Raw genomic sequence first — 44,889 nt, 5'->3', positions numbered from 1 at the left:
ACCCGAAGTGTGACGCAACAGGTCTTTGATGGTGATGGGACGAGCCAGCGGCTCGTACACCAGCACGGTGTTCCCGTTGCCGTCGTTCCTTTCGACGGCAACCTTCGCGTTGGCGAAGGCTGGAATGTACTTCGAAAGCGGGTCATCCAGCGACAATCTGCCGTCGTCGACCAGCATCATGGCAGCAGCCGACGTGACCGCCTTCGACAACGAATAAAATCGAAAGATGGTATCCGCGGTCATCGGACGCTGGCTGTCGATGTCCCTCACGCCAAAGACTTCGAACAGCACCGGCCGACCATGCTGCTGGATCAAAAGCACCGCGCCGGGAATATTGCGGGCCGCGACCTCGTGCCGCATGTAGCTGCGGATACGCGCGAGCGCTTCCGATGAAAAACCCGAGGTGTCGGGAAGTACCTGTTCGGCCCGGCCAGTACCGAGCGCAATCGCAATCAGGATAAACGCGAGCGCCGCGGCGAAATGAAAGCGCGCGACGCCGATCCGTAAGGTCTTCATGCTCTCATCCACCGCTTACCGGACCGGCGGAGTGTAGCGGGCACCCAGTGGTCTGATTCTAACATTCGCCACCTATTGCGGCGCACATCTTTGCGAATGTTAGACCCAAAAGACCACTAGCAAATATAAGATTCTAGTGGAGTTTAGGATTTGACATTCGCTTTCGAGCCCGCGGCCAGGTGGGTAGCGAATGTCAAATCCACTCCACTAGTCGTTACAAGCCTCGCCAAAGCCGGCCATCGCCTGCGCATGCAGAACGGCACTGTCGCGCGAGAAGCAGCAGAAGATCACGCGATCGATCGCGGGAGCTGCTTGGAGCGCCTCGGAGGTGGAAGCGACCGCAATCCGCGCGGCGCGGTCGGCGGGAAACCGATAGACACCGGTGGAGATGGCTGGAAAGGCCACCGACGCAAGACGGTGGAGCTGGCAGAGCTCGATCGCGCGCGCATAGCAGGAGGCAAGCTCCCTGTCTTCGCCGCGACGGCCATCATTCCAGACGGGTCCGACCGCGTGAATCACATGACGTGCCGGCAAACGATATGCCGAGGTGATTTTGGCGCCGCCGGTTTCGCAGCCGCCGAGCGAGCGGCACTCTTCGAGAAGCTGAGGCCCCGCGGCACGATGGATGGCTCCATCGACCCCACCGCCTCCGAGCAGCGAGGTGTTCGCGGCGTTGACGATGGTGTCAACGCGCAAGGTCGTAATGTCGGCAACGATGACTTCCAGCCGCGCCGGGCCGAGCGTCCGGCTTCCGAAGTTAATCGAGGCCGGCGGGTGCAAAGCCGGGCTCAGGCGGGGGTCGAGACCGTCAGGCCCTTGTCGACGAAGAGCTGCTGCAATTCACCAGCCTGGAACATTTCGCGGATGATGTCGCAGCCGCCGACGAATTCGCCCTTGACGTAAAGCTGCGGAATGGTGGGCCAGTTGGAATACGTCTTGATGCCGTTACGAAGCTCGGCGGACTCAAGAACATTGAGACCCTTATAGCCGACCCCGATGTGGTCGAGGATCTGCACGACCTGTCCCGAAAAGCCGCACTGCGGAAACTGCGGCGTGCCCTTCATGAACAGCACCACGTCGTTCGACTTCACTTCGTTGTTGATGAATTGCTCGATGCTCATCTCTTCTTCCTCTGGGCGCGCGCGTGTGCCGCACCCCCTTGCGGGCTGCTGTGGCCTCATGGCCATCAGCCGATCAAATCACTCACTGTCATATATGTACCCCAAACAATTGGGTATCCATATCAAATTGGCGTGGAGCTGGCATGCGCCGCATCCTGCCGAGAGTGCACGGGAAGGCGCTTTTGCCCCCACGCCGTAACAAGCCGTACCTGAGAGGCTTTTTTCCCAAAAGGGAGCCCCTATCTAGGACAGGCTTTGCTTTTGGAACCCTTCAATCGCCGCAACGTTATTCGGCCTAATCGGAGACCTCCGTGACGACACCCGCATCCGCCGCGCTCGCCACCACAGACCCGAGCTTATTCTCCGATTCCGGCAGCCTCGCCCAGGATCTGGCCGAGGCTTTTCTTGCGGTGCGAAATGAGACCGAACGCCGGGCCGCCCCGCTTTCCCCCGAAGATCAACTGATCCAGTCCATGCCGGACGCCAGTCCCACGAAATGGCACCGCGCCCATACGACCTGGTTTTTCGAGCAATTCCTGCTTGGCGAGCATTGGCCGGGATACAAGCCTTTCCATCCCGACTACGCTTATCTGTTCAACTCTTATTACGTCAGTGCCGGCCCCCGGCATGCCCGCCACCAGCGTGGCCATCTCACCCGGCCGAGTACTGAAGAGGTCACTGCCTACCGCCGCCATGTCGATGCGGCGACGGTGAAGCTTTTTCACGAGCTTTCGGCCGACAAGCTGGCCGACATTGCACCGCTGGTAGAGGTCGGCCTCAACCACGAGCAGCAACATCAGGAATTGATGTTGACCGACATACTACACGCCTTCGCGCAAAATCCGATCTCGCCCGCTTACGATCCGTCGTGGCGCTTTCCCCTCTCTAGGCGAAGCGACGACGAATGGGTGGATATCAACGAGGGCATTCACGCTATCGGACACGCTGGGGATACCTTCCATTTCGACAATGAGAAGCCGGCACACCGCGCGCTCGTGGGTCCGGTTCGGCTTGCGCGCAATCTCGTCACCAACGCCGAATGGCTCGCTTTCATGGCAGACGGCGCCTATTCGACGCCGACTCTCTGGCTGATGGACGGCTTTGCGACCGCGAGCGCCGAGTTCTGGCAGGCCCCTGGCTACTGGCGCCAGATCGACGGCGAATGGCAGGTGATGACGCTTGCCGGATTGAAGCCGGTCGACCCCGCCGCCCCCGTGTGCCACGTCAGCTATTACGAGGCGGATGCGTTTGCGCGCTGGAGCGGGAAGCATCTGCCGAGCGAAATGGAATGGGAAGTCGCAGGCCGGGCCGGCACACTCAACGACGCTTTCGGGATCGTCTGGCAGTGGACGCGCAGCGCTTATTCGCCCTACCCCGGCTATCGCGCGATCGAGGGCGCGCTCGGCGAATATAACGGCAAGTTCATGGTCAACCAGCTCGTGCTGCGCGGCTCATCGCTGGCGACGCCCTTCGGACACAGCCGCGTCACCTACCGCAACTTCTTCTATCCCCATCACCGCTGGCAATTCACGGGGCTGCGCCTCGCCGACTACGCCGACTAGGATTCTTGGATTCAATTGCGCCGGGAGAGCGCGTTCGGGAGAGTGTCATGAATGTGCGCGCCACCGCTTTGGCTGAAGTGCATCGTTTCGACGAGCAAGCGTCCGCATTTGCGCGCGACGTGATCGATGATCTGTCGCGGCATCCGAAACGGCTGTCGCCCAAATATTTCTATGATGCGGCCGGTTCCGAGTTGTTCGAACAGATCACGCTGTTGCCGGAATATTATCCGACCCGCACCGAACTTGCGATTCTGCGCGACTATGGGCGTGCGATCTCGGCAATCATTCCGAAAGGCGCGGCACTCGTCGAATTCGGCGCGGGCTCAACGACCAAGATGCGGCTGCTGCTCGGGGAATGCGGGCTCGGCGCCTATGTCCCCGTCGACATTTCCGGCGAATTCCTCAAGACGCAGGCGGAAGCCCTGCGCGCGGATTTCCCATCGCTTCAGGTTTACCCGGTCACGGCTGATTTCTCTGCTCCGTTCGAATTGCCTGAGCCCGTTCGGGCCATGCCGAAAGTCGGCTTTTTCCCGGGCTCGACGCTCGGCAATTTCGAGCCGCACGAGGCCTGCGCGTTCCTGCACAGCGCCCGCGAGATCCTCGGGCGCGGCGCGCGCATGGTGATCGGCGTCGATCTGGAGAAGGACGAGCGCGTTTTATACGACGCTTACAACGATTCCGCAGGCGTTACCGCGCGCTTCAACCTCAATGTGCTTCACCGCATCAACCGCGAATTGGGCGGTGATTTCGACGTCGGCGCGTTCATCCATCGGGCGATCTACAATCGCGACAAGCATCGCATCGAGATGCACCTGATCAGCAAGAAAGCGCTGACCGCGCGCGTCCTGGGGCGGAAGTTCTCGTTCCGCCCCGGCGAAAGCATTCACACCGAAAACAGCTATAAATACAGCCTGGAGCGTTTCACGGCGCTTGCCCGCGGCTCGGGCTGGAAACCGTTTGAATCATGGACGGACGCGGCCGGCATGTTCTCGGTTCACGCGATGGTCGCGTCAGATTGAGCTTGCTTCGGTGCCCTGGATTTTTTGGCCGCACCCGAGCGCAGTGAAAGCGATTCCCACGTCGCAACCACGATCATCAGCGCCGTGGTCAGGATCGAGAGCGTCAAGGGCGACCATTCGCGCCCGAACCAGCCGATCGCGCAAAGCGCGATGATTCCGACGCCGTGGGATAGCTGCAGAAAACCGCGAATGGTGAGCTTGAAGAGGATGGTCCCGAGCAGGAACAACAGCGGCCCGCCGACGGCACTCAAGACCGTCCTTGCGTCGGAATGCCCGAGCGGATGCTGCAGAACCACGTCATCGGCGACGGCAGAGAGGATGATACCGGCCACGATCGGCAGATGCAGGTAGGTGTAGGCAAGCCTCGCCAGACGCCCCGGCTCGCTTGAATTCGAGATCAGCTCGGAACCGGCCTCCGCGCCCTTGTGAAAATAGATCCACCACATCGCAAGCGAAGCGACGAACGAGGACAGGAAGGCTGCGACCACTTCCCTGGTCCAGGTCAGATCGGCGAATCTCGCGCCGGTCACGACGATGGATTCGCCGAGCGCGATGATGATGAAGCCAGCGCAGCGCTCGGCCATGTGACCGCCCTCGATATACCAGTCCGCCATCGAGGACGCGCCGTATTTCGGTATCCAGAACCGCACCGCGGGGGAGATGTATTCGATCGCCAAAGCCAGCATCCAAAGCACGAGCCGGGCGTGACCGTGCGCGACGCCGCCCGCAATCCAGAAGATCGCCGAGGTCGACAGCCAGACCAGGATGCGGATCGAATTCATCCGCGCCGCGGTCCGCTCGCGCGGCGTAGACAGCAGCCAGAACAGGGTGCGGCCGACCTGCATCGCGGCATAGGCGAGCGCAAACCACAAGCCCCGCGAATCGAACGCGGTCGGGATCGAGGTCGAGAGCACGAGCCCGCCAAGCATCAGCAGGAACAAGAGGACGCGAACAGGTGTCAGTTCGGGATTGAGCCAGTTGGTGATCCAGGACGTGTAGACCCACGCCCACCACACGCTCAAAAGCAGCAAGGTCGCCTGCACCGCCCCGAGCGGGGTGAAATTGGCGAGCAGCGTGTGCGAGACCTGCGTCACCGCAAAGACGAACACCAGATCGAACAACAACTCGGCGTAGGTCACGCGGCTGTGCTGATGCGGCACGATCGGGCGAAACAGCGGGCCGCGTTCGGTGTCCCGCGCCGTGGCCTCACCGCCCTGGTCTGTTGCCGATTTCCCGTGCTTGGCTTTCCGCTGGCGCGGATGATCAAGCTCTCCGGTCAATCCGGAACCCCGGTCTGCAGCGCCAATGCGTGAAGCAGGCCGCCCATCTGCCCTTTCAGCGATTGATAGACGATCTGGTGCTGCTGAACGCGAGATTTGCCGCGGAATGACTCGGAAATCACGGTGGCCGCGTAATGGTCACCATCGCCGGCCAGATCGCGGATCGTCACCTCGGCGTCAGGTATTGCTGCCTTGATCATCGATTCGATATCGCGGGCGTCCATCGGCATCGAAAAATTTCTCCCATTCGGCTTCAAGTACCCGCTTTCCGAAGTTCGTATTCCGTCTCGGCACCACTGTTTTTGCGAGCTTCGGCAAGGTTACGGGCCCAAGCAATCATGATTCCGCTTCCATTCTGAAGTCCCTGAAGAAGCTCGCCGCTTCCGGCGCAGGGATTCCAGATCAGCGGGACTGGTCGGGCCTGCCGGCCGCGACGCATAAACTTAGCGCGAACACCCTTCTGGGTCACGCTTTCTCGCACTATATTGGTGACCGGATTCAGCAAAGCCCAAACGATCGCACCTTTGGCGATTGAGACCGGCTGACCAGAAGGCAGGAACCATGAGACTTCCAGGCCCCGACCACCCGATCACCATTACCGAAAATCCCAAGCGCATCCGGGTTTCCCTGGACGGCGTGGTGATCGCCGAAACGACCCACGCGCTGAAGCTGAAGGAAGCAAGCTACCCGGCCGTGAACTACGTACCGCGCAAAGATGCCAACATGTCGTTGTTGGCGCGCACCGAGCGGGTGACGCACTGTCCCTACAAGGGGGATGCGAATTATTTCAGCGTCGTCGCGGGCGGCAAGACGGTCGAGAATGCGATCTGGACCTATGAGACGCCATTTCCGGCGATGACGGAGATCACCGGCCATCTCGCGTTCTACCCCGACAAGGTCAAGATCGAGGAAGTGACGTGAATTGAGAGCCGGCGTTACGGGCTTTACGGGGTGGTGCGGCTAAGCCGCAGTGACGAAAATGTTTCGGCCTGGTTCCAGGAGATGAACGGATTAGGATGACGGGCTCCGGCTTCGTCGTTGCCTTCTGCCCGCACGCATCCTTTCCGGATAGGCCCAACCGGTCCGCGAAATCCGGTCTGGATTGCGGTACCGGCCCTTGATGAATCCTCGCTCCACCGGCAACATCCGCGCATCAACATGCCGGATAGCGCATGACGTCCATTTTCAGCGCGGCGACGCCAACGGAAGTGAAGGCTGCGTCGATCGTTTCGACGCGCAATGCCGCGTATGACCGCGCCCGCACCTTCATCATCCTTTTCGTGCTGATCCACCACTCGGTCATTCCCTATACCTATTACGGCCAATTCGACCGTCAGTCCTTCCTGGGTTTCGACGGGGTGGTGCTCTTCGTCGACAGTTCTCTCATGGCGGCGATGTTCTTCCTGTCCGGCCTGTTCGTCTGGCCGAGCCTGCAGCGCAAGGGAATCGGGCATTTTCTCCGCGACCGCTGGTTACGCCTTGGCCTGCCGTTTGCGGTCTCGGCCGTGATCCTGATGCCGGTCGCCTATTACGCCACGTATCTGCACCTGCATGGTGGCCCCAGCTTTGGCACCTTTTGGTGGAAGACGGTCACCGTCGGCCCCTGGCCGAGCGGACCGGTCTGGTTCATCTGGGTCCTCCTGGCGTTCGATATGCTTGCAGCCGTTGTCTATCGCGCGTTGCCCCGACATGTTGAGGCCATTGGCCGCCGCTGGCTCACAAGCCTCAAGCGGCCGACGTTCTTATTCTGGACGCTCACGATCGCTTCGATCATCGTCTACGTCCCTGCGGACCTTTATTTCGGCGTGGCGCGCTGGTTCACCCTGGGACCCTTTGCGATTCAAGCCAACCGCATTCTGTTGTATCTGCTTTATTTTTTTGCCGGCGTCGGCATCGGCTCGGTGAGACGCGAGCTTGGGCTATTGACGGGGGATGGCGAACTGGCCCGACGCTGGCCGGTTTGGCTCATGGCCGCCGTCGTGACTTATAGCTGTATCGTTGCACTGGTCGTTGTGAAGCACGAGCTTATTGCCGATCCCAGCGACCCGCCGCTGTGGTGGAATTTTGTCTATGCGATTGCCTTCGCCTGCTTCAGCGCGGCACAAACCGTCAACCTGCTGGCGCTGTTCCTGCATTTTGACAGCGACTGGAGCATCCTGGATCCGCTGCGCGAAAGTTCCTACGGAATCTTTTTGATCCACTACGTCCCACTGCTCTGGCTGCAATACGGGCTGTTTCTGTTCGGCATCGAGCTTGCGCCGATCCCGCAACTGACGGCTATCATCAAGGCGGTCATCGTCTTTGTCGTCACGCTGGCGCTGAGCTGGACGGCCACCGCGGCCTTGCGCAGGATTCCCGGCGCGCGAAACGTTCTGTGAGGCGTCTGCGCTAGCCGTTCATGTAAGCCGGAAACCAGCTTTCGAAGCTGGCCTTGAGCGAGGCCACCGAAACCGCCTCCCTGCCGGCAATGGAAATCGCGTCTCCGCCCGTCGTTCCGATCCGCACGCAAGCCACCTCCACGGCCTCCATCTTGGCCAGCACGAGACCGGCCTGCTCGGCGGGCACGGTGACAATGTAACGCGCCTGGTCCTCGCCGAACCAATACGCATGCGGCACGATCGAGGACGGAGCGGCGAGCAGGCTTGCGCCGATTCCGCCTGCGATCGCCATCTCCGCCAATGCGATCAGGAGGCCACCGTCGGAAACATCATGCGCGGCTGTTGCGGTGCGGGCGTGGATCATGCCGCGCACGACATCGCCGTTGCGCCGTTCTGCGGCAAGATCGACCGGAGGTGGCGCGCCCTCCTCGCGGCCGCAGATGTCGCGCAGATAAACGGACTGGCCGAGCCAGCCGTGGGTTTCGCCGATCAGGAGGATCGCCTCGCCTTCGGCCTTTAACGCGAGCGTGGCGGATTTCGTGAAATCGTCGAGCAATCCGACGCCGCCGATCGAGGGCGTCGGCAGGATGCCGCGGCCATTGGTCTCGTTGTAGAGCGAAACGTTGCCGGACACGACGGGGAAGTCGAGCGCGCGGGCTGCTTCCGAAATTCCTTTCAGACAGCCGACGAACTGGCCCATGATCTCGGGACGCTCGGGATTGCCGAAATTGAGATTGTCGGTGATCGCGAGTGGCCGCCCGCCGACTGCCGTTATGTTTCGCCAGGCTTCCGCCACCGCCTGCTTGCCGCCTTGATACGGATCGGCCTCGCAATAGCGCGGGGTGACGTCGACGGTGAGCGCGAGCCCCTTCGGACCGTCCTGCACGCGCACCACGGCGGCATCGCCGCCAGGCCGCTGCACGGTATTGCCCAGGATCACGTGATCATATTGCTCCCACACCCAGCGTTTGGAGCAAAGCTCGGGAGTGGCGATCAGTTCTTGCAGCGCGGCCATGATGCCGACCGGCGGCTCGACGTCGCGCGCTTGCACCACTGCCAGCGGCTCTCGGGTGACATGCGGCCGGTCATAGACTGGCGCTTCGTCGCCCAGTTCCTTGATCGGAAGGTCAGCCATCACCGAGCCGCCGTGCTTGACGACAAAGCGCTTGCTAGGCGTGGTGTACCCCACGACGGCAAAGTCGAGGCCCCATTTGCGGAAGATCGCCTCCGCCTCTTGTTCCTTCTCGGGCTTGAGCACCATGAGCATGCGCTCCTGGCTCTCCGAGAGCATCATCTCGTAGGCGCTCATGCCACTTTCGCGCGTCGGCACCGCATCGAGGTCAAGATCGACACCAAGACCGCCCTTGGCGCCCATCTCGACCGCCGAACAGGTCAGACCCGCCGCACCCATGTCCTGGATGGCGATGACGCAACCCTTGGCCATGATTTCGAGACAGGCCTCCAGAAGCAGCTTTTCGGCGAAGGGATCGCCCACCTGCACGGTCGGCCGCTTCTCGGCCGAGTCGTCATCGAATTCGGCCGACGCCATCGAGGCGCCATGAATGCCGTCGCGGCCGGTCTTGGAGCCGAGATAGACGATCGGCATGTTCACCCCGGAGGCCGCCGCGTAAAAAATCTTGTCGGCGTCCGCCAGACCGACCGCCATCGCGTTGACAAGAATGTTGCCGTCGTAGCGGGTGTGGAAACGCACCTGTCCGCCCACTGTCGGCACCCCGAACGAATTGCCATAGCCGCCGATGCCGGCGACGACGCCTGAAACAAGGTGGCGTGTTTTGGGATGTTCCGGCGCGCCGAAGCTCAGCGCATTCAGGCAGGCAATCGGGCGCGCTCCCATCGTGAACACGTCGCGCAGGATTCCGCCCACGCCCGTGGTCGCGCCCTGATACGGCTCGATGTAGCTCGGATGGTTGTGGCTCTCCATCTTGAAGACCACTGCAAGGCCGTCGCCGATGTCGATGACGCCTGCGTTCTCGCCCGGTCCCTGGATCACCCAGGGAGCCTTGGTCGGGAGCCTGCGCAGATGAATGCGCGAGGACTTGTACGAGCAATGCTCGTTCCACATCGCCGAAAAGATGCCGAGTTCGGTGAACGTCGGCACACGGCCGATCAGATTGAGAATGCGCTCATACTCGTCGGGCTTCAGGCCGTGGGCAGCGACGAGTTCGGGGGTGATCTGGGGCTGGTCAGAGTGCATATGATGAGGCTCTCGCCCAGATCGCATCCTGGTTCCCTCCCCCCTTGTGGGGGAGGGCTAAGAAGGGGGGTAAGCCGAAAGCGCCGGCATTCGTGGTACCCCCCTCTCCACCTCTCCCCGACAATGGGGGAGAGAGCAGACCGCAACAGGCGGACCTAGACACGCCTTCCCAAAACCTGGTCAGACACTCTTTCGCGTCGTTCACGCCGCCTGCTCCAGTGGTCCAATTACAACATTCGCATCCCGTTGCGGCAAGTTGTTTGCGAATGTTGGAATTAAAGGACCACTGGCAAAACATAGGTTTGCTGGTGAAGCTTTGGATTTGACATTCGCTTGCGGTTTCGCGGCTAGGCATGGGCGAATGTCAAATCCGCTTCACTAGTATGCGCGACAAGGCCCGCGAACAGCCCGCGCCCGTCGGTGCAGCCCATGATGTCTTCGACATGGTTTTCCGGATGCGGCATCATGCCGAGCACATTGCCGCCCTCGCTGATGATGCCGGCGATGGAATGCGCCGCGCCATTGATATTGGCGCCCTCATCGATCGCACCCTCCGCCGAGCAGTAGCGATAGAGCACCCGCCCCTCGCCTTCTAGCCGCTTCAACGTGTCTTCATCGGCCTCGTAATTGCCCTCGCCATGAGCGACCGGCACCCGAATGACCTGGCCGGCATTGTAGCCGCGCGTGAACGGCGTGTCGGAGCGCTCAATGCGCAGATGCACGTCACGGCAGATGAATTTCAGTCGCGCATTGCGCATCAGCACGCCGGGCAGAAGTCCGGCCTCGCACAAGATCTGAAAGCCATTGCAGACGCCCAGCACCAGACCGCCCTTGGCCGCAAAGGCGCGAACCGCATCCATGACGGGCGCGCGCGCAGCGATCGCGCCGCAGCGCAGATAATCGCCATAGGAAAAACCACCGGGCACCACGACAAGATCGGTGCCTTTCGGCAGCGATGTCTCGGCATGCCAAACCATCGCGGGCTCGCGGTGGGATGCGAGCTTCAGCGCGCGGGCCATGTCGCGCTCGCGATTGATTCCGGGAAAGACGAGAACGGCGGATTTCATGCCTGGAAGAACCCTGCTCCCTTCCCTCTCCCCTTGCGGGAGAGGGTGGTCCGAAATGCCGTCTACGGCATGGAGGACCGGGTGAGGGGCTATCTGAAAGACGAATCGTACGACCCCTCACCCGGCTCGCTTCGCTCGCCACCCTCTCCCGCAAGGGGAGAGGGAAAAATCAACTCAAGAGTTCGACCCGGTAATTCTCGATCACGGTGTTGGCCAGAAGCTTGTCGGCCGCCTCTTTCAGCGCCGCCTCGGCCTTTGCCTTGTCGGCGCCTGCAAGCTCGATGTCGAAGACCTTGCCCTGGCGGACGCTTGCAACGCCATCGACGCCGAGCGATTTCAGCGCGCCTTCGATCGCCTTGCCTTGCGGATCGAGGATGCCCGATTTGAGCGTGACGGTGACGCGTGCTTTCATTTAGCTTTTCACCAGCACCGGGCCCGAGCCCGCAGGCCGCTCGTTTTCCATCAAGATCCCGAGCCGCTTTGCGACTTCGGTATAGGCCTCAAGCAATCCGCCGAGATCGCGGCGGAAGCGATCCTTGTCGAGCTTCTCGTTCGACTTGATGTCCCACAGCCGGCAGGAATCCGGCGAGATCTCGTCGGCGACGATAATTCGCATCATTTCGTTTTCGAACAGGCGGCCGCATTCCATCTTGAAATCGACCAGACGGATGCCGATGCCGAGAAACAGCCCGGTGAGGAAATCGTTGACGCGGATGGCAAGCGCCATGACATCGTCGATCTCCTGCGGCGTGGCCCAGCCGAACGCCGTGATGTGCTCTTCGGAAACCATGGGATCGTTGAGCTGGTCGTTCTTGTAGTAGAACTCGATGATCGAGCGCGGCAACTGGGTGCCTTCCTCAATGCCGAGGCGCTGCGACAGCGATCCCGCCGCCACGTTCCGCACCACAACTTCCAGCGGCACAATCTCAACTTCGCGAATCAGTTGCTCACGCATGTTGAGCCGGCGGATGAAGTGGGTCGGCACGCCGATGTCGTTGAGGTGTTGAAACAGGTATTCCGAGATGCGGTTGTTGAGGACCCCCTTGCCCTCGATCACCTGGTGTTTTTGCTTGTTGAACGCGGTCGCATCGTCCTTGAAGTGCTGGATCAGGGTTCCCGGCTCTGGCCCCTCGTAAAGAACCTTGGCTTTGCCTTCATAGATACGGCGTCGACGGCTCATAGGGATGTACCGTGTGTTGTTAAAATCCATGAATTTGGTGTGCTCCGGATGCCAGAAGGGACGACCCACGACGGAGCTGCCGTGAAGGCCAGGGACAGGAAACAGAACGAGAACCGAGCCTGGAATCGAACCTATCCGATTGGCCTATCCAGTACAATCGATCCGGCCCTGGGGAAGCGGGTTTTACCGTGTTTGACAGCAGTGTTTGAGGGCTCGCTAACTCACCGATTCGCCGTATTATTTAGGCATGCAGGCTGCCCGCCGCAATGCGACCCGGGGCAGCCGGGACCGGTACCGAGGGGAACTTTGCCATGACCACCTTCGACAAGCGCGAGGAAGCCTTTGAGAAGAAGTTCGTGGTCGACGAGGAGCTGAAGTTCAAGGCTCTGGCACGCCGCGACCGCCTCACCGGACTTTGGGTGGCGGCAAAGCTCGGAATGTCGGGCGAACAAGCCATCGCCTATTCGCGGGAAGTCGTCGCAGCCGAGTTCAACGAGGGCGGCGACGCCGCGGTGATCGCCAAGCTGATGGACGACCTTGCAACCAAAGGGATTGCCATCACCGAAGACGAAATCCGCGCCCAGATGGGCGAATTTTTGCTGCAGGCAATCGCACAGGTGAAGGCGGGCACATGAGCTTTGTTGTCATTGCGAGGAGCTTTCGCGACGAAGCAATCCAGTCTTTCACGGCGCTCTGGATTGCTTCGCTTCGCTCGCAATGACAAGACCTCAACCCTCCTTGAATCCATACTCCGGCACGTTGCCGCTCGCGCCGTAATATTTGTACGGCAGGAATTTGCCGGACATCGTGATCTTGACGCGGTCGCCCTTCGGATTGGGCAGCCGCTCGATCAACATGTCGAAGTCGATCGCGGACATGATGCCGTCGCCGAATTCTTCCTCGATCAAGGCTTTCCACGCCGGACCATTGACCATCACCAGTTCGTAGAACCGGTAGATCAGGGGATCGGTCGGCGGCATAGGCGTGCCGCGCATCGGAACCTCATTGAGCAATGCGGTTTCGGCCTTGGAAAGCCCGAACAGCTCGGCGGCGTTCGCAGCCTGCGGCTTGGTCAGCTTCATCTGGCCGAGGATCGCGCCCACGATCAGCACTTCGGAATAGCCGCCGATCCGTTCGCAAATGTGTTTCCAGGTCCAGCCCTTTTCGCGCTTGATGTCGAGCAGCTTCTCGGTGAGGTCGGATCGCTTCATGTGGGTCTCCCTTCTTCGTCCTGCCTGGCCTTGGGCCGGGCATCCAGTTTTTTTGATCAACTCAGCATGACACCGATGGCCGCGACAAGCCCGGCCACGACGCCTGCCTTAGTTCCTCATCGCCCGAGGCGATCGTAAGCTCTGGTTTTCCGACCCGCACCACAGGTACGTCGCGCGGATCGTGGCCGGGCCTCTCTGCCACAAAGCTCCTGCTGCGGCTGACCAGAAAATCGACGATGTGATTGCGAACGGCGTAGTAATGGGGATGGCGGTGCAGATCGAGCCGGATTCGATCCTTCGGCAACGGATTCTCCACGATCTCAGCGAGCACGGCGCCCGGGCCGTTGGTCATGAGGAAAATCCTGTCGGCAAGATAGATCGCCTCATCGACATCATGAGTGATCATGAAAACGGTCTGTCCGGTTTCCAGACAGATGCGGCGGACCTCATCCTGCAACGTACCCCGCGTCAGCGCATCGAGTGCCGAGAAAGGCTCGTCCATCAGCATGATCTTCGGCGCGATCGAGAGCGCGCGCGCAATGCCGACACGCTGTTTCATGCCGCCGGAGAGTTCCGAAGGACGCTTGTGCTCGGAGCCGGTCAGGCCTACGACATCGATAAAGCCTTGCGCATGCGCCCTCACCCTGGCCCGGTCCCAGTGCCGCCATTTAGAGGTCACGCCATAGGCAACGTTGCCGAGCACGGTGCGCCACGGCAACAGTGCGTGGCTCTGGAAGATCACGGCGCGGTCGAGGCTCGTTCCTTCGATCGCCTGATTGTCCACGATCACGGCGCCTTCGCTTGGTACATCAAGCCCGGCCAGGATGTTAAGTATCGTGGTCTTGCCGCAGCCGGAGTGGCCGATCACGCAGGCGAATTCACCGCGCTGCATCGACAGCCAGAGATTTTCGAACACCGCGATTTGCCCGCCGCCGGCGCCGGGATAGCGCTTTGCGATCGCCTCGACGGAAATGAATCTTTCGGTCATCGCGTCATTCCGGGAACGTGACCATGCGCGTAAAGCGCGCCAGGACCTGATCGAGCAGCATGCCAACCACGCCGATCAGTAAGATGGCGATAATGACATTGGTGATCGACAGGTTATTCCACTCGTTCCAGACGAAGTAACCGATGCCAGTGCCGCCGACGAGCATCTCGGCGGCGACGATCACGAGCCAGGCGATCCCGATCGAGATTCGCATGCCCGTGAGTATGGTCGGGGCTGCCGCCGGCAGGATCACGGTGAACGCGCGCCGGAGCGTACCGACTTCGAGCGTGCGCGCGACGTTAATCCATTCCTTGCGCACGGAGGCGACGCCGAAGGCTGTATTGAGCAGCATCGGCCAAACCGAGCAGATGAAGATCACGAAGATCGCCGACAGGGAGGAATCCTTGATCGTGTAGAGCGCGAGCGGCATCCAGGCGAGCGGCGAGATCGGTTTGAGCACTTGAATGAAGGGATCGAGCGCGCGACTGATCAAGGGCGACATCCCGATCAAAAAGCCGAGCGGGATGGCGACGATCACGGCCAGGAGATAACCGAGCCCGACCCGTGCGATCGAATAGCCGAGCTGAATGCCCAACCCCTTGTCGTTCGGCCCATTGTCGTAGAACGGCCGCTTGAGGTGCTCCCATAGCTTGGTGCCGACATCGAGCGGACCGGGCATCGCCGACTTGCCCTGGGTCGCGGTGACGCCCATCAGCTTGGCGTATTCCGGGCTCATGCCCGCGACCGCGCGGGAGCCTCGCGTTGCGATATGCCAGACGCCGATGAATGCGGCAAACAACACGATCGAGACGATCGCCGCTCGAAAGCGAAGCGAAGAGGTCATGCCACCCACCGCACGTCCTGTGTCCAGGGCGCAGCGCAGCAAGAAGCAGGGCGAAGTGGTGCGCTGCTAAACCGGGACCCAGCGAAGCCAAGATGGTCCCGGCTCTGCGACGCACCACTACGCACTTCGTGCTGCGTGCTGCATCGCGTCCGGGACAAGAAAGCGGAGATGCTCACGACGACTTCCTGATCTTGAAGCTGTTGAGATAATCGTCGGGTTTTGCCGGATCAAAGGCTTTGCCCATCACCGAGAAGGATTTGTAAGAACTCGACGGTGGCACCAGGCCCATCTCTGCCATGGCCTTGCGCGTGTCGGTCGCGAGATAAACCTGCTCGGCGATTGACTTGTAATCCACATCGCCCTTGATCTGACCCCAGCGCTTCATCTGCGTGAGCATCCAGACCGCGAACGACTGCCATGGGAACGGGTCGAAATCGACACGCTTGGGGTCGGTCTTGATGCCGCCGAGCCCGTCGGCATAGGTGCCGGTCAGCACCTGCTCCAGCACAGTGACGGGCGCGTTGATGTAATTTGCCGGCGCGATCGCTTCCGCGATCTGCTTGCGGTTCTCCGCTTTGGACGCGTAGGCGGTGGCATCGAGGATCGCGCGCGTCAGAGCGGTGAAGCTGTTGGGCGAGCCCGTGATGAACTCGCGGCTTGCGGCGAAGCTGCAGCAGGGGTGGCCGTCCCAGATCTCCTTGGAAAGAATGTGCATGAAGCCGACGCCGTCATAGATCGCGCGCTGGCAGACGTTGTCGGGCGCGAGAAAGCCGTCGATGTTGTCGGCACGGAGATTGGCGACCATTTCCGGTGGTGGCACCGAGCGGAGTTGGACGTCGGTGTCAGGGTCGAGGCCGTTTTCGGCGAGGTAATAGCGCAGCAGATAATTGTGCATGGAGTAGTCGAAGGGAATGGCGAATTTCATGCCCTTCCAATCCGCCGGATTCCGCCTGTCCTTGTGCTTGATCGAAAGCGTGATGCCCTGGCCGTTGATGTTCTCGATCGCCGGCACCGCAAACGGGATTGCCTGCGCGCCGAGCCCAAGTGAAATCGCGATCGGCATCGGCGCCAGCATGTGGGAGGCGTCGTATTCCTTGTTGATGGTCTTGTCGCGGATCACGGCCCAGCCGGCGGTCTTGACCACCTCGACGTTGAGGCCATGCTTGGCATAAAAGCCGAGCGGCGCCCCCATGATGATCGGCGTTGCGCAGGTGATCGGGATGAAGCCGACCTTCAGATCCTTTTTCTCAGGTGTGCCCCCTTCCGCGAACGCCTCGGTCGCCAGTTTGAGCGGAAAGAATTGGGAGATGGCAGAAAGCGCGGTCGCGGCTCCGAGTGTTTTCAGAAACGCCCTCCGTGCGACATCCTTCGGAAACATCGCGCGCATGACCGCGGACGCAACCACGCCCTCGTAGCGCTTTTCGCGACTTTCCACCGACTCGCAGCGAAGCCGCAAGGCGTCCTGCTCGTGCTCGGCCGCGGAGAGGTGTCGGCCGCAGATGCAGCCGGACCGCGAAAGTGCGCGGTCCGCATCGAAAGGATCGTCGAAAGTGGACATGCCTGCATTTCCTCACGCGATGCCGGGAATGACGAAGGCAAACCCCGCCATGGCGTCGGGATTCACCGCCCGGCCGCAAAAAGCGGCCAGGCGGCGAAAAAACATGCAGGTTTCATGCCGCTTTTTCGGTCAGCTTGGGCTCGACGGGCAGGCCCTCCTCAATCGGTAGCGACGGGTCGCGGGACCATTCATTCCAGGATCCGAAGTACATCCGGACATCCCTCACCCCGGCATTTTTAAGAGCGAGGAAAGTGTTCGAGGCGCGCGCGCCCTTGAAGCAATAGAGATAGACCGGGGTTTTCTGGGTGATCCCAACGGTGGCGCATTCGGCCAGGATTTCGTCCTTGGACTTGAAGCGCGGCCCCTCGGCTGTCGGTTTCATCATCCGGTACCATTCGAGCCACACCGCGCCCGGGATCCGCCCCTTGCGCGGGCAGAAATCCTTGCCATAGGGCGAGGAGCTTTCGCCGATCCACTCGTCGACGTCGCGCACGTCGAGCAAGGCGATGCCGGGCTTTCCAACCGCCGCGAGCATGGTCTTGTAGTCGATCAGGATGTCGCCGGCTTCCGGAATGATCGAGAACGACGCCGGCTTCGGGGTCGGCACGGCGGTCGTGGTCGGCAATCCCGTGGCGACCCAGGCGTCGTAACCGCCGTGAAGCACCTTGACCTTCGGATATCCGAGCATGGTCAAGAGGTAGTAGCCTCGGCAAGACTGGCCGAAGCCTGAATTCATCGACTGTTCGTAGACAATTGCGGTTTCCTTGCCCGACAGCCCCGCTCTGCCGAACGCATCGGCGAATTTCGTCTTCAGTTCGTTCATGCCCTCCGGGGTCGAGGTGGCAAGGTAAGTGAAGATCTCGTGCACGTTCACGGCATTGGGGAGGTGTCCCGCGCCGTAAGCATCGGGATTTCGGGTGTCGACGATGACACACGGCTCCTTGGTTACGAGTTCGGCGAGTTCGCTGGCAGAAATCAGAACGTCCGTCATGGCAGCCTCTCCTGTCTTGTGTTGTGATCCCGCGGTCTGGTCAAAAACTTCACATGTCTGCCAGCATCTTGCGCAGCTGCTTGGTGGCGGGCGTGACGATGGCGACGAAATAGGCTTCTCGGAGCCGGCGCTGGGCGCGGTGGCTCCGCAAGTAACCGCGAGCGCCGCAGTGGAGCATGGCCGCGTGCGCAGCCGCCACGCTCGCTTCGCCTGCGCGCAGCCGAAGGGCGACAACCTTGCGCCAATAGCTTTCTTCTTCGTTGTAGGGATCGCGCGCCAGCGCCATCGCTTCCGTTTCAAGCTCAGCAAGCAATTCCTGGAAATTGACCGGCTGTTGCGGCAGATACCGATTGACGTGGCCAAGCGGTGCATCGACTTCGTTCATGATGTTGATGCAGTCGCGGATCAGGCCCGTGGCCATCCCGGTTTGCAACAGGATGAAGCCGGAGCGGATTTTTTTCACGAAGGGACCCGCCGGATCGGCCAGAACGAGATCGTCGGGCACAAAGACATCGCGGAATTGCACGCCATACGTGCCTGTGCCGTCCATCGCGAGAAACGCCTTGCACGGCTGCAAGGTGATCGCAGGGGCCGAGCAATCAGCCAGGAACATCACAATGCCGCCGGGCTGGTCCTCGCGTTCAAAGATGGTGCCGAAGAAATGGCCGGGCCCCAGGTTTGACACCCACGGCAACGCGCCCCTGACGATGTAGCCGCCCTCGACCTTGCGGCCTTTCAGTTTCAGCTTCTCGATCCCGAAGAAACTCTTCATCGGATTGGAAAGGCCGGTGCCGCCGAGAATTTGGCCGGTCGCAAACTTGTCGCCGAATCTCGCAATCAGCCGGGGATTGTCTGAATTCGCCGCGTACCAAACGAGCGTGTTCTGGCACCACGCCATGAAGGCGGTGGCGCCGCAGACCTCGCCGAGAGCGGCGATCGCTTGAATGGCGCAGGAGAGATCGGCTCTGCCATTCTTTGGCAAATGGCTCGCCCAGGCGCCGATATCGCCAAGGCGACGGAGCAGTTCATCCGGGTAGATCGTCCCGGCATCAATCGCCGCCGCCATGGGTGCAAGGTTTTTGCGCGCAATCGTGGCGACCTGATCGACAATCGACGCCGGCGCGAGATCATCGTCAGCCACGCGCCGAGATACAGCCGATGAACCCATGAGACCCTCCACAGCCGCCGGATTTTGCGTGGAAACCTTCAGGAAGCGCTGACCTCGAGGTTGACGGGGCGCGTGAAGGTGTTGGCGACCGGCGACCATTTCTTGACGTGGGCGACCAGCGCGTCGATCTCGCTCTTCGGAATGCCCTCGCATTCCATGTCGACCCTGACGCGAACATCGGTGAAACCGACCGGTTTTTCGCTGACGTCGCCGGTACCCCAGACCGCGGTGATGTTGAGGTCGCCTTCGAGCTCAAGTTCGAGCTTGTTGACGATCCAGCCGCGATGCACCGCGTTGGCGTGGAGCCCGACGGCAAGACAGGAACCGAGTGCCGCAAGCGAAGCTTCGGAAGGATTGGGCGCGGTGTCGTCGCCAAGAAGTCCCGGCGGCTCGTCGACAATGTAAGGCGCAAGATTGCGGATATAGTTGGCGTGGCGGAACTTGCCTTCGGCCACAGTCTTGCATTTCAAGGTCTTGATGACCTTCGGATTGGCTTTGCCGTTGGCGATCAGCTGCTCGAGCCCTTGCTTGTCGATCGGGGCGAGGCAGCCGGTAAGTGCTGTTTTTTGGGCAACCGCGGTCATTGTTTTCTCCCTGGGAGGCAGGATACCGAACGGTCTGTTGCCTGCATGAAGCGTGCCAGAAGGCGCGGCTGGAAAAACGTGCAGTCCCAAAGCCGCTTAGCATTTGTGCCTTTGAATCAGGCAACGGCGAAATGCTCAAAGGCGATGCAATCAACGCAACCCGCGATCAATTCGCGCGCAACGACATGCGACTTGATGAGTGCGGCCCAGTTGGATTAACTGCGCCTATGGGAAAACCTTCTTCGAAACTGCGTCCGGCCGCGGCTCACCACCGAAGTGGCGACGATGAATCGGCGCGCGGGCGTCTGCTGAGTGCCGCGACGCGGCTGTTCTGCAAGAACGGCATCAACGCAACCGGCATCGATGCCATCATCAATGAAGCCGGCACGGCGAAGACAACGCTCTACAAATTATTCGGATCGAAGAACAACCTGGTTCATGTTGTGCTCGAGACCGAAGGCAAGCAGTGGCGCGAATGGTTCATCGGCGCGATCGAAGCTGCCGGTGGCAGCCCGCGGACAAAACTTGCGCGAATTTTTCCCGCACTGAAGCAGTGGTTCCGTCAGGAACGTTTCTACGGCTGCCCTTTCATCAACGCCGTGGGTGAGCACGACAAGGACCAGAAACAGCTGCGCGCAATCGCGATGCGGCACAAGAGGGTCGTGCTCGCCTATATCGAGAAACTCGCCGAAGAAATGGGCGCGGCGGAACCGGAAGTGCTCGCCCATCAGCTTGGGTTGCTGATGGACGGTGCGATCGTCGCCGCGATGGTATCGCGCGACCCGGGCGTGGCCGATACCGCGGGCCTTGCGGCACGCTCTTTGTTCCCGGCTTTGAAGCCAGGGAAGGCGAGACGAACAAGCAGCGTGGCGCAACAGCTCGTCGCGGTCTAAAACGAACGCAGGGGCGGCGCGAGCCGTCCTGCCTATTTTTTGCCGGCCGTCTCATTTTCCGAGATGAGAATCGAAGAAACGGGCAATCTCCTCGAACACTTCCCTCGTCTCCGGCGCGGTGTCGTCGCGGATGTAGTGGGCGTGCGACATGCCCTCATAAACCTGGAGCGTGGCTTCCACGCCGGCTTGCCGAAGCTTGCGGTGAACGCGAACGGTGTTGCTCAAGAGCAGATCGCGCGTGCCGCTGGTAAGAATTGTCGGCGGAAAACCTTTCATGTCGCCGTAGACCGGCGACAATAACGGGTCCTTCATGTCATGCCCGTTGGCATAGACTTTTGCGCCGTCATCGCAAAAGCCGTTGGGGGAAACCAGCACGTTGTCCAGCATCGCATTGGTGTAGAAGGTGTCGCCGACCTTGGTGACATCAGACATCGGCGTTCCCGGCGCGATCGCCCCGGGCACGGGAAGCCCAAGCTCCTTCGCCTTCAAAACCATTTCGAGCGTCAGCGCGCCGCCGGCCGAGGTGCCGAAGATCGCCATGTTCTTCGCGTCCATGGATTTCAGCGCGGCCTTCCAGACCGTGATCCCGTCGTCGAGCGCGGCCGGGAAATAAGCTTCCGGCGGCATCCGGTATTCGACCGAAATCACCTTGATGTGCCCGAAGCCGGCCATGAAGATCGCTTCCGGCAAGCCGGCTTCGCCGGGATTGAGCACGTAACAGCCGCCATGCATATGGATGAGCTGTCGGTTGCGGTTTTCCGGCGCGATGGTTTCGGGCGTGACGATGAAGGCCCGCACGCCGTCGATATTGGTCTTCTCGACCTTCACCTTGAGCCGCTCGATCATGCCGGGCACGTTCTTGGTCAGCGCCGCCGCGCCCGCATCCGCGACCGGCTTCCATTCCTCGCCGCTCTTGGGATGAATATCCCAATTCGACCGCAGCGGTGCGCCGATGATCTTCTGCAGTTGCGGGCTGACGTCGGCGGGTACGGGAACGGTTTTCGCGGGCACCTCCAACGCGGCTGGCGCAGGGCTTTGCGCCCTCGCCTCACGCAGCGCGGTTGCGGACAACATCGCAAGGCAGCAAAAAGCCAGGACAAGGTCGAGCGAACGCGGCGACTTCTTCATCGATCGTCTCCAATTCGATTGCGGATTTTTTCGGGTAAAGCGAACCGCGCTCTATTTGAGCGCGGCCTCGACCCTGGCGAGGCCGGCATTGGCGCAAGCTTCGTCTTTTTCGCCGCCGGGTGCGCCGGACACGCCGATGCCGCCGATCGTCTCATTGCCGGCCTTGATCGGAACGCCGCCACCGATACCGACCAATCCGGGAATCTGCCGCAGCGGGGCCCTGGCCGGATCTTCAAGCTCCTTCATGGTCTGCAGCGAGGTCTGGTTGCGGATGCGCGCCGTGTAGGCTTTCAGGCGGCTGAACTCCATGGTGTGCGGGCTGGTGCCGTCGCCGCGAAGCTGCGCCGCCACATTGCCGCCCTTGTCCACGATGGTGACGGAGACCTTGTAGCCGTCCTTGGTGCACTGCTCGATCGTGCCCTGGATGATGGCAAGCGCCAGCGCCATCGAGACGTTCTTTTCGACCTGTGGCGCCTGCGCAAGGACCGGCGTCGTGGCGAACATCGAAATCGAGGCGAACAGTGCAAATTTTGCGGAATGCATGTCGGATCTCCCTGATGTCGTTGCTTGGTCTTGTGATGGAAACCTAATCCGTCCGGCTTGATCCTGACAACTGGAGAGAGATGCATGGCGCCTCGTCAGGATACTCAAGGCAAAAGGGCGGCAAGCCGATCGAGTTCGGCCGCCAGATCGCTCTCGATATCGGCGACCGCCATGTTGACGACCCGGTAGCCACGGGCCTGAAGCCAGGTCCGCCGATCGGCGCGATCCTTTCTGATCGCATCGGACTCGCCCGGATTGATCAGCTCGATCGCAATCCGCTGCACAAAGGAGACGAAATCCGGGATCTGCCGGCCGACCGGCGTCTGTCGCTTGAACCGGCCCGCAAAGCGCCGGTCGCGTGTGAGCGATTGCCACAGGATGCGCTCGGCATCGGTCGGATTGCGCCGCAACAACCGCGCCAGCCCGCGCACCGTGCCGCTCTCCGCCGGGATTGCGCCTTGCGCGTGCTCGGCCAGCAGCGCGCGCAGCCGCGTCGCCTGCGCGCCATCCAGCACGCCGCCCTTGGCCGGGCCTTTTCTGCCTTCTGCGATCGCCATCACCACGCCGTGCAGCGTGTGCATGTCCTGCTTGGTCGGATCCATCCGGGTGAAGATGTTGCGCAAGTTGACCAGCATGGTGTCGCGCTTCTCCGCGGGGCGGAGGAATTCGACGGAATCGAGTTCGCGCACGAGGTTTTCGAAAAACGCCTGGATCTGGTGTTGCGAGGCGCGCTCGGAGCGTTCGGGCATTGCAAACGGCAGGCGGTTCGCGGTTGCGAGCTTGAACCACTCGTAGCCGATCAGAAGCACCGCCTGCGCCAGGTTGAGGGAGGCAAAACCGGGATTGACGGGAAAGGTGATGATGCGGTTGGCAAGCCCGACCTCCTCGTTCTCCAAGCCAGAGCGCTCACGGCCAAAGAGGATGCCGACCGTGCCGCCAGCCGCGATCTGGCCGACCATCTCTGTGGCAGCCACTTGGGGTCCGACAACCGGCTTGGCCTGATCGTGGGCGCGGGCGGTGGTGGCAAACAACAGCGTGCAGTCGGCGACCGCCTGTTCCACCGTATCAAACAATTCGGCGTCGCTGAGGATATGATCGGCGCCGGCGGCCGCGCGCTGGGCGCTGATGTTCGGCCAGCCGTCCCGTGGGTTCACAATGCGCAGCCGCGTCAGCGCGAAATTGCCCATCGCGCGCGCCGCCATGCCGATATTCTCGCCAAGCTGCGGCTCGACGAGGATGACGACGGGGCCTCTGAGATCGAAGCCGGTCTTGGTTTTGTCGGTGCCCGACATTAGCGGTTGGTTTCTCCAACGTCGCAGCGAACCCTCCCCTGGAGGGGGAGGGTCGCGGGCATCGCGCGAAGCAAGATGCACGCGGGGTGGGGTGAACTCTCTACAACATAGCACCGTATCACCCCACCCCGATTGCTCATTACATTCGCAATCGACCCTCCCCCTCCAGGGGAGGGTAACGGAGCTGGTTCCTTCTAAGATAACAGGCGCGCCTATTCATTCCCGCGGCTTGAATCACCCGAGTCTTTGCCAAATCACGTCCCCCGAAATTGAGAGGGCGCAGGGAATGCCGGGCGCGACGTGCGCACCCGCAGCCTCGCGTGCGAAAAATAGATAGCACACGAGTTAGTCCACCGAGGGTAGGCCGACACGTTCCGGCATTCCCCGCGCGAATGGTTTTAACGGTTTCCTTCGTGATCTCCCTGGAGACCGGCTTGATTGCCTCCATCACCTGCAAGACCGCTCGCAGGCTTGATGTCAGCATCGGGACATCAGGACCACACGACTTCGCCGTCCGCAAAACGCGCTCTCGTCAGCCGCGCGCGTCGCGTCCATCGCATCCCGCACCGACACTCGTGACGATCGCGAAACGCCCCTCTGTGGGGACGGGACGCGCAGGATTCTGCCGGTGATTTGGGGACGCGATCAACTGCGGCAGATTGGCACGACGGGCAAATCACCTCGCGCGCACAAAATGCTGTCAAGCGTAATCTCTTCGGCGAAACTGGATCCCGCCGCTAGAGCCTGCATCGGACCCGCGCTTTCAAGCAATGGTTGTGCATGGTGAACGGGATGATTCTGGGGAAACGTTCCGCGGATGCTCTCTCAAGAATAAGGGTGCATTTCGAATATCACACGGTAGTGGGTACTGGCCGAAATAGGCCACTCGGAGTTGCGAAATAGGCCACTTATTTCTTTGGCCGGTAATCCCACGGATCAAGGCACTTGTCGTAAAATTCTTGGTCCATTTTGAACCACTCGGTTTTGTCAATCCCGCGTCCCGATGAAGCCTTCGGACCACCGGGGAAGGCGCAGACCACCCGTATCCAGCGATCCTGCTCTTTCGCAATGTCTGCTATTTCTTGGACGACTTCTTGCAAATCTTGGTCTTGGCTAAAGATCAGAGCGATATCGAATTGCTTTGTGCGGGCGCAACTAACCAAGTCGAGTGCAAGTCGCACATCAATACCTTTTTCTTGCGGAGTTACGGAAACCACAGGTTGGCCGTCGTCTTCAAGAACGGGATCACCGTAATGATCAATGATTGCGGCTCGCCGATATCGTAGGGGCCGCGTAGTGACATGAACTCCAGCGCGTTTGAGGGCGAGTACACGGTTCGCCCAATAAGCGGTCCACATCGGGCTTTCGACGGCATTGGGAACGCCGGTGTAGAAGCGAGTAAGCGTTGGGCGCCAGCCCTTCGCTTCGCAAACTGCTTTGTGTAATTTTATAGGGTCGTAGTTTGGATGGTGATGACCAAACGCATCTTTGGCATGTTGGTAAAGATTCTGGCCATCAAAAAAGGCCATCACATACTTTATCGCTGGCTCATCCGTGATAGCCATAAAAAATGAAACCCCGCCGGGGACCATTGCTGGCCATGTCCGACGGGGGGCTATTCACGCCCCGTATATAGGGACGCCTTTAACGAACCGTCAATGGCCCCTATTGTTCCCCAGATAAACCATTAGTGGGTGTTCCGCAATTGCCACAACCGGAACGTACGGCGAACGTACTATGCCTTATCACCTTGAATTATATGAATTTTCGACGCCTATCAGGCGGCGTCTCAGTCGGCAAAGCGGGCGCAACGGTAAGCGCAGCGTCCACAAGCTGGCCCATGGCTAAGCGCGATCTGCAATGCAAATGGCCTTGCTGGCGCTACCCGAAAGGGCTTCATGAACTCGGCAGAAATTGTAATGGCGGAGGTACAGCGCGATGGCTGCAATGTGATTATCTAGCTTCTTTGAGAAACCATTGTGAGCGTGTAAGGCGATGGCTTGCCATCCGAGCATAGTCACCACAAGTCTAGGCGGATTCAACCGACATTCCTTGCGGAATGGTTTTAACGGTCTACTTCGTGATCTCCCCGGCGATCGGGCTTTCTTGTCACCGTCATTGGCGCGATGCGAAAGCTACGCGCCAACTTGATGCCGCCGTCGAGGCATGGACCACACGACTTCGCCGTCCGCAAAACGCGCTCTCGTCAGCCGCGCGCGTCGCGTCCATCGCATCCCGCACCGACACTCGTGACGATCGCGATGCGCCCCTCTGGTGAGCGCGGGACGGCGCGAATCATGCGGGTGATTTGGGGACGCGATCAACTGCGGCAGATTGGCACGACGGGCAAATCACCTGGTACCGAAAAAAATGCTGTCAAGCGTAATCTTCAGCCGGTGCGGGGCGCCTTGGTCTCGATCCCCAGCGATCTCATGACCGGGGGATACTGCTTAAAACGCGTCGCTCAGCCGTGTGAAGCGCGCAAGTGATGCAGCTTCCTTGCGCAATCTGTCTGCCAAAAACTCAACACAAAGCCTGACCTTCGCGGCGGCGTGCCGGCTGTGAGGATAGACCGCATGGATGGGTGCAGCAGGCAACCGCAACTTCGGGAGCACAACTTCCAGTCGGCCGGCTTCGATATCGCCGTGCGTATCCCAGACCGATTTCAGGACCAATCCTGCGCCTTGCAGTGCCCATCCATGAGCGAGTTCGCCATCATTGCACGTTAAGTTGCATCGAATCGGCATGACCGTATCGTCTGTCAGCGTCCAGAAACCTTGCGGCGGGTCGCCGTAGTCGATGCAGTCGTGCTCGGTCAGATCATCGACGGTCGCCGGCCGGCCGCGGCGATCCAGATACGCAGGCGCTCCGCATATCGCGCGCACATTGGGTGCGAGCTGACGCGCGATCATGCTGGAATCCGCAAGCGCGCCGAAGCGAACAGCGAGATCGTATCCTCCTTCGACAAGGTTCACCAAGCTGTCGGACGCCTGGAGGTGAATCCGTAATCCGGAATGCAGCGACTGAAATTCCTGTAGCAGCGGTGCCAATCGCCGCCGGCTGAACGCAAACGTCGAAGTGATGCGCAGAAGTCCGCTTGCGGTGTCGCGCCCGCGAGTAGCCTCGATCTCCGCCTCGTCAACGTCGGCGAGAATACGCACGCACCTGACGTGAAACGCCGACCCTTCTTCGGTGAGCGACAGGGTACGCGTGGTGCGGTTGGCCAGGCGTACACCGAGACGCGCCTCGAGACGCGCAAGGGTCCGGCTCACGACCGCAAGCGACAAGCCAAGATGGCGTGCCGCCCCGGACAAGCTGCCTGTTTCCACGACGCGCGCGAACACGATCATATCGAAAAGCTTGTCTGACATACTCTTGCTATAACAGCAAGGAACCTTCTCTCTCAACGGCTATTATTGCTGCCTGAGCGAGGATGTAAATCGATGTCGTGAAATCCGTTTATCCAGGGAGCATCGAAATGGACTTACATCTGAAGGGGAAGACCGCCCTCGTTACCGGTTCGACCGCCGGTATCGGTCTTGAGATCGGCCGAAAACTTGCCGCGGAGGGCGCGGACGTCATCGTCACCGGCCGCGAACAGACAAAGCTCGATCAAGCGATCAATACTATCAGCCGTTCCGGAGGCGGAACTGTCCGAGGAGTTGTTGCGGACGCAGCCACAGCAGAAGGAGCAGCCGATCTGCTGAAAGCAGCTCCGGAAGTCGACGTGTTGGTCAATAATCTCGGCATTTACGAGATCAAGCCGTTCGGTGAGATAACCGATGATGATTGGCGGCGTTATTTCGAAATCAATGTCCTAAGCGGCGCGCGACTGGCTCGGCAATACTTCCCGGGCATGCTCAAGCGCAACTGGGGCCGCATCGTCTTCATCTCCAGCGAATCCGGTTTGGTCACGCCCGGCGAGATGGTCCATTATGGCATGACCAAAACAGCGCAGCTCGCCATATCGCGCGGTCTCGCCGCCTTGACCAAGGGCACGAACGTGACCGTCAATTCCGTATTGCCGGGTCCAACACGCTCTGAAGGCATTATCGATTTCTTGAAGAGCCTTGCGAGCGACCCGCAGGCTTCCGCTGCGGAGATCGAGGCTGAATTCTTTGCCAAGCATCGCAGCTCATCACTCGTCCAGCGCATGATCGAGCCGGAGGAGATCGCCGACCTCGTAGCCTATGTCGCAAGTCCCCTTTCATCGGCGACCAACGGCGCAGCGTTGCGCGTAGATGGCGGCGTGACGCCGACCATCGCGTGAGTTCTGCCATGAACCTCGATCATGTCACGCTGCGCACGGCCGATCTTGAAGGCACCAGAAGCTTTCTGGAAAGGGTTCTCGATCTGAAGCCTGGCTATCGGCCTGGCTTTTCGTTTCCAGGCTATTGGCTTTACGCCGGCGGCGAACCAATCGTGCATTTGATTCCGGGGCGTTCCTCTCGCGTCGATCGATCCGGAGAGACCATCGATCACGCGGGCTTTCGCCTGGAAGGCTACTCGAAGTATCGCGAGAAGCTGGACGCGCTAGATATGCAATATTCGACCATGGACCTGCCCGAGCTCAATGAAAGGCGCTTGTTCGTTCGGACCCCAACCGGCATCCTGTTGGAGTTGGTCTTCAGGGAGAACGGCGGCTATGGGTGAAACTCGGACCCCCGGTGGCATAGCGGAAACGATAAGAAATTAGGTCGGTTCTACTGCCATGGCCGAAAGCGAGGGGACAGCGCTGTTCCTTAGAATACGTTCTGCCAACGCGGCTGCGTCGTCGCCAACCCCTGATAGAAAAGATGAGTTCAATTTGGAAAGCCAGGGCAGACCAAGGAAATAGAGTCCCGGCACATCCGTGACGCCGTCGCGATGCTTCGGTTCTCCGGAGCTGTCGAGCACGGGCAGATCGATCCAGCCAAAATCAAAGGTGTAGCCGGTTGCCCAGATGATGGAGGTGATGCCCTCCTTCATCAGGTCGACCTGTGCAATTGGGGCCGTGACGCAAGCGGGCTCTTCTTTTCTGATCCGCGCCGACGGCTCCGCCGGTGCGTTCATTCCTGATCTTTGGACATGCTCGTCGACCATGTCCAGAAAAGCGAAGTAAGTCTTGTCGCCTGCCACGAGCGAGGCACTCAGATCGGCTTCGATGGCAAGCGTGTCCCCGCTTGCAGCCGTGACCCGGCCCAGCAAGCTGATCCCTTGTTGCGCCAGCTCGCGAAAATCGATCGTATGCCCGCCATAGGCGCCAGTGATCAGCGGCAGCGTCTTGTCTGGTCCGCGCTTGGCCGCGGTTGTCTTGTCAAGTCCCAATTCGCCGAGCCACCACATCAGGTCCTGTCCACGATATCGGCGCGGCACCCGCTTGTGCCGGCCGACCGAGAGAAACACGCGGCGTCCGGCGCGTTGAAGCTCTTCCGCGATTTGAGTGCCGGACGCGCCTGAGCCGACGATCAGGCAGCTGCCGGCCGGCAGCTGGTCGGGGTCCTTGTAGGCGCTTGCATGAACCTGAAAGACTCGGCTGTTGCCGGCAAGAAGGTCGGGAATCACAGGACGCTGGTAGGGACCGGTCGCGACCACGACATTGCCGGCTTCGATGGGACCGCCGGACGTCTCCGCCACGAAATCGGGCCGACCGCTCTGCTGGCGCAGGGCGGTGACCTTCACGCCAGATCGGACAGGCGCCTTGATGAAGACGGCATAGGCGGTCAGGAAGTCGACGATCTCGCTGCTCGTCGCAAAGCCGTTCGGATCAGCGTGCTCGAACTTATATCCGGGGAGCCTGATTGACCAGTTCGGAAACTGGAAGTGAAGGCCGGTCCAGCGCTCGGAGCGCCACCGCTCCGCGATCCTGTGCTGCTCGACAATCAGGTGCGGTAGTCTTCGTTGGCTCAACATATCGCTCATTGCAAGGCCGGCCTGGCCGCCGCCGATGATCAATGTCTCGATATATTCGTGGCGCATCAGAGGAGACCTCCTGCCATCTTGAACAGGATAGGGCGTCAGGGGCGATCATGCCGCAGGCAAACTCTATGTAGAAGCGATAAATCGGATCATGCGCTTTGGTCGATCCGACGCGACGAAAAGCCAGAGAAGGAAGCGAACATGAGGATGCCGCAAAGCGGTGGATGCCTGTGCGGCGCGATCCGGTATTCGGTCAGCGCCGCGCCCATCCGGGTCACCATTTGTCACTGCACGTTCTGCCAGAAGATCACCGGCTCCGCATATCTGGTTGAGCCGGTTTTCCGGAGGCAGGATATCTCACTCTCGGGCGCGATGCCTAAGGCTTTCGTCCACCGCTCCGACAGCAGTCACAAGAAGGTGACCGTGCATTTCTGCGAGATATGTGCAACCAAGATCTACCTCGACCTGGAGCGGTTTCCGGACATTTGGGGCGTGTTCGGAGGGACGTTTGACGATCCGAACTGGTTTGATCGCTCGGCCGCAAACTGCCGCCATATCTTCACAAGATCGGCCCAACACGGCGTCGTGCTCCCAACTGGCGTTGCCACCTTCGAGACCCACGCCATTGGGCTCGACGGCACACCAAACGTGCCGACCGTGCTCGCCCATCACATGACAGTTTTGAGGCGTTAGCGCAGCGAGCAAGTCTTTGGAGCGACATGGCCGGCTTCTGTCGGCATGCCGCACCGCGTCTGGGACACAAGAGGTCGGCAAGATTTTCGTCCGGCGGAATCTTCGATCAATTCGGCTCGCTCCGGCGCCTTTCAGGCTAAATCGACATCTGCGCATCACAACCATCGCTTGCGCAGCTTTGCCTTTGCGATAGGCTCCTTAAAAATCAAAAACGCAGGGAGGGCTGCCATGCATCGCAAATGGTCTCTGGCGATCACCGGGGCAATTCTGATCCTGGCCGGCGGCGCGCTCGCCCACCTGACACAGACCTCCGGCGGCATCAAGATCAACGATGTGCGCTTTGCGGGCGCCAAGGGCAATACCATGAGCGCCCTGCTCTACATCCCGCCGAACGCGACCGCGCAAACGCCCGCACCGGGCGTGCTGGCCGTGCACGGCTATATCAACTCGCGCGAGACGCAGGATGGCTTTGCCATCGAATTCGCCCGCAGGGGTTATGTCGTGGTGGCGCTCGACCAGACCGGCCACGGCTATAGCGATCCACCGGCGTTTGCCAACGGCTTCGGCGGGCCCGACGGGCTCGCCTATCTGCGCAGTCTCGATATCGTCGACAAGAACAATATCGGGCTGGAAGGCCATTCGATGGGCGGCTGGACGGTGCTCGCCGCCGCAACGGCGATGCCCAATGACTACAAGTCGATGGTGCTGGAGGGTTCTTCCACCGGCAAGCCGTTCGCCGCCGAAGGCAGCGCGTCGTGGCCGCGCAATGTCGCGTTGGTGTATGCCGAATACGAGGAATTTCCGGACCTGATGTGGGGCGTCGAACGGGCGCGTGACGTCACGCAGAGCCCAAAACTCTGGGCACTGTTTGGTACGCAGGGACCGGTCGAACCCGGCAAGGTCTATGGCGACATCGCCCTGGGCACGGCGAGGGTGTTGTACACGCCGGCGACCACACATCCCGACGAGCACATTTCGCGTCAGGCCATTGGCTACAGTCTCGACTGGTTCGCCAAGACCCTGCAGGGCGGCACGCCCCGCCCTTCCGATGACCAGATCTGGTTGCGCAAGGAAATCGGAACGCTGGTCGCGCTGGTCGGCTTTGTCGCGCTGCTGCTTGGGGTGTTCGACGGCCTGCTGGATGCGCCGGTGTTTTCGCGGCTGCAGCTGCAAGCACCCGCCGACGGCACCGCGCCTGCCAAGGTCGAAACCAGCGCGGGACGCTGGTGGAGCGCTTTCCTGTTGACCACCTTCATTCCCGCGCTGCTCTACTACCCGGCCTTCGCGCTGGGCGGCACTTTGACGCCATCCCGCTATCTGCCTCAGGGCATCACCAACCAGATCGTGGTCTGGGCCCTTCTCAACGCGCTGATCGCACTCGCTCTTATGCCGTTTGCGCCCAAGCGCGCCACTCGCTACGGCATTGTCTGGCCGTCGATCCTGATCGCCGTGGTGTCGGTTATGGTCGGCTACGCCGCGCTGTGGCTCGCCGACCTCGCCTTCAAGATCGATTTCCGGTTCTGGATTGTGGCCTTGAAGCTGATGAGCGCGAAGCAGTTTTTGATCTTCCTGATCTATCTCGTGCCGCTGACTGCATTTTTCGTGATCGCGCTTCGCCTCTTGCACCGGAATTTCTCAACCCCGGGCGCCTCGCGCGCCGCGCTTTATCTGACCAACGTGCTCGCGCTGACGCTGGGCATGATCGTGCTGCTGGCCCTGCAATACGGCACGCTTTGGCTGTCCGGAAAGTTGTTCAATCCCCTGCCCGACCCCGCCTTCGTGCCGCTCTCCACCATCATCGCCATCCAGTTCGTGCCGATTTTTGCGATTGTCGCGGTCATCGCGACCTTCACCTGGCGGCGCACCGGCTCGAGCCTGCCCGGCGCGCTGATCTGCGGCCTGTTGGTGACCTGGTATGTGGTGGCGGGTACGGCGACCCAGGCAGCGTTCTGATCACCGGGTAACGTAGGTCGCGTGTTGGCTTCGGTGCGTCCTTCAGCGAGCCGGGAGGGGGTCATTTTTTTACACCTTCCGGCCCTCTTTGCGCTCGCATCGCTCAATCGACCCCCACCCCAACCCTCCCCCTTTCAGGGGGAGGGGGAGCACTTCCGGCGCCAAAAGGTCGGCCAAACACGTTGGCTTTCACCGGCGCTTGCGCAGTGCTATAGCGCGGGTGCGATAAAGGTCGGTTTCGCATCCAACCATTCCCAAAACGCGCTGTTCCAAAAAGGCCCGATTTCCCATGGCAAAAATCAAGGTGACCAACCCCGTCGTTGAACTCGATGGCGACGAGATGACCCGGATCATCTGGCAGTACATCAAGGACAAGCTGATCAATCCATTCCTTGACATCAACCTGATGTATTTCGATCTCGGGATGGAATACCGCGACAAGACTAATGACCAGGTCACGGTTGATGCCGCCAATGCCATCAAGAAGGTCGGCGTCGGCGTCAAATGCGCCACCATCACCCCTGATGAGGCGCGGGTGAAGGAATTCCACCTGAAGGAAATGTGGAAATCGCCGAACGGCACCATCCGCAATATCCTCGGCGGCGTCGTGTTCCGCGAACCGATCATCTGCAGGAACGTGCCGCGGCTGGTTCCGGGCTGGACCAAGCCGATCATCATCGGCCGCCATGCCTATGGCGATCAGTACCGCGCCACCGACATCAAATTCCCGGGCAAGGGCACGCTGTCGATGAAATTCGTCGGCGAGGACGGCACCGTGATCGAGCGCGAGGTTTTCAAGGCACCCGGGGCGGGCGTTGCAATGGAAATGTACAATCTCGACGATTCGATCGCCGATTTCGCCCGCGCCTCGTTCAATATGGGCCTGTCCAAGAACTACTCGGTCTATCTGTCGACCAAGAACACCATCCTCAAGGTCTATGACGGGCGCTTCAAGGACATCTTCCAGGATGTCTTCGACAAGGAATTCAAGGCGCAGTTCGATGCCAAAAAAATCGCTTACGAACATCGCCTGATCGACGACATGGTCGCGGCTGCGATGAAGTGGTCGGGCGGCTATGTCTGGGCCTGCAAGAATTACGACGGCGACGTGCAGTCCGACACCGTGGCGCAAGGCTATGGCTCGCTCGGCCTGATGACCTCGGTGCTGATGACGCCGGACGGCAAGACGGTGGAGGCCGAAGCCGCCCACGGCACCGTGACGCGGCACTACCGCGAGCACCAGAAGGGCAAAGAGACCTCGACCAATTCGATAGCCTCGATCTTCGCCTGGACGCGCGGCCTGTCGCATCGCGCCAAGCTCGACAACAACGAGGCGCTCGCGAAATTCGCCAGCACGCTCGAGAAAGTCTGCGTCGAGACGGTCGAAGCGGGCTACATGACCAAGGACCTCGCGCTTCTGGTCGGCGCCGACCAGCGCTGGCTGTCCACCACCGGCTTCCTCGACAAGGTCGCCGAAAACCTCACCAAGGCGATGGCGGCGTAATGGCATATTCGCGCGTTTCGCGTTGTTGCGAGGATCAGGGAAGCAATCCCGAGCGTCGTCATTCCGGGGCGCGACCAAGTCGCGAACCCGGAATCCATACTCACGCTGGTGGTTATAGATTCTCTGATGTGCAATTGCACATCAAAGTACGCTCGTTTCACTCGCGCCCCGAATGACGGCCATGATGAGAACTGGATTGCTTCGTCGCCTTGCTCCTCGCAATGACGGACCCGGCGCGCTCATGCTGTTGCTGCTTGCTGTGGCGTTTCCCGCCACGCGCGCTTCCGCCCAAACGTCCCTTCCCGCCGCCATCGCGGCCCCTGGCGAAACGGTCGTGCTCACGGTGCACGCCGAAGGTGCGCAGGTTTACGAGTGCAAGGCTGGTGCGGACGGCAAGCTTGCCTTTGCATTCCGCGAACCGATCGCCACGCTGATCGTCGACGGCAAGACCGTGGGCCGCCATTATGCCGGCCCGAACTGGGAGCACAGCGACGGCAGCGCCGTGACCGCAAAGGCCGCCGGCAACGCGCCGGGCGCTGCGCCAGATGACATCCCCTGGCTGAAGCTGGAAGTGACCGCAAGCCGCGGCAGCGGCGTGCTGTCGGGAGTTACTACCGTGCAGCGGATCAACACCAGAGGCGGCAAGCTCGAAGGGGGTTGCGAAAAAGCAGGCTCCTTCAAGAGCGCGCCATATGCGGCCGATTACGTGTTCCTGCGCAAAAATTAAGCGAAGGGGTCGGCCACCGAACTACTCGGCCACTGGCTGATCATCGTGCGCCGCCTGCGCGAGTTCGGCGATCGCGATATCGCCGCTCTCGGCCAGACGCGCCTTCGCGGTCTTGTGCACATGGGCGGCCAGACCCGGCACGCGCTGGAGCAGCGCGTGAAAATCCTGCGCATCCAGCACAAGCAGCCGCGTTTTGCGCTTCGCGGTCACCGTGCCGCTTCGATTGGCCCGGTGCAGCAGCGCAATTTCTCCGAAGAATGTGCCGTCCGAAAGCCGCACCTGCCGGTTCGGCAATTCGATCTCGACTTCGCCCGCGGTGATGAAATACATCGAGGACGCGATATCGCCCCGCCGCACCAGGATCTCGCCGGCCTCGATGGTCTGCGCCCGCAACAGCCGCATGATGTCGGCGATTTCGGTGGCGGTTAGATGCGAGAACAGCGGCACCCGCGCCAGCATTCCCCAGGTCACGACGAAGTCGCGCCGCCTCACTTCGTCGGCGAAAGCGGTGGAGATGATCGCAATCGGCAGCGCGATCATGGTCAGTCCACCGATGATGGCGAAAACCGATATCAGCTTGCCGAGCGGCGTGACCGGCACCACGTCACCATAACCGACCGTGCCGAGCGTCACGATCGCCCACCACATCGCCTGTGGAATGGTGCCCAGTTTGTCGGGCTGCACGTCATGCTCAGCCGCATAAAGCAGCGAAGCGAACACCAGCACCGCACCCGCCAGGATCACCAGGCATCCGAACAGCGCCCGCCGCTCGGCGTGAAGGGCTGATAGCAACGAGCGCATCGCCGGCGAATACCTCACCAGCTTGAAAAACGGCAGCACGCCGAGCAACGCGAGTGCCGGGCGGTTGCCAAATCCAAGAGCGATCGCTGCGGGAAGAAACGCGAGCAGATCGATGATGCCAAGACTCGAGGTCGCATATTCGATGCGATCCTTTGCCGGCGATTTCTGCCGCGGCGAATGGCCGACGACAGTCCAGATGCGGGCGACATATTCCAGGCCGAAAGCCAGGACCGAGCCGATCTGGACCGCCCAGAACAGCCATCCGAAACGCGCCTCTAACTCCGGCACCGAGGCGAGAATCGTCGCCAGCAGGTAGATGACGATGATGACGATGATCAGCCGGACGAAGCGGGAGCCCGTGGAATAAGGCAGATGATCGTGTTCAAGCAGTTCATAGAGGCGATCCCGCAAGTCGGGATCGTTCAGCCGCAAATTGTCCGGAAGCATCGCCACAGCCGGTGTCCTGAAGTTTTCCCAAGCTCGCGTGTTTCGCCTCGCCCCCGATGCGAACCGTTGGAATCAGGAGCAAATCAGCATACCGCCCGATTTGGCGATTCGATTTGATGTTCCTCAAGGATTCGCGGAGCCGACCCGCGGGCTTAGGCGCCCGCCAACCTCGTCATGCCCGGCCATAGCCGTTCGAAGAACGGCGTCGCTTCCGCTCGCCTATGGCCGGGCATCCACGTCTTGAATACACCTATTGGCAAAGAAAAACGTGGATGGCCGGGTCATCTAGCGCGAAGACGCGCTTCGCGCTTTTGCCCGGCCATGACGATAACGGCCTAAACCGCCTCCATCGCCTTTTCGATCGCGGAGAGCGCCGCGTCCGCCTTGGCGCCATCGGGAACCATCGTTCAGGCGCATACTGCGCCAGCGGATTCAGCTGAGCTTCTTCACCAACCTCGGCTCGCGCTGGTAAACGCCGCGAAATTCGGACTCGCGTACCGTGCCGTCGCGCCGATATCCCGCTGCCTCGTAGACAGCAATCGCGCGCTTGTTCTGCTCGTGCGTGTAGAGAAAGGCTTCTCGACAACCGGCCGATCGCAAGACGTCGTGCGCGGCTTCAAGCAACGCCCGGCCAACGCCAAGGCCGGCATGATCGGGATGCACGAACAAAAGGAACATCTCGCCTTCGGCGGGATGGACCGCAGCGAAGCCGATCACCCTGCCCGTGTCATCTACCGCAACCAGCATGGCATTCGGCGGCGCGTGTTTGGCGACCTCGGCATCCCACTCCTCGGGCGGAAACATCGGGCGCGCCGCAAGCTCGCCGAGATACTTCCATCCCTCGCGCACAGCCGCGTCGAACACGGCGCCAATCGCCTGAGCATCCCCCGCTGCGGCGCTCCTGATGGTCAGCATGACAGGGTTACGCCCCCGCCATCGCCTTTTCGATCGCCGAGAGCGCCGCATCGGCCTTGGCGCCATCGGGGCCGCCGGCCTGCGCCATGTCCGGCCGCCCGCCGCCGCCCTTGCCGCCGAGCGCTTCGGACGCCACACGCACGAGATCGACCGCGTTGTAGCGCGAGGTGAGATCGGCGGTGACGCCGACCACGACACCGGCCTTGCCGTCTCCGGTCACGCCCACGATGGCGACCACGCCAGAGCCGAGTTGTTTTTTGCCGTCGTCGGCCAGGCTCTTGAGATCCTTCATCTCGATGCCCTCGACCGCGCGCGCCATCAGCTTGACATTGCCGACTTCGCGGACACCCGGGGCGGCTTCCGAACCGTTCGCGGCGGCCGCGCCGCCACTCATCGCCAGTTTGCGGCGCGCCTCGGACAGGTCGCGTTCGAGCCTTTTGCGCTCTTCGATCAGGGCGGCGATCCGCGTCGGCATCTCCTCAAGGGGGCTGCGCAACTCGGAGGCCGCGGATTTTGCGAGCTGCATGGTGTCGTTGGCATGCTTTCGCGCGTAACGCCCGGTCAACGCCTCGATGCGGCGGACACCTGAGGCCACCGCACTCTCGCTGATGACCGAGATCAGGCCGATATCGCCGGTCCGCTTCACATGGGTGCCGCCGCACAGTTCGACCGACCAGCCGAGCGCGTTGGTGCCGTGCTCGCGCGCGCCCCTGCCCATCGAAACCACGCGCACTTCATCGCCATATTTCTCGCCAAACAGCGCGCGCGCGCCGGCCTCTCGCGCATCATCCACCGCCATCAACCGCGTGGTGACCTCGTCATTCTCCAGCACCACGTCATTGGCGATGTCCTCGACGCGGGCGAGTTCGTCCGGCGTGATCGGCTTGGGATGCACGAAGTCGAATCGCAGGCGGTCCGGCGCGACCAGCGAGCCACGCTGGGCAATGTGATCGCCCAGCACCTGGCGCAGCGCCTCGTGCAACAGGTGCGTCGCCGAATGATGGGCGCGGATCGAGGCGCGCCTTGCATGATCGACTTCGAGCTGCAGCGCCGCGCCCGGCTTGAGCGTGCCCTGCTCGACGGTGCCGATGTGAACGAAGAGATCGCCGGCCTTTTTCTGGGTATCGGTGACGCGAAACCTCACGCCCTCGCCGGTCATGACGCCGGTGTCGCCGACCTGGCCGCCCGACTCGGCATAGAACGGCGTCTGGTTCAGCACAACCGCGCCGCTTTCGCCCGAAGTGAGGCGCTCGACTTCCCTGCCGTCCTTCACCAGCGCACCCACCTCGCCTTCGGCGGTCTCGGTCTCGTAGCCCAAAAATTCCGTTGGCCCAAGTTTTTCGCGCAAGCCAAACCAGACGTTCTCGCTTGCGGTATCGCCCGAGCCCGCCCAGGCCGCGCGAGCCTTTTCGCGCTGGCGGTCCATGGCGTCGGTGAAGGCCGCCTGATCGACGCCGATCCCGCGCGATTTGAGCGCATCCTGGGTCAGATCGAGCGGGAAGCCGTAAGTGTCGTAGAGCGTAAAGGCGGTGTCGCCATCGAACATGTCGCCCTTCTTCAGGCTCGCGCTCTTCTCATCGAGGATGGCAAGCCCGCGTTCCAGCGTCTTGCGGAAGCGCGTCTCTTCCAGCCGCAAGGTCTCCTCGATCAGGCTCTCCGCTCGCACCAGTTCCGGATAGGCCTGGCCCATCTCGCGCACCAGCGCCCACACCAGGCGGTACATCAATGGCTCGCGCGCCCCTAACAACTGCGCATGGCGCATGGCGCGGCGCATGATCCGGCGCAGCACATAGCCGCGGCCTTCGTTCGACGGCAGAACGCCGTCGGCAATCAGGAATGACGAGGCGCGCAAATGATCGGCGATGACGCGCAGCGACGCCTTCTGCTCGCCTAACGGATCGGCGCCGGTCAACTCGGAGATGGCGCGGATCAGGGCGACAAACAGGTCGATATCGTAATTGTCGTGCTTGCCCTGCAGCACGGCCGCGACCCGCTCGAGCCCCGCTCCGGTGTCGATCGACGGCTTCGGCAACGCGTTGCGGACGCCCGGCGAGATCTGTTCGTATTGCATGAACACGAGATTCCAGATCTCGATGAAGCGGTCGCCATCGGCTTCCAGCGAACCGGGCGGTCCGCCCCAGATCTTGTCGCCATGGTCGTAGAAGATTTCCGAGCACGGCCCGCAGGGGCCGGTGTCGCCCATCTGCCAGAAATTGTCGGAGCCCGCGATGCGGATGATTCGCGATTCGGGAAGGCCGGCAATCTTCTTCCAGAGAGAGAACGCCTCGTCATCGTCGATATAGACGGTGGCGGTCAGTTTATCCTTCGGCAGGCCGAATTCCTTGGTGACCAGCTTCCAGGCAAGCTCGATGGCGCGGTCCTTGAAATAGTCGCCGAACGAGAAATTGCCGAGCATCTCGAAAAAGGTGTGGTGGCGCGCGGTGTAGCCGACATTGTCGAGGTCGTTGTGCTTGCCGCCGGCGCGCACGCATTTCTGCGACGTGGTGGCGCGCTGGTAGGTGCGCTTCTCGATACCGGTGAAGACGTTCTTGAACTGCACCATGCCGGCATTGGTGAACATCAGCGTCGGATCGTTGCGCGGCACCAATGGCGACGACGGCACGATCTCGTGGCCGTTGTCGGCAAAGAATTTGAGGAAAGTCGACCTGATATCGTTAACGCCGCTCATCTCGGTCCAATCGCAATGCCGCTCGGGTTCCGCGCCGCTGGGTGCGGTCGATCCCGTGATTCCGGCACGGTAAAGGTCGGCGTTCGAGTCTGCCGGCCACGCCTTGCCGCACCGCTTTTAGACAAGGGGGCCTGCGCTGTCCAGAAACTGTGCAAGCCGATCAGGGGCTTGCCGCAGCGGCGTGGACAGATGCCGCGGCCGCGTTGACAGCGTTGGCAAGCCGGTGTTTTCTTCCTATCTGTTAAGACAGTCGCGTCGGGAGAGATCGGCTTTGGTGCCGGCGCCGAAGGAGCAACCGCCCCGGAAACTCTCAGGCAAACGGACCGCGTGACTTGAAAGCATCTGGAAAGAGGTGCGTTGCGGGCTTCGGCCCGGATGCGCCCGCCGACGGGATAATACTCTCAGGCAAAGCGACAGATGGGGCTTTTTCGCAACTTTCGGGGGAATCTGCCCTCGAAAATCCGCGAGGGCCCTCCCGATGCTTGCAACCGACGCTCAGACCTCGCCGTCATCCCTCAAACGGACGCCCTTGCACGCGCTGCATGTCGCAAGCGGCGGCAAGATGGTGGGCTTTGCCGGCTATGACATGCCGGTGCAATACGCAACCGGGGTGCTGAAGGAACATCTGCACACCCGCTCGAGCGCCGGCCTGTTCGACGTCTCGCATATGGGCCAGATCGTGCTCCGGCCGAAATCCGGGAAGATCGAGGACGCCTCCCTCGCCCTGGAGCGGCTGGTGCCCCAGGACATCCTCTCGCTTGCGCCGGGCCGTCAGCGCTATGCCCAGTTCACAGGCGAATCGGGCGGGCTTCTCGACGATTTGATGGTCGCAAATTTCGGCGATCATCTGTTTGTGGTCGTCAACGCCGCCTGCAAGGCCGATGACGAAGCCCATTTGCGCACCCACCTCTCCGAGGTTTGCATCATCGAGCCGCTGGCCGACCGCGCACTCATCGCGCTGCAGGGGCCAAGGGCCGAAGCGGTGCTGGCCAAGCTCAGCGACAACATCGCCTCGATGCGTTTCATGGACGCAGGCTCCCGCCGCGTTGGCGGCATCGACTGCCTTGTCTCGCGCTCGGGCTACACCGGCGAAGACGGCTTTGAGATTTCTGTTCCGGCAGATGCCGCCGAAAACCTGGCCTGTGCGCTGCTGGCCGACAGCGCCGTGCTGCCGATCGGGCTCGGGGCGCGGGACAGCCTGCGTCTGGAAGCCGGACTTTGCCTGTATGGCCACGATATCGACACCTCGACAACGCCGGTCGAGGGCGCACTCGAATGGTCCATTCAAAAGAGCCGCCGCAAGGGCGGAGGGCGCGCCGGCGGATTTCCCGGCGCGCATGTGATCCTCTCCGAGCTCGAACAAGGGGCGGCGCGCCGACGCGTCGGCCTGAGGGCCGAGGGCCGCGCGCCTGTGCGCGAAGGCGCGTCGCTGTTTGCGGATGCTGCGTCTTCCGAGCCGGTCGGGACCGTGACGTCGGGCGGTTTCGGTCCAAGCCTCAATGCGCCGGTCGCGATGGGCTATCTGCCCTCGCCGCTCTCGGCACCCGCAGCGCTGGTGTTTGCGGAAGTGCGCGGCCAGCGCCTGCCGCTTCGGGTTTCGCCGATGCCTTTCGTTCAAAACGCCTACAAACGATGATTCGCAAACGCTGACTTTTCAAAGCTGAAGGACTTCTTATGACCACGCTTTACACCGCCGACCACGAATGGCTCCGTATCGAGGGCGACGTCGCCACCATTGGCGTGACGGATTACGCGCAGTCGCAGCTCGGCGACGTCGTGTTTGTCGAACTGCCGAAGGTCGGCCGCAGCCTGAAAAAGGCGGAAGCCGCTGCCGTGGTCGAATCCGTCAAAGCCGCTTCCGACGTCTACGCGCCGATCTCGGGCGAAGTGACCGAAGTCAACGACGCGCTCGCATCCGAGCCTGCGCTGGTCAACTCCGATGCCGCCGGCAAAGCGTGGTTCTTCAAGGTGAAAATTGCCGACAAAAGCGAACTGGGCGGCCTGATGGATGAGGCCGCCTACCAGAAACACATCGCGTGAGATGATGAGACGAACGGCAAGGTTTATCCACGTTGTCATTGTCCGGCTTGACCGGACGATCCAGTACGCTGTGCGCCCTCAGGCTCATTTCAAGATCGATGTTTACTCGATGCCCCGCCTTCGCGGGGCATGACGGCGAATAAAAGGAAAGACCCATGAACGCGCCGCTACGACACCTCGATGAGCCCGCCACCACTTTCGTGCGCCGCCACATCGGCCCATCGCCGCGCGACATCGCGGCCATGCTGGAGACGGTCGGCGCCGCAAGCATCAATGCGCTGGTTGCGGAAACCTTGCCTTCATCGATCCGGCAGAAGGCCCCGCTCGATCTTGGAAAACCCTTAAGCGAGACCGCGGCGCTCACCCATATGCGCGAGCTTGCTGCAAAAAATCAGGTTTTCACCTCGCTGATCGGCCAGGGCTATTCGAATACGATCTTGCCGGCGGTGATCCAGCGCAACATCCTCGAGAACCCGGCCTGGTACACGGCCTATACACCGTACCAGCCGGAGATCAGCCAGGGCCGGCTGGAGGCGCTGTTCAACTTTCAGACCATGATCTGCGATCTCACGGGCCTTGATGTCGCCAACGCCTCGCTGCTCGATGAGGCGACCGCGGCGGCCGAGGCGATGGCGCTCGCCGAGCGCGCCTCACAAGCCAGGACCACGTCGTTCTTCGTCGATGCCGAGGTGCATCCGCAGACGCTGGCCGTGCTGCGCACCCGCGCCGAGCCGCTGGGGTGGAAGCTGATATCAGGCGATCCCCTGACCGATCTTGATAGCGCTGACGTCTTCGGGGCGCTGTTGCAATATCCGGGCACGTCAGGCGCGGTGCGCGACCTACGCCCCGCGATCGCGAGCCTGCATGCGAAGGGCGCGCTCGCTGTCGTTGCCGCCGATCTTCTTGCCCTTGCGCTGCTCGCCTCGCCGGGCGAACTCGGCGCCGATATCGCGATCGGATCGGCGCAACGCTTCGGCGTTCCCTTGGGCTTTGGCGGACCGCACGCGGCCTTTATCGCCGTGCGCGATGCGTTGAAGCGCTCATTGCCGGGACGCATCGTCGGACTGTCGATCGATTCGCGAGGGGCACCGGCCTATCGGCTGGCGCTGCAGACGCGCGAGCAGCACATCCGCCGCGAGAAGGCGACGTCCAACATCTGCACGGCGCAGGTGCTGCTTGCGATCATCGCCTCGATGTATGCGGTCTATCACGGTCCCGAAGGCCTGACCCAGATCGCACGCTCGGTGCATCGCCGCGCGGCGGTGTTGGCGCAAGGATTGCGCAAGCTCGGTTTTGCGCCGCGGTCGGAAACATTTTTCGACACCGTGACGGTAAATGCGCCCAAGAGGCGGGACGAGATCATTGCGCACGCGCGCGGTGAGAAGATCAACCTGCGCGCAGGCGATGGCTATGTCGGCATCGCGCTCGATGAGACCACGACGCCTGCGATCGTCGAGGCGGCGTGGCGCGCATTTGGGGGCAATCTTTCCTATGCCGACGTCGAATTGACCGCGAGCGAAGCGCTGCCGGTCGAGCTGAAGCGCGAAAGCGCCTTCCTCACCCATCCGGTGTTTCACGCCCATCGGTCGGAAACCGAGCTTTTGCGTTACATGCGCAAACTCTCCGACCGCGATCTCGCGCTCGACCGCGCGATGATTCCGCTGGGCTCGTGCACCATGAAGCTGAATGCGACGACGGAGATGATTCCGCTCTCCTGGAGCGAATTCGGCCAGCTTCATCCGTTCGCCCCGCGCGAGCAGGCAAGCGGCTATCACGAACTGTTTGCGCGGCTGGAAAAGTGGCTGTGCGACATCACCGGCTATGACGCGGTCTCGCTGCAGCCGAATTCGGGTGCGCAGGGCGAATATGCCGGGTTGCTTGCGATCCGCGCTTACCATGCCTCGCGCGGCGAAGGCCACCGCAACGTCTGCCTGATCCCCTCCTCCGCTCACGGCACCAATCCGGCCTCCGCGCACATGGCGGGCATGGAGGTCGTGGTCGTGGCGTGCGACGCGCGCGGCGACGTCGATGTCGGCGATCTTGGCGCCAAGGCCGAACGGCACGGCAAAAACCTCGCCGCCATCATGATCACCTATCCCTCCACCCACGGCGTGTTCGAGGAGCATATCCGCGACATCTGCGACATCGTGCACGGCCATGGCGGACAGGTTTATCTCGATGGCGCCAATCTTAACGCGCAAGTGGGCCTGGCGCGCCCCGGCGATTACGGGGCCGACGTCAGCCATCTCAACCTGCACAAGACCTTCTGCATTCCGCATGGTGGCGGCGGCCCGGGCATGGGACCGATCGCCGTGAAAGCGCATCTTGCGCCGTTCCTGCCCGGCCACCCGGCGGACGACAGTAGGAGCCTGGCCGGTCCGGTTTCGGCCGCTCCTCACGGTTCGGCGTCGATCCTGACGATCTCTTACCTCTACATCCTGATGATGGGCGGCGAAGGCCTCAAGCGCGCCACGGAAGTCGCGATCCTCAACGCCAACTATATCGCGGCGAGGCTGAATGCGCATTTCCCGATACTTTACCGGAATGCAAAAGGGCGCGTCGCGCATGAATGCATCGTCGATCCAAGGCCGTTCAAGGCATCATCCGGCGTCAGTGTCGACGACATCGCCAAACGGTTGATCGATTACGGCTTCCACGCGCCGACCATGAGTTTTCCGGTGCCGGGCACGCTGATGATCGAACCGACCGAATCCGAATCCAAAGCCGAGCTTGACCGTTTCTGCGACGCCATGATCGCAATCCGGCGCGAAATCGGCGAGATCGAGAGCGGGCGCTGGAAGGTCGAGGCCTCGCCGTTGCGCCATGCGCCTCATACCGTGCACGATATTGCCGATGATGCCTGGCAACGCGCCTATAGCCGCGCGGAAGGCTGTTTCCCGCCAGGTACTTCGCGCGTGGATAAATATTGGAGCCCGGTGGGGCGCGTCGACAACGTCTATGGCGACCGCAATCTCGTCTGCTCGTGTCCGCCGGTTGCCGACTACGTGCAAGCCGCGGAGTGAGGCGGGGCGCGTCATTCCGGAGCCCGCTTGAGCAGCGAACCCGGAATCTCTCGAAGTGAGATTCCGGATCAGGCCGCGAAACGCGGCCTGTCCCGAATAGCCATGGCTGAGGAATCACTCCTCCGCGGCTTCCGGCGCGTCGCCATCGGCGTCGCGTTCAGCCGAGCCGGCCAAAATCTGCTCGGCGATAAGCCCGGAGTTCTGGCGGATCGCCGTTTCGATTTTCGCCGTGATGTCGGGATTGGACTTGAGGAAGGCCTTGGCGTTCTCGCGTCCCTGGCCGAGCCGCTGGCTGTCGTAGGAGAACCAGGCACCCGACTTCTCGACAATGCCGGCCTTGACGCCGAGATCGAGGATCTCGCCCATCTTGGAAACGCCCTCGCCATACATGATGTCGAATTCGACCTGCTTGAATGGCGGCGCCAGCTTGTTCTTCACGACCTTGACGCGGGTGGTATTGCCGACCACCTCGTCGCGCTCCTTGATCGCGCCGATGCGGCGAATGTCGAGGCGGACGGAGGCGTAGAATTTCAGCGCGTTGCCGCCGGTGGTGGTTTCCGGCGAGCCGTACATCACGCCGATCTTCATCCGGATCTGGTTGATGAAGATCACCATGGTGTTGGATTTGTTGATCGAGGCGGTGAGCTTGCGCAGCGCCTGG

40 protein-coding genes, 1 pseudogene and 1 riboswitch are annotated in these 44,889 nt (G+C 61.4%); of the genes and pseudogenes, 15 read left to right on the top strand and 26 right to left on the bottom strand.

The genetic code is table 11. From position 1 onward, the window contains the following. From VNX23_RS09710 to grxD, 3 genes are all read right to left on the bottom strand, one after another. On the bottom strand, positions 1-516 hold a 516-nt coding region (locus VNX23_RS09710), incomplete at its 3' end, for a serine hydrolase domain-containing protein (RefSeq protein WP_414642968.1). Between the two features lie 207 nt (positions 517-723). Further along, a complete protein-coding gene (locus VNX23_RS09705; RefSeq protein ID WP_414642967.1) occupies positions 724-1,296 on the bottom strand; it encodes an O-acetyl-ADP-ribose deacetylase in 573 nt (190 codons plus the stop codon). Between the two features lie 8 nt (positions 1,297-1,304). After that, the gene (grxD, locus tag VNX23_RS09700) at positions 1,305-1,637 is read right to left on the bottom strand and encodes a Grx4 family monothiol glutaredoxin (RefSeq protein ID WP_325629421.1); all 333 of its coding nucleotides are present in this window, start codon (positions 1,635-1,637) and stop codon (positions 1,305-1,307) included. 311 nt (positions 1,638-1,948) lie between these two features. On the opposite strand from grxD, the gene egtB reads away from it, so the two are divergent. Then, the gene (egtB, locus tag VNX23_RS09695) at positions 1,949-3,199 is read left to right on the top strand and encodes an ergothioneine biosynthesis protein EgtB (protein ID WP_325629419.1); all 1,251 of its coding nucleotides are present in this window, start codon (positions 1,949-1,951) and stop codon (positions 3,197-3,199) included. Positions 3,200-3,246: 47 nt separating this feature from the next. Next, positions 3,247-4,218, top strand: coding sequence for an L-histidine N(alpha)-methyltransferase (gene egtD, locus VNX23_RS09690; protein ID WP_325629417.1), 972 nt, complete (start codon positions 3,247-3,249; stop codon positions 4,216-4,218). Here egtD and VNX23_RS09685 read toward each other — a convergent pair. Both VNX23_RS09685 and VNX23_RS09680 read right to left on the bottom strand, forming a co-directional pair. Beyond that, positions 4,194-5,393: a low temperature requirement protein A gene (locus VNX23_RS09685; RefSeq protein ID WP_325629425.1), complete on the bottom strand. Its 1,200-nt coding sequence runs from the start codon at positions 5,391-5,393 to the stop codon at positions 4,194-4,196. The two genes, egtD and VNX23_RS09685, sit on opposite strands and share 25 nt — an antisense overlap. A gap of 101 nt (positions 5,394-5,494) precedes the next feature. Beyond that, the gene (locus VNX23_RS09680; RefSeq protein ID WP_325629415.1) at positions 5,495-5,728 is read right to left on the bottom strand and encodes a BolA family transcriptional regulator; all 234 of its coding nucleotides are present in this window, start codon (positions 5,726-5,728) and stop codon (positions 5,495-5,497) included. Between the two features lie 331 nt (positions 5,729-6,059). Between VNX23_RS09680 and VNX23_RS09675 the strand changes: the two genes are divergently transcribed. After that, positions 6,060-6,419, top strand: a complete 360-nt coding sequence (locus tag VNX23_RS09675) for a DUF427 domain-containing protein (protein WP_325629413.1) — start codon at positions 6,060-6,062, stop codon at positions 6,417-6,419. A gap of 251 nt (positions 6,420-6,670) precedes the next feature. Further along, positions 6,671-7,876 carry an acyltransferase gene (locus tag VNX23_RS09670; protein ID WP_325629411.1) on the top strand — a complete coding sequence of 402 codons (1,206 nt, stop codon included), beginning with the start codon at positions 6,671-6,673 and terminating at the stop codon, positions 7,874-7,876. A 10-nt stretch (positions 7,877-7,886) separates the two neighbouring features. Here the strand turns inward: VNX23_RS09670 and purL are convergent, their stop codons facing one another. From purL to purC, 4 genes are all read right to left on the bottom strand, one after another. Further along, on the bottom strand, positions 7,887-10,091 hold the full coding sequence (gene purL, locus VNX23_RS09665) for a phosphoribosylformylglycinamidine synthase subunit PurL (protein ID WP_325629409.1): 2,205 nt from the start codon (positions 10,089-10,091) through the stop codon (positions 7,887-7,889). Between the two features lie 347 nt (positions 10,092-10,438). Further along, the gene (gene purQ, locus VNX23_RS09660) at positions 10,439-11,158 is read right to left on the bottom strand and encodes a phosphoribosylformylglycinamidine synthase subunit PurQ (RefSeq protein WP_325629407.1); all 720 of its coding nucleotides are present in this window, start codon (positions 11,156-11,158) and stop codon (positions 10,439-10,441) included. A 169-nt stretch (positions 11,159-11,327) separates the two neighbouring features. Then, positions 11,328-11,570: a phosphoribosylformylglycinamidine synthase subunit PurS gene (purS, locus tag VNX23_RS09655; RefSeq protein WP_325629405.1), complete on the bottom strand. Its 243-nt coding sequence runs from the start codon at positions 11,568-11,570 to the stop codon at positions 11,328-11,330. Then, the gene (gene purC, locus VNX23_RS09650) at positions 11,571-12,338 is read right to left on the bottom strand and encodes a phosphoribosylaminoimidazolesuccinocarboxamide synthase (protein ID WP_325629403.1); all 768 of its coding nucleotides are present in this window, start codon (positions 12,336-12,338) and stop codon (positions 11,571-11,573) included. A gap of 311 nt (positions 12,339-12,649) precedes the next feature. On the opposite strand from purC, the gene VNX23_RS09645 reads away from it, so the two are divergent. Further along, positions 12,650-12,973: a DUF1476 domain-containing protein gene (locus VNX23_RS09645; protein ID WP_325629401.1), complete on the top strand. Its 324-nt coding sequence runs from the start codon at positions 12,650-12,652 to the stop codon at positions 12,971-12,973. Positions 12,974-13,066: 93 nt separating this feature from the next. On the opposite strand, the gene cynS is transcribed toward VNX23_RS09645, so the two are convergent. The 7 genes from cynS to VNX23_RS09610 all read right to left on the bottom strand — a co-directional run bounded on the left by cynS (position 13,067) and on the right by VNX23_RS09610 (position 19,682). After that, positions 13,067-13,549: a cyanase gene (gene cynS, locus VNX23_RS09640; RefSeq protein ID WP_325629399.1), complete on the bottom strand. Its 483-nt coding sequence runs from the start codon at positions 13,547-13,549 to the stop codon at positions 13,067-13,069. Positions 13,550-13,610: 61 nt separating this feature from the next. Continuing rightward, positions 13,611-14,537, bottom strand: coding sequence for an ABC transporter ATP-binding protein (locus tag VNX23_RS09635; protein WP_325629397.1), 927 nt, complete (start codon positions 14,535-14,537; stop codon positions 13,611-13,613). Positions 14,538-14,541: 4 nt separating this feature from the next. Next, positions 14,542-15,381: a nitrate ABC transporter permease gene (ntrB, locus tag VNX23_RS09630; protein WP_325629395.1), complete on the bottom strand. Its 840-nt coding sequence runs from the start codon at positions 15,379-15,381 to the stop codon at positions 14,542-14,544. A 172-nt stretch (positions 15,382-15,553) separates the two neighbouring features. Beyond that, positions 15,554-16,939, bottom strand: coding sequence for a CmpA/NrtA family ABC transporter substrate-binding protein (locus VNX23_RS09625; RefSeq protein WP_325629393.1), 1,386 nt, complete (start codon positions 16,937-16,939; stop codon positions 15,554-15,556). Positions 16,940-17,051: 112 nt separating this feature from the next. Next, positions 17,052-17,930 (bottom strand): sulfurtransferase, encoded by an 879-nt coding sequence (locus tag VNX23_RS09620; protein WP_325629391.1) that lies wholly within the window; start codon positions 17,928-17,930, stop codon positions 17,052-17,054. Between the two features lie 49 nt (positions 17,931-17,979). Then, complete coding sequence (locus VNX23_RS09615; protein WP_325629389.1) at positions 17,980-19,098, bottom strand: acyl-CoA dehydrogenase family protein; 1,119 nt, start codon at positions 19,096-19,098, stop codon at positions 17,980-17,982. Positions 19,099-19,136: 38 nt separating this feature from the next. After that, entirely contained in the window at positions 19,137-19,682 is a 546-nt protein-coding gene (locus tag VNX23_RS09610) for an OsmC family protein (protein ID WP_325629387.1), read from the bottom strand. A 227-nt stretch (positions 19,683-19,909) separates the two neighbouring features. Here VNX23_RS09610 and VNX23_RS09605 point away from each other — a divergent pair, with 227 nt between their 5' ends. Beyond that, positions 19,910-20,575 carry a TetR/AcrR family transcriptional regulator gene (locus VNX23_RS09605; protein WP_325629385.1) on the top strand — a complete coding sequence of 222 codons (666 nt, stop codon included), beginning with the start codon at positions 19,910-19,912 and terminating at the stop codon, positions 20,573-20,575. Positions 20,576-20,626: 51 nt separating this feature from the next. Here VNX23_RS09605 and VNX23_RS09600 read toward each other — a convergent pair whose 3' ends face one another. From VNX23_RS09600 to VNX23_RS09580, 5 genes are all read right to left on the bottom strand, one after another. Beyond that, the gene (locus VNX23_RS09600; RefSeq protein WP_325629383.1) at positions 20,627-21,703 is read right to left on the bottom strand and encodes an alpha/beta hydrolase; all 1,077 of its coding nucleotides are present in this window, start codon (positions 21,701-21,703) and stop codon (positions 20,627-20,629) included. Positions 21,704-21,754: 51 nt separating this feature from the next. Next, positions 21,755-22,246, bottom strand: a complete 492-nt coding sequence (locus VNX23_RS09595; protein ID WP_325629382.1) for a heme-binding protein — start codon at positions 22,244-22,246, stop codon at positions 21,755-21,757. A 104-nt stretch (positions 22,247-22,350) separates the two neighbouring features. Then, positions 22,351-23,538, bottom strand: coding sequence for a TrmJ/YjtD family RNA methyltransferase (locus tag VNX23_RS09590; protein WP_325629380.1), 1,188 nt, complete (start codon positions 23,536-23,538; stop codon positions 22,351-22,353). A 908-nt stretch (positions 23,539-24,446) separates the two neighbouring features. Next, complete coding sequence (locus VNX23_RS09585) at positions 24,447-25,103, bottom strand: NYN domain-containing protein (protein ID WP_325629379.1); 657 nt, start codon at positions 25,101-25,103, stop codon at positions 24,447-24,449. An 885-nt stretch (positions 25,104-25,988) separates the two neighbouring features. Next, the gene (locus VNX23_RS09580; protein WP_325629377.1) at positions 25,989-26,909 is read right to left on the bottom strand and encodes a LysR family transcriptional regulator; all 921 of its coding nucleotides are present in this window, start codon (positions 26,907-26,909) and stop codon (positions 25,989-25,991) included. A gap of 107 nt (positions 26,910-27,016) precedes the next feature. On the opposite strand from VNX23_RS09580, the gene VNX23_RS09575 reads away from it, so the two are divergent. Together VNX23_RS09575 and VNX23_RS09570 are read left to right on the top strand one after the other, a co-directional pair. Next, a complete protein-coding gene (locus VNX23_RS09575; protein ID WP_325629375.1) occupies positions 27,017-27,808 on the top strand; it encodes an SDR family oxidoreductase in 792 nt (263 codons plus the stop codon). Positions 27,809-27,816: 8 nt separating this feature from the next. Beyond that, positions 27,817-28,191, top strand: coding sequence for a VOC family protein (locus VNX23_RS09570; protein ID WP_325629374.1), 375 nt, complete (start codon positions 27,817-27,819; stop codon positions 28,189-28,191). Between the two features lie 39 nt (positions 28,192-28,230). Here VNX23_RS09570 and VNX23_RS09565 read toward each other — a convergent pair whose 3' ends face one another. Further along, positions 28,231-29,496, bottom strand: a complete 1,266-nt coding sequence (locus VNX23_RS09565) for an NAD(P)/FAD-dependent oxidoreductase (protein ID WP_325629372.1) — start codon at positions 29,494-29,496, stop codon at positions 28,231-28,233. A gap of 141 nt (positions 29,497-29,637) precedes the next feature. Between VNX23_RS09565 and VNX23_RS09560 the strand changes: the two genes are divergently transcribed. The 4 genes from VNX23_RS09560 to VNX23_RS09545 all read left to right on the top strand — a co-directional run bounded on the left by VNX23_RS09560 (position 29,638) and on the right by VNX23_RS09545 (position 34,313). Continuing rightward, positions 29,638-30,129, top strand: coding sequence for a GFA family protein (locus VNX23_RS09560; RefSeq protein ID WP_325629370.1), 492 nt, complete (start codon positions 29,638-29,640; stop codon positions 30,127-30,129). A gap of 228 nt (positions 30,130-30,357) precedes the next feature. Next, positions 30,358-32,082, top strand: coding sequence for an alpha/beta hydrolase family protein (locus tag VNX23_RS09555; RefSeq protein ID WP_325629368.1), 1,725 nt, complete (start codon positions 30,358-30,360; stop codon positions 32,080-32,082). A gap of 289 nt (positions 32,083-32,371) precedes the next feature. Next, entirely contained in the window at positions 32,372-33,586 is a 1,215-nt protein-coding gene (locus tag VNX23_RS09550; protein ID WP_325629366.1) for an NADP-dependent isocitrate dehydrogenase, read from the top strand. A 241-nt stretch (positions 33,587-33,827) separates the two neighbouring features. Next, positions 33,828-34,313, top strand: coding sequence for a DUF3455 domain-containing protein (locus tag VNX23_RS09545; protein WP_325629364.1), 486 nt, complete (start codon positions 33,828-33,830; stop codon positions 34,311-34,313). A 21-nt stretch (positions 34,314-34,334) separates the two neighbouring features. On the opposite strand, the gene VNX23_RS09540 is transcribed toward VNX23_RS09545, so the two are convergent. From VNX23_RS09540 to alaS, 3 genes are all read right to left on the bottom strand, one after another. Continuing rightward, on the bottom strand, positions 34,335-35,561 hold the full coding sequence (locus tag VNX23_RS09540; RefSeq protein ID WP_325629423.1) for a cyclic nucleotide-gated ion channel: 1,227 nt from the start codon (positions 35,559-35,561) through the stop codon (positions 34,335-34,337). Between the two features lie 432 nt (positions 35,562-35,993). Next, complete coding sequence (locus tag VNX23_RS09535; protein ID WP_325629362.1) at positions 35,994-36,476, bottom strand: GNAT family N-acetyltransferase; 483 nt, start codon at positions 36,474-36,476, stop codon at positions 35,994-35,996. A gap of 7 nt (positions 36,477-36,483) precedes the next feature. After that, entirely contained in the window at positions 36,484-39,165 is a 2,682-nt protein-coding gene (gene alaS, locus VNX23_RS09530) for an alanine--tRNA ligase (protein WP_325629360.1), read from the bottom strand. A gap of 245 nt (positions 39,166-39,410) precedes the next feature. Beyond that, a riboswitch (glycine riboswitch) is annotated at positions 39,411-39,501 on the top strand. A 142-nt stretch (positions 39,502-39,643) separates the two neighbouring features. On the opposite strand from alaS, the gene gcvT reads away from it, so the two are divergent. The 3 genes from gcvT to gcvP all read left to right on the top strand — a co-directional run bounded on the left by gcvT (position 39,644) and on the right by gcvP (position 44,228). Continuing rightward, complete coding sequence (gene gcvT, locus VNX23_RS09525) at positions 39,644-40,801, top strand: glycine cleavage system aminomethyltransferase GcvT (protein WP_325629358.1); 1,158 nt, start codon at positions 39,644-39,646, stop codon at positions 40,799-40,801. Positions 40,802-40,839: 38 nt separating this feature from the next. Then, positions 40,840-41,205: a glycine cleavage system protein GcvH gene (gene gcvH, locus VNX23_RS09520; protein ID WP_325629356.1), complete on the top strand. Its 366-nt coding sequence runs from the start codon at positions 40,840-40,842 to the stop codon at positions 41,203-41,205. Positions 41,206-41,360: 155 nt separating this feature from the next. Beyond that, positions 41,361-44,228, top strand: a complete 2,868-nt coding sequence (gene gcvP / locus VNX23_RS09515; RefSeq protein WP_325629354.1) for an aminomethyl-transferring glycine dehydrogenase — start codon at positions 41,361-41,363, stop codon at positions 44,226-44,228. 114 nt (positions 44,229-44,342) lie between these two features. Here the strand turns inward: gcvP and VNX23_RS09510 are convergent. Continuing rightward, positions 44,343-44,889, bottom strand: a pseudogene (locus tag VNX23_RS09510) (DNA recombination/repair protein RecA); the annotation flags it as partial.

Origin of the sequence: Bradyrhizobium sp. (assembly GCF_035570375.1) — a bacterium.
In the GTDB taxonomy this organism is placed as follows: Bacteria; Pseudomonadota; Alphaproteobacteria; order Rhizobiales; family Xanthobacteraceae; genus Bradyrhizobium.
Note: the sequence above shows the minus strand (reverse complement) of the source record. Positions and strands in the feature narration are given on the sequence as shown.

Excerpts from the sequence above, each read along its gene's own strand:
- grxD (WP_325629421.1), bottom strand. The coding sequence starts at position 1,637 with ATGAGCATCGAGCAATTCATCAACAACGAAGTGAAGTCGAACGACGTG.
- egtD (WP_325629417.1), top strand. The coding sequence starts at position 3,247 with ATGAATGTGCGCGCCACCGCTTTGGCTGAAGTGCATCGTTTCGACGAG.
- VNX23_RS09680 (WP_325629415.1), bottom strand. The coding sequence starts at position 5,728 with ATGCCGATGGACGCCCGCGATATCGAATCGATGATCAAGGCAGCAATA.
- VNX23_RS09675 (WP_325629413.1), top strand. The coding sequence starts at position 6,060 with ATGAGACTTCCAGGCCCCGACCACCCGATCACCATTACCGAAAATCCC.
- VNX23_RS09670 (WP_325629411.1), top strand. The coding sequence starts at position 6,671 with ATGACGTCCATTTTCAGCGCGGCGACGCCAACGGAAGTGAAGGCTGCG.
- purL (WP_325629409.1), bottom strand. The coding sequence starts at position 10,091 with ATGCACTCTGACCAGCCCCAGATCACCCCCGAACTCGTCGCTGCCCAC.
- purQ (WP_325629407.1), bottom strand. The coding sequence starts at position 11,158 with ATGAAATCCGCCGTTCTCGTCTTTCCCGGAATCAATCGCGAGCGCGAC.
- purS (WP_325629405.1), bottom strand. The coding sequence starts at position 11,570 with ATGAAAGCACGCGTCACCGTCACGCTCAAATCGGGCATCCTCGATCCG.
- purC (WP_325629403.1), bottom strand. The coding sequence starts at position 12,338 with ATGAGCCGTCGACGCCGTATCTATGAAGGCAAAGCCAAGGTTCTTTAC.
- VNX23_RS09645 (WP_325629401.1), top strand. The coding sequence starts at position 12,650 with ATGACCACCTTCGACAAGCGCGAGGAAGCCTTTGAGAAGAAGTTCGTG.
- cynS (WP_325629399.1), bottom strand. The coding sequence starts at position 13,549 with ATGAAGCGATCCGACCTCACCGAGAAGCTGCTCGACATCAAGCGCGAA.
- VNX23_RS09635 (WP_325629397.1), bottom strand. The coding sequence starts at position 14,537 with ATGACCGAAAGATTCATTTCCGTCGAGGCGATCGCAAAGCGCTATCCC.
- ntrB (WP_325629395.1), bottom strand. The coding sequence starts at position 15,381 with ATGACCTCTTCGCTTCGCTTTCGAGCGGCGATCGTCTCGATCGTGTTG.
- VNX23_RS09625 (WP_325629393.1), bottom strand. The coding sequence starts at position 16,939 with ATGTCCACTTTCGACGATCCTTTCGATGCGGACCGCGCACTTTCGCGG.
- VNX23_RS09620 (WP_325629391.1), bottom strand. The coding sequence starts at position 17,930 with ATGACGGACGTTCTGATTTCTGCCAGCGAACTCGCCGAACTCGTAACC.
- VNX23_RS09615 (WP_325629389.1), bottom strand. The coding sequence starts at position 19,098 with ATGGGTTCATCGGCTGTATCTCGGCGCGTGGCTGACGATGATCTCGCG.
- VNX23_RS09610 (WP_325629387.1), bottom strand. The coding sequence starts at position 19,682 with ATGACCGCGGTTGCCCAAAAAACAGCACTTACCGGCTGCCTCGCCCCG.
- VNX23_RS09605 (WP_325629385.1), top strand. The coding sequence starts at position 19,910 with ATGGGAAAACCTTCTTCGAAACTGCGTCCGGCCGCGGCTCACCACCGA.
- VNX23_RS09600 (WP_325629383.1), bottom strand. The coding sequence starts at position 21,703 with ATGAAGAAGTCGCCGCGTTCGCTCGACCTTGTCCTGGCTTTTTGCTGC.
- VNX23_RS09595 (WP_325629382.1), bottom strand. The coding sequence starts at position 22,246 with ATGCATTCCGCAAAATTTGCACTGTTCGCCTCGATTTCGATGTTCGCC.
- VNX23_RS09590 (WP_325629380.1), bottom strand. The coding sequence starts at position 23,538 with ATGTCGGGCACCGACAAAACCAAGACCGGCTTCGATCTCAGAGGCCCC.
- VNX23_RS09585 (WP_325629379.1), bottom strand. The coding sequence starts at position 25,103 with ATGGCTATCACGGATGAGCCAGCGATAAAGTATGTGATGGCCTTTTTT.
- VNX23_RS09580 (WP_325629377.1), bottom strand. The coding sequence starts at position 26,909 with ATGTCAGACAAGCTTTTCGATATGATCGTGTTCGCGCGCGTCGTGGAA.
- VNX23_RS09575 (WP_325629375.1), top strand. The coding sequence starts at position 27,017 with ATGGACTTACATCTGAAGGGGAAGACCGCCCTCGTTACCGGTTCGACC.
- VNX23_RS09570 (WP_325629374.1), top strand. The coding sequence starts at position 27,817 with ATGAACCTCGATCATGTCACGCTGCGCACGGCCGATCTTGAAGGCACC.
- VNX23_RS09565 (WP_325629372.1), bottom strand. The coding sequence starts at position 29,496 with ATGCGCCACGAATATATCGAGACATTGATCATCGGCGGCGGCCAGGCC.
- VNX23_RS09560 (WP_325629370.1), top strand. The coding sequence starts at position 29,638 with ATGAGGATGCCGCAAAGCGGTGGATGCCTGTGCGGCGCGATCCGGTAT.
- VNX23_RS09555 (WP_325629368.1), top strand. The coding sequence starts at position 30,358 with ATGCATCGCAAATGGTCTCTGGCGATCACCGGGGCAATTCTGATCCTG.
- VNX23_RS09550 (WP_325629366.1), top strand. The coding sequence starts at position 32,372 with ATGGCAAAAATCAAGGTGACCAACCCCGTCGTTGAACTCGATGGCGAC.
- VNX23_RS09545 (WP_325629364.1), top strand. The coding sequence starts at position 33,828 with ATGCTGTTGCTGCTTGCTGTGGCGTTTCCCGCCACGCGCGCTTCCGCC.
- VNX23_RS09540 (WP_325629423.1), bottom strand. The coding sequence starts at position 35,561 with ATGCTTCCGGACAATTTGCGGCTGAACGATCCCGACTTGCGGGATCGC.
- VNX23_RS09535 (WP_325629362.1), bottom strand. The coding sequence starts at position 36,476 with ATGCTGACCATCAGGAGCGCCGCAGCGGGGGATGCTCAGGCGATTGGC.
- alaS (WP_325629360.1), bottom strand. The coding sequence starts at position 39,165 with ATGAGCGGCGTTAACGATATCAGGTCGACTTTCCTCAAATTCTTTGCC.
- gcvT (WP_325629358.1), top strand. The coding sequence starts at position 39,644 with ATGCTTGCAACCGACGCTCAGACCTCGCCGTCATCCCTCAAACGGACG.
- gcvH (WP_325629356.1), top strand. The coding sequence starts at position 40,840 with ATGACCACGCTTTACACCGCCGACCACGAATGGCTCCGTATCGAGGGC.
- gcvP (WP_325629354.1), top strand. The coding sequence starts at position 41,361 with ATGAACGCGCCGCTACGACACCTCGATGAGCCCGCCACCACTTTCGTG.